This is a genomic window from Chitiniphilus shinanonensis DSM 23277 (assembly GCF_000374805.1).
Taxonomy (GTDB): Bacteria; Pseudomonadota; Gammaproteobacteria; order Burkholderiales; family Chitinibacteraceae; genus Chitiniphilus; species Chitiniphilus shinanonensis.
The window spans coordinates 1-55721 of the sequence record NZ_KB895343.1 but is presented as its reverse complement, the minus strand read 5'-3'; the positions used below and the strand labels follow the sequence as shown (position 1 = coordinate 55721).

The window sequence follows — 55721 nt, the reverse complement described above, 5'->3', positions numbered from 1 at the left end:
TGGCCAGCTCGCCGCCCAGGTCGAACAGGTCGTTCTGCACCCGCGCCAAGCTGTCGCGCAGCGCCGGCGGCACGTCTTCGGCCAGCACCGCGCCCAGTTGCGAGTTGAGTTCGTCCACTTCGCCCAGCGCGTCGATGCGCGGGTGCTCCTTGCCGACGCGGCTGCCGTCGCCCAGGCCGGTGCTGCCGTCGTCGCCGGTGCGGGTGGTGATCTTGCTGAGTCGATGTCCCATGGTGCTCCTCGTGGTGGCGCTCAGGCGGGGCAACCGCCGGGCTTGACGTAGAGCGGCCAACAAAACCCTCCTGGCTGCGTCGCGCCTATTTGCCGTACGCCTTGTACTGTGTGCGACCGAAGGAAGTCCGGTTTACCGCCTCTCAGGACGTTTCGCGCTTCCTGCCAGGACCGCTACGTCGGGTTTTGCTGGCCGCGCTTATTCGGGTTGGGTCTGGCTGCGGTAGGTGGCGCCGGTGGGGTTCCAGAAGCCGAAGCGGCCATTGCGCGCCGGCTCGAAGTTTCCGCCCAGCTGCGCCACCAGCCGGGCGATGCCGGCCGCATCGTCCACGCCGGTCAGGTCGAAGACGTGCATCTCGCCCAGCACGTCGGCGTAGTGTTTCTCGGTGTTCTGCCGGGCCACGTCCTCGGCCAGCGCCTGCGGCACCTGGTGCACGTGGATGTCCTGGTCCACGGCGTAGGTACGCACGCGCCAGGCTTCGTCGTCGGCCAGCCACCACTGCACGGTGTCGAAGTCGTCGCCCTCGGCTTCGTACTCGACGTTCTCGGCGTAGCTGCTGCTGACGGTCAGGCGGAAAACCAGCAAACGGATGCTCATGCGGCGTGCTCTTTCATACGGGGTGTTCAGAACTGGATGCGGGCCTTGAGGAAGTCGAGGTACTTGTCGTCCTCGTCTTCGAACACGTCGAGGCCGCCGTACTCGAAGGCGCGCGCCAGATGATCGAGCGCGCGGGCCTCCTCGCCGGTTTCCAGCAGGCTTTGTCCCAGCCGCAGGTGGACGAACGGGTTGTCGTCGCCATCCGGGTAGCCCAGCGCCTGTTGCAGGGTCTCGACCACCTGCGCGTGCTGGCCCAGTTGGAACAGGGTGTCGCCGATGGCGGCGGCGACCAGCGTGCTGGCTTCGAAACGCTCGCGCTCGGTCGGCAGCAGGATCTCGGCCTCGCGATACTTGGCGAGCGCGCCGGCGTCGTCGCCTTTCTCGAACAGGCGGTCGCCCGCGTCGAGCAAGGCGGTGATCTGGTCGTGGAGGATGCTGGGCAGGATGGTCATGGTGAATCCGGGATCGGGTTGTCGGTCAGGCGCCGTGGGGAATCGCGATATCGACCAGGGTCGGCTTGAGCACGGCGATGGCGTCGGCCGGGCTGAGCCCGACCAGGAAGCCGCGCTTGCCGCCGTTGAGATAGATGCGCGGCAGGTCGGCGATGCTGCGCTCCATGTATACCGGCATCGCCTTGCGGGTGCCGAACGGCGACGTGCCGCCGACCAGGTAGCCGGAATGGCGGTTGGCGACTTCGGGCGCGCACGGCTGGATGGTCTTGCGCCCGAGCAGGCGCGCCAGGTTCTTGGTGGAGGTCTCGCAGTCGCCGTGCATCAGCACCAGCAGCGGCTGTTTGGCGTCGTCCTCCATCACCAGGGTTTTGATCACGTCGTGCTCGGGCACGCCCAGCTCGCGGGCGGACACGGCGGTGCCGCCCTTTTCCTCGTATTCGTAGAGGTGCTCGGTGTAGACCACCTTGTGTTGGCGCAGCATGCGCACGGCGGCGGTGACGGGGGCTTTCTCGCTCATCGGGAACTCGGGAGGCTTTTTCGGGTAATATACCCGATCATTTCACTCAACTATTAGGGCGTACACCCGCAAGGCATGAAGCATACCTTTCCCGACCTGCCGCTGGCACCCCGTTTCGCCGCGTTGCCCGAGCGCTTTTACTCGCAAGTGCCCTCCACCCCGCTGCCCGGGCCGTCGCTGATCGCCTGGAACACGGCGCTGGCCGATGCGCTGGGCCTGGACAGCCAGGACGGTGGCGAATGGACCGACTTCCTCGCCGGCAACGCCGCGCTCACCGAGTACCCGCAACTGGCCAGCGTCTACAGCGGCCACCAGTTCGGGGTGTGGGCCGGGCAACTGGGCGACGGCCGCGCGCTGCTGGTGGCGGAGATCGACACCCCGCTGGGCATCCACGAACTGCAACTGAAAGGCGCGGGCCAGACCCCCTATTCGCGCCGCGCCGACGGCCGCGCGGTGCTGCGCTCGTCGATCCGGGAATACCTGTGCTCCGAGGCGATGCACGCGTTGGGCATCCCCACCACCCGCGCGCTGGCACTCGTGGCCAGCCCGCAGCCGGTATGGCGCGAAACCAAGGAGACCGCCGCGGTGGTCACCCGCGTCGCGCCGTCGTTCCTGCGCTTCGGCCATTTCGAGCATTTCCATCATCGCGACCAGCAGGACGCGGTCCGCCAGCTCGCCGACTGGGCCATCGCCGGGTTCTATCCGGAATGCGCGGCCGCCGGGCAGCCCTACGTGGCGCTGCTGGACGCCGTGGTGGAACGCACCGCGCGCCTGATCGCGGCCTGGCAGGCAGTGGGCTTCTGCCACGGCGTGATGAACACCGACAACATGTCGCTGCTGGGGCTGACGCTGGACTACGGCCCGTTCGGCTTCATGGACGGCTTCGACGCCGGCCACGTGTGCAACCACTCGGACGAGCGCGGGCGCTACGCCTACGACCAGCAGCCGCAGATCGGGCTGTGGAACCTGCACTGCTTGGCGCAGACGCTGTTGCCCGACATCGGCCGCGATGCCGCCATCGCCGCGCTCAGCCGCTACCAGGATGTATTCGAGCAGCACTACGCCGAACTGCTGCGCCAGAAGCTGGGGCTGCGGCAATGGCGCGAGGACGACTGGGAACTGCTGGGCACGCTGCTGACGCTGCTCCAGGCGGCGCATACCGACTGGACGCTGTTCTGGCGCCGGCTTGCCACCCTGCCCGCCACCGGCGCCGTGCCCGCGGCGTTGCGCGACCTGGTGCTCGACCGCGACGGCTTCGACGCCTGGGTCGCCGCCTACCGTGCGAGGTTGGCCGACGACGGCAGCACCGACGACGCCGAGCGCGCCGCGCGCATGAACGCGGTCAATCCCAAATACGTGCTGCGCAACCATCTGGCCGAGGAAGCGATCCGCGCCGCCCAGCGCGGCGACCACCAGCCGCTGCGACGCCTGGCCGACGCGCTGGCGCGGCCGTTCGACGAAGCACCGGAATTCGAGGATTTCGCCGCCCTGCCGCCGGACTGGGCGCGGCAGTTGTCCGTTTCGTGCTCGTCCTGAACGCTCGTTGCACCCCGGCCCCCCGACGCCCCGCCCGATTGCCGCCGGGGCGTCGCGGCTTTGTCCGACTCTTGTAAAAAATGCGCCGGGCATGCGTGCCGTCCGCGTCAACCGGGCACAATGTCGTTGCGTTATCGTCAGCCGGGCCGCGAGCACGGAACCGTGATGAAGGGCGCAAAGGACCAACCGCCGCATCCCGCCATCCGTTCCACGACCGCCGTCCAGCCGCCTTGCAGCGGCGGTTCGCGCGCCCCAGGCACACCAGAACAACAGGAATTCACATGCCCTCCACTGCCCCCAGCCGTCTGCGCTGGCTGAAACGTCACCGTTGGTGGCTGCTTGCACTACTCGTCATCCTCGCCGGCCTCGGCTGGTGGTATCGCGCCGCCAGCAAGCCGGCCGCCGTCGAAGTCCTGACCGCCCCGGTGAGCCGTGGCGACATCGAAGTGTCGGTGCTGGCCACCGGCGTGATCGAGGCGTCGCAACAGGTGGATGTCGGCGCGCAGGCGTCCGGCCAGGTCACCAAGCTGGCGGTGGAGCTGGGCGACCGGGTGAAGAAGGGCCAGTTGCTGGCCGAGATCGATCCCACGCTGTCGCAGAACTCGTTGCAGGAGGCGCAGGCGTCGTTGGACAACCTGCTGGCGCAGCAGACCTCGGCGCAGTTGGAACTGAAGCTGGCCGAACAGGAGAACGCCCGCCAGCAGGAAATGCTGGCGGCCGACGCCACCGCGCGCAAGGACGCCGACGACGCGGCCATCCAGTTGAACATCCGCCGCGCGCAGATCGCGCAGATCGCGGCGCAGATCAAGCAATCGCAGATCAAGCTGGACACTGCGCGCGCCAACGTCGGCTACACCCGCATCCTGGCGCCCATGGACGGCGAGGTGGTGTCGATCACCACCAAGGAAGGCCAGACCGTGATCGCCACCCAGCAGGCGCCGACCATCCTGACGCTGGCCAATATGGACGTGGTCCAGGTGCGGGCCCAGGTGGCCGAGGCCGACGTGCCGCGGCTGAAGTCGGGCATGCCGGTGTACTTCACCGTGCTGGGCGCGCCCGAGCGCAAGATCGTCGCCAAGCTCAAGACCATCCAGCCCAAGCCGGAAACCGTGAACAACGCCATCTTCTACAACGCGCTGTTCGACGTGCCCAATCCCGACGGCCTGCTCAAGTTGCAGATGACGGCGCAGGTGTCGTTCGTGATCGACGCCAAGCGCGACGTGCTGACCATTCCGGTGACCGCGCTGATGAGTCGCGGTGACGGCAGCGGCGCTGGCAAGGCGCGCGATGCCTCGGCCCCCCGCCAGAACGCCGAGCGCCCGCGCAGCGACGCCGCATCGGGCGTGCAGGGCAAGCGCCAGGGCCGCAAGCAGCGCGACGACGGTCAGGCGGGCACGCAGCAGGTGCGCATGGTGCGGGTACAGAAGCCCGACGGTACCGTCGAACCGCGCCGCGTCACCGTGGGCCTGAACAACAACGTGCAGGTCGAGGTGGTGTCCGGGCTGGCCGAAGGCGAGCAGGTGGTCACGGGTGGCGGGCTCAACAACGTCCAGCCGCGCCAGCGCCAAGGCGGCCCGATGGGCGGCCCGCGGATCCGCTGACATGCGCCAAGACACGCCCCTGATCGAGCTGTCCGGGCTGTATCGCCGCTTTCCGGCCGGCGATACCGACGTGACCATCCTCGACGACATCCACCTGACCATCGCGCGCGGCGAGATGGTCGCCATCATGGGCCAGTCCGGTTCGGGCAAATCCACGCTGATGAACATCCTGGGCGGGCTGGACCAGCCCAGCTCCGGCTCTTACCGCTTCGACGGGGTCGAGGTCGGCAGCCTTGACGACGACGGGCTGGCCGCGCTGCGCCGCGAGCATTTCGGCTTCATCTTCCAGCGCTACCACCTGATCCCGGCGCTGACCGCGTCCGAGAACGTCGCCATGCCGGCGATCTACGCCGGCATGGACAACACCGCGCGCGCCGAGCGGGCCGGGCAGCTGCTGGGGCGGCTGGGGCTGACCGAGCGGCTGCACCACAAGCCCAGCCAGTTGTCCGGCGGGCAGCAGCAGCGCGTGTCCATCGCCCGCGCGTTGATGAACGGCGGCGAGGTGATCCTGGCCGACGAGCCGACCGGCGCGCTGGATTCGCGCAGCGGCGAAGAAGTGCTGGCCACGCTCAAGGAGCTGCACGCGCGCGGCCACACCGTCATCCTGGTCACCCACGACGCCAACGTCGCGGCGCTGGCCGAGCGCGTGATCGAGATCAAGGACGGCCGCATCGTCGACGACCGGCGCAACCCCGGCGCCCACGACGCCGAAAAACCCGGCGACCGCCCGGCGCCACCGGCGCATCCGGCCGGGCTGGCCGCCAACTGGGGCCGCTTCCTGGAGGCGTTCAGCATGGCCTGGCGCTCGCTGGTGGCCAACCGGCTGCGCACGCTGCTGACCATGCTGGGCATCATCATCGGCATCGCCTCGGTGGTGTCGATCGTGGCGCTGGGCGAAGGCATGCAGCAATCGGTGCTGCAGAACCTGTCGTCGCTGGGCGCGACCAACATCGACATCATGCCGGGCTCGGGCCTGTCGGACGACCGCTCGGGCGGGGTGCGCACCCTGCGCGAGTCGGACCTGCTGGCGCTGGCCGCCGAACCGTACGTGGAGGCGGTGACGCCGATGTCGCAGAAGCAACAGCGCATGCGCTTCGGCAACGTCGACTCCAACGCCACCGTCTACGGGGTGTCGCCCAGCTACTTCGACGTGCGCGGGCAGAAGATCGAGCAGGGCAGCAACTTCAGCCGCCAGGACGTGCAGCGCCAGGCCCAGGTGGCGGTGATCGGCGAGACCACGCGCCAGACCTTCTTCGGCGACGGCTCGGGCCTGGGAGAGATCATCCTGATCGGCAACGTGCCATTACAGGTGATCGGCGTCGCCGAGGCCAAGTCGAGCGGCTGGGGCGGCGATTCGCTGGAGGTGTGGGTGCCCTATTCCACCGCCGCCAGCCGCATCTTCGGCCAGCAGTACTTCAACCGCATCACGGTGAAGGTGCGCGGGGGCCTGCCGACCAAGGCCGCCGAGGAGGCGCTGACCCAGCGCCTGCTGCTGGCGCACGGCACCCAGGATTTCTACACCCGCAACATGGAGGACATCCTGTCCTCGGTCGAGGCGAGCACCCGCAACATCAAGCTGTTCCTCACCATGATCGGCGTGATCTCGCTGGTGGTGGGCGGCATCGGCGTGATGAACATCATGCTGGTGTCGGTGACCGAACGCACCCACGAGATCGGCATCCGCATGGCCGTGGGCGCGCGCCAGAGCGACATCATGCGGCAGTTCCTGATCGAGGCGGTGATGGTCTGCATGGTGGGCGGCGGCATCGGCATCGCGCTGTCGCTGGGCCTGGGCGCGATGGTCGACCGCCTGATGACCGACTTCAAGATGATCTTCTCGCTCGAATCCGTGCTGACGGCGGTGCTCTGCGCCACCCTGGTCGGCGTGGTGTTCGGCTTTCTTCCCGCGCGGCGCGCGGCGCGACTGGCGCCGATCGAAGCGCTGGCCCGCGAATAGGCTGTTCCGCATGATCGATACCCGAAACCTGAAAACCCTGGCGCTGTACCTCGCGGCATTGCCGCTGTTCACCGCCTGCGCCAGCACCGGCTGGCAGGCCCCGCCGATCCAGACCCCGGCGGCGTGGCAGGCTGCCGCCACCGATGGCCAGCTGGCCGATGCCGATGCATTCTGGCAAGGCTTCGGCGACCCCGGCCTGAATGCGCTGATCGTCCGCGCGCGTGCCAGCAACGCCGACCTGGCCAGCGCCGTGCTCAAGCTGAAGCAGGCCGGCTATACGCTGGAACAGGCGCAACTGGACCGCCGTCCCGATGTGAGCGTGTCCGGCAAGGTGTCGGCCAACCGCGACCTGCGGCGGAACGAGAGCCTGGGCGAGAGCTACAACTTCTCCGCCGGGCTGTCGTACGAGCTGGACCTGTGGGGCCGGCTGGCCGACCTGGAAGACGCCGCGCGCTGGCGCCAGGGCGCCACCGCCGCCGACCTGGAAGGCGTGCGCGTCTCGCTGGAAGCCAACACCGCCAGCCTCTACTGGCAACTGGCGCTGAACGACGCGCAGGTCTCGCTGGCCGAACGCGACCTGGACAGCGCGCGCAAGACCTTCGATCTGGTGCAATCGCGCTACAAGGCCGGCACTGTGTCGGGGCTGGACATCGCGCAGGCGCGCCGCGCAGTCAGCCAGCAGGAAAGCACGCTCGCCAGCGCGCAGCAGACCCGCAACGCCACCCGTCGCGCGTTGGCGCTGCTGTTCGACGTGCCGCCCGAGACCGACCTGGGCACCACGCCGGCACTGCCGCGCAGCACGCTGCCGCAGGTGCCGGCCGGGCTGCCGTCGCAACTGCTGGCGCGCCGTCCCGACCTCGCGGCGAGCGAAGCGCGGCTGAAGGCGTCGTTCGCCGACACCGAGGCGCAGCGCAAGAGCTGGCTGCCGACGTTCTCGCTGACCGGCAGCGTGGGCAGCGCCAGCAGCACGCTGGTCGACGTGCTGTCCAATCCGGTGGCGGCACTCGGGCTCGGCGTGGCCCTCCCCTTTGTCCAGTGGAACGAGCGCGAGGTGGCGTTGAAGGTCAGCCGCAGCGACTACGAGCTGGCGGTGATCGCGCATCGCCAGACCATCTACCGCGCGTTGGGCGAGGTGGAGGACGCACTGGATGCCCGCACCCGGCTGGAAGGCGACACCGAACGCCTGCTGGCGCAGCGCGACGACGCCGCCACAGCCGAACGGCTGACCGGCGTGCGTTACCGCGCCGGGGCGGTGGCGTTCGATACCTGGCTCTCCGCGCAGGACACGCTGCGCGCGGCGGAGCGCGCGTTGCTGCTGCACGACTACGAGCGTGCGGCCAACCTGGCCACGCTGTACAAGGCGTTGGGCGGCGCGCCGGCGGGGAACCTGGCGGGCGATTGACCTCGCACAACCACCGGGCTCGCCGGACAACGGCGCCCGGCGGTTTTCTGCCATAATCCGCCGCGTTCCCTCCCCGACACAAAAACTTCATGTTCGAACTATTCAGCGGCCTCGACCCCTGGGTCGTCGTCAGCCTGTTGCTGGCACTCGGCTTCGTCCTCGCCTTCGAGTTCATCAACGGCTTCCACGACACCGCCAACGCCGTGGCCACGGTGATCTACACCAAGGCCATGCCGCCTCACATCGCGGTGATCTCGTCGGGCATCTTCAACTTTCTCGGGGTGTTGCTGGGCGGCGTCGGGGTGGCCTACGCCATCGTCCACCTGCTGCCGGTGGAACTGCTGATCAACGTGAACACCGGCCATGGGCTGGCGATGGTGTTCTCGCTGCTGGCGGCGGCCATCGTCTGGAACCTGGGCACCTGGTACTTCGGTATCCCGGCCTCCAGCTCGCACACCCTGATCGGCTCGATCCTCGGCGTGGGGCTGACCAACGCGCTGATCACCAATATTCCGCTGGCCGACGGCATCAACTGGAAGAAGGCGATCGACATCGCGCTGTCGCTGCTGATCTCGCCCACCGCGGGCTTCCTGCTCGCCGGGCTGTTGCTGCTGTTGCTCAAGCGGCTGATGCCGCTGTCCAAGATGCACAAGACACCGGAAAACCGCCGCTCGAACGACGGCAAGAAACACCCCCCGTTCTGGAACCGCCTGGTGCTGGTGATCTCGGCAATGGCGGTCAGCTTCGTGCACGGCTCGAACGACGGCCAGAAAGGCATCGGCCTGATCATGCTGGTGCTGATCGGTATCGTGCCGGCCAAGTTCGTGCTGGACCTGAACAGCACCACCTACCAGATCGAGCGCACCCGCGACGCCACCATCCACCTGCGCCAGTTCTACCAGCGCAACGCCAATACCCTGTCCGACTACCTGGCGCTGGGCCGCAATAACGGCACCGAGCTGCCCAAGCACTTCCGCTGCGACCCCAAGACCACCGAGCCTACCATCGGCGCCCTGTTGCTGGCGCTCGACGGCGTGAAGGACTACCGCGACATGACGCCGGACACGCGGGTGCAGGTGCGGCGCTACCTGCTCTGTCTGGACGACACCGCCAAGAAGGTGGGCAAGCTGCCGCAGGTGCCCAACCGCGAGAAGGCCGACCTGGACAACCTGCGCAAGGACTTGACCGCCACCACCGAATACGCACCGTTCTGGGTGATCCTGGCCGTGGCCAGCGCGCTGGGCGTCGGCACCATGGTCGGCTGGAAGCGCGTGGTGCTGACCGTGGGCGAGAAGATCGGCAAGCAGGGCATGACCTACGCCCAGGGCATGTGCGCGCAGATCATCGCCGCCGCCTCCATCGGCTTCGCCAACATCTTCAGCCTGCCGGTCTCGACCACCCACGTGCTGTCGTCCGGCGTGGCCGGCACCATGGTGGCCAACCGGAGCGGCCTGCAAGGCGGCACCGTGCGCAACATCCTGATGGCATGGGTGCTGACGCTGCCCGCCACCATCGGCCTGTCGGCGCTGCTGTTCTGGCTGGCGACGCTGGTGCTGTAGCGCGCAGCGTCGCGTCCATGAAAAAGGCCATCCCGCGGGATGGCCTTTTTATTTTGTTGGCGCAACAGCGGCTAGAACTCGCCCAGCTCCTTGATGTGCACCGCGACGCTGCGCCCCAGCGCCGACGGGTCGTACCCGCCCTCCAGCATCGACACGATGCGGCCTTGCGCGTGGCGTTCCGCCACCTTCTTCATCTCGCGCGTGACCCACGCATAGTCGGCCTCGACCAGGCCCATCGACGACATGTCGTCCTCCAGGTGGGCATCGAAGCCGGCCGAGATCAGCACCAGTTCGGGCGCGAACGCGTCCAGCGCCGGCAACCAGCGTTCGAGCACCGTCTCGCGGAACACGTTGCCGGTGGTGCCGCGCGCCAGCGGCACGTTCAGCATGTTGGCGCCGCGCGGCTCGTCGCCGGAATACGGATAGAACGGATGCTGGAAGATGCCGACCATCAGCACCCGCGGCTCGTCGTGGAAGGCATCTTCGGTGCCGTTGCCGTGGTGCACGTCGAAATCGACGATAGCCACCCGTTGCAGGCCATGGGCCGCCATCGCATGGCGCGCCGCCACGGCGATGTTGTTGAACAGGCAGAACCCCATTGCCCGGGCGTGCTCGGCGTGGTGCCCCGGCGGGCGCACCGCGCAGAACGCATTCTGCGCGCGGCCGCTCATCACGAGATCGACCGCGGCCACGCCGGCGCCAGCTGCATGGTAGGCAGCGCGCAGACTATAAGGGTTGACGGCGGTATCGGGGTCGAGATGGGCGTAGCCGCGGCTGGGAATGACCAGCGCCAGCCGGTCGATGTAGTCCATGTCGTGGACGCGCAGCAGTTGTTCCAGCGTGGCGGGCGGGGCGTCCACATGCAGCAGGAAGTCCCACAGCCCGGCGGCGATCAGCCTATCTTGAATGGCGGACAGCCGCTCCGGGCATTCGGGGTGCCCTTTCCCCATGTCGTGCATGCTGCAGGCGGAGTGCGTGAGGTAGGCCGTGGGGCCGGCGACGACGGACTGCAATCGAGATTCTCCAGCGACGGAACCGAATGGCATCGGCGAGGACAGAAGGCCAGTTCCCATCCCCGGCGCTGCATCCGCAAGCAGGATGCCGATGCGCGCAGGGACCGACCCAGTGTACGCCCAACCGCGACGCCGGAGCAAAGCCGCGCGGACGGCCCCGCTGACAAGAACAAACGGCGCAAGAGCGCTAGGAGCACCCACCATGAACCGCTCGGCACCCTTGGCCATTCTGCTCGTCGCCCTGGCGACGGCCGCACCGTCGCAGGCCGCATCCGGCGTACGCCTGGACGCCACGCCGATCTGGCTGGGCGACATGGCGCTCGATGGCGGCGGCAAGGCCAGCAGTGGCACGCTGCTGCTGCGCGGCGCCACCGAGCTGCCCATCGACGACAACCTGTCGCTGGGCTTCGATGCCTCCTACCAGTACATCGACTGGTCGTTCAACGAGCCGCTTTCGTGGCAGGGCCAGGCACCCTGGGACAACGTCCAGCGCGGTGGCGTGGGCGTCAGGCTGAGCTGGGAATCGAACAGCGGCTGGCAGTACACCCTGGCGCCGTCGCTCAACTACGCCGGCGAACGTGGTGCCAGCGATGCCTGGGGCTGGGGCGCAACCGCCATCGCCAGCCGCGCCTTCGCGCCCGACCTGGTGCTGGGGCTGGGCGTGGGCGTGTTCGACGCCATCGACGAGACGCGGGTCTATCCCTACCTGATGATCGACTGGCAGATCTCCGAGACCTGGAGCCTGACCAACCCCTTCAGCGCGGGGCCGGCCGGACCGGCGGGGCTGGAACTGGGCTACCACGGCGTCGGCAACAAGTGGGAGGTCGGCGCCGGCGGTGCGTATCGTTCGTTCCGCTTCCGCCTGGCCGACGACAATCCCATGGCCAGTGGCGGCGTGGGGCAGGAAGAGATGATCCCGCTCTACCTGCGCTTCGGCTACACCCCCACGCGCAATACCAAGCTCGACCTCTACCTGGGGGCCGCGCTCAACGGCAAGCTGCGCACCGAGGACCGCAACGGCAACCTGCTGACCGAGGACGAATTCGACAGCGCGCCGCTGTTCTCGATCAATTTCGGCGGGCAGTTCTGAACGCCGGAGCAACTCGCGCCCGCCCCGGCCGCCGACTGCGGCTGGTCGGGCGAAACACCCGGTCGCGCGAACCGGGGTGCGCCGCGCCGCATCAAAACAACGTTAGAATCCGACCGACCCGACCATACCGCTCATTCGCCAGGGAGTGGCAATGCCCCATTCGTTTTCCCCCGCCCTCGCCCAGCTGAACCGCGTCATCCTCGGCAAGGAGGATCAGGTGCGCATGGCCCTGTGCTGCCTGCTGGCGCGCGGCCACCTGCTGCTGGAAGACCTGCCCGGGGTGGGCAAGACCACGCTGGCGCACGCGCTGGCCGCCACCGTCGGCCTGCGCTTCCAGCGCGTGCAGTTCACCAGTGACCTGCTGCCGGCGGACCTGATCGGGGTGTCGATCTACCAGCGCGACACTGGGCAGTTCCGCTTCCACCACGGGCCGGTGTTCACCCAGGTGCTGCTCGCCGACGAAATCAACCGCGCACCGCCCAAGACCCAGTCGGCTCTGCTCGAAGCCATGGAAGAACAGCAGGTGACGGTGGATGGCACCAGCTATCCGCTGCCCGAGCCCTTCTTCGTCATTGCCACCCAGAACCCGCAACACCAGATCGGTACCTTCCCCCTGCCCGAATCGCAGCTCGATCGCTTCCTGATGCGGCTGGAGCTGGGCTACCCCGACGGCGCCGCCGAGCGCGCCATGCTGGCCGGCGAGAATCGCCGCGATCTGGTGGCGCAATTGCGCCCGGCGGTGGAGCCCAACGACCTGCTGACCGCGCAGCGCGAGGTGGACAAAGTGCACGTCGCCGGTCCCCTGCTCGACTACGTGCAGGCGCTGGCGCGCGCCACCCGCAGCCACGACGCGCTCAGCTACGGCCTGTCGCCGCGCGCCCTGCTCGGCCTGATCGCCGCCGCGCGCGCCTGGGCGTGGCTCGACAACCGCGACCACGTGATTCCCGAGGATGTCCAGGCGGTGTTCCCCGGCGTGGCCGGCCACCGACTGGTGCAGCGCGCCAGCGGCCGGGTCGCGCCGGACGCGGCGCTGGAACTGCTGCGCGCGGTCGCCATCCCCTGATGACACCCGCCTTCCTGCGCCGACGCTGGCAGCGCTGGCTGGCGCGCCGGCACCCGGCGGGGCCAGAGATCCGGCTGCGCCACAACCGCATCTACGTGCTGCCCAGCGCTTTCGGCTTCGCCTTCGCGCTGTGTGCGCTGCTGCTGCTGGTGGGCGCCATCAACTACCAGCTCAGCCTGGGCTATCTGTTCACCTTCGGCCTGATCGGCCTGGGCCACGCGGCGCTGACCGAAGCCTTCCGCAACCTGCTCGGCCTGCGTTTCGGCACGCGCCAGCCCGAGCCGGTGTTTCAGGGCGAGACCGCGTTCTTCCCGGTGGCGATCAGCAACGACAAGCGCCGCGTCCGCCGCGGCATCCTGCTGCGCGCCGCCAACGGCGGCACCGCCACGCTGGATCGCCTGGCCGGCCAGCAGGAGCGACTGGTCCACCTGCCGGTGCCCACCTCAGAACGCGGCTGGCTGGCGCTGCCGCGCCTGACCATCGAAACGCGCTATCCCACCGGCTTCTGCCGGGCCTGGAGCCATGCGTCGCTGACCGCGCGGGTATTGGTCTATCCGCGCCCGGAGCGCGATCCGCCACCGTATCCCGGCGCGCAGGAGAGCGGCGCCGGCATGGCGCGCCGCACCGGCGAGGACGAATTCGCCGGCCTGCGCGAATACCGGCCCGGCGATTCGCCGCGTCGCATCGCCTGGAAGCACGCGGCGCGCAGCGACATTCTGGCGGTCAAGTCATTCGACAGCGCGCAAGGCGCACAATCGGTGGTGGACTGGGACGCCGCCGCGCCGCTGGATGTCGAAGGCCGCCTGTCGCGCCTGACCGCGTGGCTGCTGCGCGCCGAAGGCTCGGGCGAGCGCTACGGCCTCAACCTGCCCGGCCAGCGGATCGAGATCGACCACGGCCCGCAGCATCTGGCGCGCTGCCTGGAAGCCCTTGCCACCTTCGACCTTGCGGCGGCGCCCCATGGCTGAGCAGCTGGTCTCGCTGCCGCGCAACAAGCTGCTGGCGCTGCTGGGCACGCTGGCGCTGCTGCTGGCACCGCATCTGGCGCAGATGCCGTTCTGGCTGATCCTGGTCACACTGCTGCCGCTGGCCTGGCGCGCCTACACCGCATGGTCGGGTCGTCGCCTGCCCGGCCGCGCGGTGCGCCTGTTCCTGGCCGGGGCGATGATCGTGCTGGTGTTCCTGCAATTCCGCACACTGGTGGGACGCGACGGCGGCGTGGTGCTGCTGGCGTGCCTGGTGGCGCTCAAGCTGTTGGAGACCACCTCCCGCCGCGACGTGCGCATCCTGACGCTGCTCGGCTACTTCGTCGCCGGCACGCTGTTCCTGGTGTCGCAATCGTTCTGGATGCTGGCCTACGTGGTGTTCGTCTGCGTGCTGCTCACCGGGCAGCTTTTCGCCTGGCAACGCGACGACAACCGCTTCGAGCCCGAGGAATATCGCCGCGCGTTGCGCCTGATGCTGGAAGGGTTGCCGGTCGCGCTGCTGCTGTTCGTGCTCTACCCGCGGCTCGCCACACCGTTGTGGAGCATGCCCGCAGACCGGCCGCAGGCCAGCACCGGCATTGCCGACACCATGACCCCCGGCAGCTTCAGCGATCTCACGCTGGACGACAGCGTCGCCTTCCGCGTGGATTTTCGCGGCCGCCAGCCGGAGCGCGATCAGTTGTACTGGCGCGGGCCGGTGTTCGAGCGCTTCGATGGCTACACCTGGCTGCAACGCGAATTCGCGCCCGCGCTGGCGCCCAAGATCGTGCCGCTGGGCCGCACGTTGGATTACACCATCACGCTGGAACCCCAGCAGCGCGCCTGGCTGTTCGCGCTGGACCTGCCCACCCGGCTGCCGCAGGGCGCGCGCCTGACCAGCCGGATGCAGGCGGTCTACCGCCAGCCGTTGACCACCCGCGCCCGTTTCGACCTGCAAAGCGCCACCGACTGGCGTATCGAGGAGGACGGCGACCGCTTCGCCGTCACCCAGGCGCTGGTGCTGCCCCACACCGGCAACCCGCGCGCGCGCCAGTTGGCGCAGGGCTGGCGCACGCTGCCGCCTCAGGTGCGCGTGGCGCGTGCGCTGATGTGGTTGCAGAACAACCGCTTCTTCTATTCGCTGGCGCCACCGTTGCTGGAAGGCGCGGATCAGGTCGACCAGTTCCTATTCACCACCAAGGAAGGCTTCTGCGAGCATTACGCGGGATCGTTCTCCTTCCTGATGCGCGCCGCCGGCGTACCGGCGCGCGTGGTCGGCGGCTACCTGGGCGGCGAATACAACGCGGCAGGCGACTATTGGATCGTGCGCCAGGCCGATGCCCACGCCTGGGTCGAGGTCTGGCTGGAAGGCCGCGGCTGGCAGCGGGTCGACCCCACCGCGGTGGTCTCACCGCTGCGCGTATCCAGCGGCCTGGCGCGCAGCGTGCGCGACAGCGACCGCCTGCCGATGCTGTTACGGGAAAATGCGGCCTGGCTGGCCAACCTGCGCCTGAAATGGGACAACGTCGTCTATGTCTGGGATCGTTGGGTGATCGGTTACGATACCCAGCGCCAGATGCAACTGCTCAAGCAACTGGGAGTGGACAGCCTGGATTCGGCCACCTACCTGGCCTGGCTGGTCGGGGGCTTCGCCGCGGTGCTCGCGCTCTATACCTTGGCCGCGCGCCGCGGCCCGCGCGCGGACCGGCCCCGCGATCCGGCGGCCCGTCAATGGCGCGGCTTCCTGCGCCGGCTGGCGCAACGCGGCCTGTCCCCGCACCCCGGCGAAGGCCCACGCGACTTCGCGTTACGTGCCGCCGCCGCGCTACCGGCGCAGGCCGAGCTGATCCGACGCATCTGCAACCATTACCTGGCTGCGCGCTACGGCGACGACCCCGACGCCGCCCGGCAACTGGCCAAAACCATCAAGACCTTCCGCCTGTGAGCGGCAACACGGATCCACACATGGCCCGCTTCATCGACTCCCCCAAGAACCGCGCCGCCGGCACCCGCATCGGCGTGCTGCTGGTCAACCTCGGCACACCCGACGCGCCAACCGCCGCCGCGGTCAAACCGTATCTGCGCCAGTTCCTATCCGACCGGCGCGTGGTGGAACTGCCCGCGCTGCTGTGGCAACCGATTCTGCGCGGCATCATCCTGCTGACCCGCCCCGCCAAATCGGCCAGAAAGTACGCCGCGGTCTGGAGCAAGGACGGCTCGCCGTTGCGGGTCTGGACCGAAAAGCAGGCCAAGCTGGTGAAGGGCTACCTGGGCGAGCGTCACGCCGGCCAGGTGGTGGTCGCCTACGCCATGCGCTACGGCCAGCCTTCCATCGCCCAGGCGGTTGCCGCGCTACGCGAACACGGCAGCGACCGCCTGCTGCTGCTGCCGCTGTATCCGCAATACTCGGCAAGCACCACCGCCACCGCGTGCGATGCCGTGTTCGCCGAGCTGGCGCGCTACCGCGACCAGCCGGCGCTGCGCACGGTGCGAGACTTCCACGACCATCCGGGCTATATCGAAGCGCTTGCACAACGCATCCGCCAGCACTGGATGGTCGAAGGCCGCGGCGATCACCTCGTGATGAGTTTTCACGGCATACCCCGCTTCGCGGTAGACAAGGGCGACCCCTACCAGCGCCAGTGCCAGCGCACCGCACAACTGCTCGCCCAGGCGCTTGGGCTGGCCGACGATCGCTACACCGTTGCATTCCAATCCCGTTTCGGACGAGCGGAGTGGCTCAAGCCGTATACCGCCGAAACGTTGGCCGGGCTGGGCCGCAAGGGCGTGCGCAACGTGGACGTGGTCTGCCCCGGCTTTGTTTCCGACTGCCTGGAGACGCTGGAAGAGATCGCCCTCGAAGGCAAACAGACCTTTCTCCAGGCGGGCGGCAGCACCTTGCGCTACATTCCAGCCTTGAACGACGACAACCGTTGGATCCATGCCCTCACCGCACTGATCGAACGCGAATTGCAAGGGTGGCTGACAGCGGACGAACGCCCCGCCGCACCGTCGGAAATGCCGGCCCGCCCGGCCAGCTAGCCCTTGCCTTTCAGAGGTAAAAATCGCAAGCGAAAATACTTGGGTATCAGCGAAATTACAGTTAAACTCAGCGGTAAGCTAAGACTTACAACTGGAGGTTTGATCTCATGAGCACCCGGCTTTTCCTCGCCGAAGACGATCTCATCCTTGCCGACGCGCTGAAAACCAGCCTGTCGCAAGCCGACTTCCAGGTCGACTGCGTAAACGACGGCGCACTCGCCCTGCAGATCCTGCTGCACAACGACTATGACGTCGTGGTGCTGGACATCGGGCTTCCCAATATGGACGGTCTGACCGTGCTCAAGCACGTGCGTCAGCACAAGCCTTCCATGCCCATCCTGATCCTCACCGCGCTCGACGGGCTTGAAGAACGCGTGGCCGGCCTCGACGCCGGCGCCGACGATTATCTCGCCAAACCTTTCGAGTTCGCCGAGCTGGAAGCCCGCCTGCGCGCCCTGCTGCGTCGCAGCCAGATCCTGCCGCAATCGGTGCAGCAGCTGGGCAACCTGCGGTTGGACCGTGCCGGCCAGCGCGCCTGGTGTAACGATATCCCGCTCGATCTGTCGGCCCGCGAGCTGACCGTGCTGGAAATCCTGATGTCCAACATCGACCGCGTGGTGACCAAGGAGCAGATCGTTTCCGAGCTGGGCTCGGAAAACGCCGAGGTCGGCCTGAACGCGATCGAGGTCTACGTCCACCGCCTGCGCAAGAAGCTGGAACCCTGCGGCGTCGTGATCCGTACCATCCGCGGCCTGGGCTATCTCCTCGAGAAGCAGCAACCCGGCGCCCAGGATGTTGCGGGGTAAATTCTCCCTAAGACGGCAACTGCTGGTCTGGTTGCTGATTCCCCAGGTCATCCTCTGGGTGACCGGGGCGATACTCTGCTATAACGTCGCCACCCACTACGCCACGCGCGTACTGGACGACAGCCTCCAGGAAACCGGGCGGGCACTGGCCCGCCAGGTTCGCGAGGAAGGCGGCCAGCTTGAGCTGGGCCTGCGCCACTCCAGCGCCCTGATGCTGGACCGCAGCGAACAGAAGCTCTACTACAGCGTTTCCGCCATCCCCGGCGGCCTGATCGCCGGCAATCACCCGCTTTCCCCTCCACCACCGCCACCCACACTGGCCGAGGCACGCACCTATTTCGGTGATGTCACCGGGCAACAGGGTGCGCTGCGCGTGGCATCGATGTATTTCCCGCTACCCGACAGCGAGGGCGCCTCGCTCCGCTGGCTGCTGGTCCAGGTGGCCAAGGGCCTGCAGGCGCACAACCGGCTGTCGCACGAAATCCTGGTCGCCACCGCGCTGCCGCTGGGCCTGCTGATCCTGGTGATGAGCATCTGTGTCCATTGGGGCATCGTGCGCGGGCTCAAGCCGCTGACCGGCCTGAAGAGCCTGATGGAGCACCGCGATCCACAGGATCTGGCACCACTGGAACTGGGCAACGCGCCAGAGGAAGTGCACGCGCTGACCCATGCGCTGAACCACCTGCTGTCCACCACCAACGAGAACATCGCCCGCCAGCGCCGCTTCATCGCCGATGCCGCGCACCAGTTGCGCACGCCGCTGGCCGGGCTCAAGTCGCAGACCGAGCTGGCGATGCGCGAGACCACGCCGGAGGGGCTGCGCGACCGGCTCAACATGGTGCATGCCAGCGCCACCCGCTCGATCCACCTGGTCAACCAGTTGCTGACCTTGGCGCGCTCGGAACCGGCCAACCAGACCGGCATGCCGCAGGTGCGCGTGGACCTGGCCAAGCTGGTACGCGAGTTGACGGCCGAGGCAGTGCCGCGCGCGCTGGCCGCCGGCATGGACCTGGGCTGCGACAGCCCGTTGCTCGAAGCCCCGATCCACGGTAATTCGGCGCTGCTGCGCGAGTTGTTCGTCAACCTGGTCGAGAACGCCATCAAATACATCCCGCGCGGCGGCAACATCACCGTACGGCTCAACCGCGAGGGTGCGCTCTACGTGGTGGAAGTCGAGGACGACGGCCCCGGTATTCCCGACGAGCAGAAGCCCCGCATCTTCGAACGTTTCTATCGCGTCAACCAGAACGACGGCAACGGCTGTGGCCTGGGCATGGCCATCGTCAAGGAAATCGCCGAGCGCCACCACGGCAGCGTCGCCTTGAACGACGCCAAGCCGCATGGCCTGATCGTCCGCGTCACGCTGCCGGCCAGCGAGGACGATCCGGCCCTCAAGGCCGAGGACGCCTGAGCCGGTTCGCACCGCCTCAGTTGCGGCGCATCCACACCACGCGCGGCATGTCCTCGCCGTTGCGTTCCAGCAATGCCGCGAAGCGCGAGGTCACCCGCCCGAAGCGCACGTCGATCTCGTTGACGAAATAGCGGCTCTCAACGCCGATGGCGTCGGCGCGTAATTCGCCGCGCTTGTTCTCGGGCAGTGCTTCCTTGAACTCGTCCAGTGTCTCGAAGTACTTGCCGGCGCGCGCCGAAACCACCGAGCGCGCATCGCTCAGCGTCAGGCTGGGCAACACCGCCGCCAGCACTTCGGGCTCGGCGAAATTGACATTCACCTGGGTCTTCTGCGGCAGCACCGTGACATAGGCATCGAGCTTGGCGATGACTTCCGGGGTGAAGCCGCGCACCGCGCCCAGGCTGGTCAGGTCGGCCAACGGACGATTGGCCGCCCGGTACGGCGGCCGCAGGTTCAGGTAGTCGGTATCCTCGGCGCCGCCCGGATAACGGGTCTGCGAATCGCTGTCCTCCCAGTCGACCAGGGCGTTGACCAGTTCGCGCGGCACATTCAGGGTCTCGAACAGCCGCTCGCAGGCAGCAATCTCATCGGCCTGGGCCTGGCCGTTCTGCACCAGATTGTTCAGGTTGAAGCGCCCCTGTTGCTCCAGCAGGCGTCCGCCCGCCTGACCGCGCTCCACCGGGATGGACGGAATCGGCACGTTCCACGGCTCGAGCAGGTGGTCGACATGGTTGCGCCGTGCATCGTCGCGCAGGGTCAGGCGCGCCAGGTCCACCGCCGCCAGCGCCACACCGCGCGACTCGGCCATGTCGTACTGGTTCTCCACCTGGCGGAACCACAATTGCTGGCGCCACGCGATCCACACCGCCAACGCCGCGACCAGAGCGGCGGTGGCGACGGCGGTCAGGATGGCGATGCCGCGCTGGCGGCTGGGCAAATGGCTCATGGCAGCAGATAGACCCGCGTCACCGGCGCCTGGCCGCGCCGTTCCAGTGTGATTTGCACCGCGTCCGGGCGGACGACGCTGTTGCCGGTCACCGGCCATTGCGGCAGCCACTTGCCGGAGTCGTCGAGAAAGCGCGCCTCGAAGCGCGTCACGTCGCCAAGCAGCGTATGGACCACCGGCTCGCTCAGCGGCGCGAGGTCCAGGCTGTCCCACATCAGCAGTTGCAGTTCGTTGTCCCGCAGGCGGTAGGCCACATGGTAATCCTCGCGCGCGCGGTCCATGCGCACCAGTTCCAGCGTCGGATCGATCTTGCGCGGCGGCTGGAGATAGCCGCGCAGCGAAGGCTGCGCCACGCCGCTCTGGTTACGCCACGGACGCTCGACATGATGCATCAGATCCTCGTCGATCCGGTCGAGCACCAGCGCCGTCTCGCGCCAGTAGGCGGCCTCTTCGTCCAGCCGGCCCTTCACCCGCGCCACCTGCTCCAGGCCACGATAGGCGATCAGCGCCACCACGGCGAACACCGCCAGCGCGATCAGGATTTCCAGCAGCGTGAAGCCGCGCGCGCGGCCGTTCATGTGCCCACCCGTGCCAGGTAGCCGACCAGCGTGGCCGCCGCGTAATCCTGCTTGTCGTCGAGATAAACCTTGATCTCGATACGGCGGAAGCTGCGGTTCGGCGAGGCGCCGACTTCCGCCTTCCAGGTGAACGACTGGCCACCCTGCTCCACCTTGCCCTCGCTGGTACCCACTTCGGGGAACAGCCGTCGCGCGCGCATCTCGTTCAGGTGGTTCTGCGCCACCCAGCCGGCCAACATGCGGGTGCGCAGGGTGATGGCGGCATCGCTGCTGGCCGAGGTGGCGCGCAGCGCGGCGGTCAGCGCGATGGCGAGGATCGCCAGCGCCACCAGCACTTCGACCAGCGTGAAGCCCAGACGCCGCGTCACGATGCACTCTCGTCGGGCTGCGCGGTGACACGGCCCATGATGTCGCCCTCCAGCCGCCAGCGCTGGGCGCCCTTGAGCAGCACCACGGTAAATGGCTGGTTGACCCCGGACGGCTCGAACACGATGCGCTCGCCGACCCGGCTTTCCTTCAGGTTGACGCTCATCGCCACCACCCGCAGCCCTTCGGGCAGCTCTCGCGGCTTGAGCACTTCGTGGCTGGGCAGCGCCTGCCAGGTGTTGCGGTCATCCAGGGTCCAGAACTGGTAGCCGTCGCCGTCCGACGACCAGGCGATGGCGCGGCCGCCGGTGATCGCTTCGTCGCGCGCGCTTTCGAACAGTAGCGCCAGGCGCTTGCCCTCACGCTCTACGGTCTGGCCGTCGGACAGATCGAAGCGCAGCAGCGCCATGCCCAGGATGATGCCGATCACCCCAAGCGCGACCAGGATCTCGATCAGGGTGAAACCCGCCTGCCGCCGCGCGCCTGCGCTGCGCGCCGGGCGGGCGCCCACGGCGCAGAAGGCAGGACGATGGTGCACGGCGCGCGGCGGTCAGGCGATCAAAGCTGCCACGAGCCGATGTCGGCGTCGAAACCCTCGCCGCCCTGCTGACCATCGGCGCCATAGCTCATCACGTCGATCTCACCCTTCAAGCCGGGATTGAGGTAGAGATAATCGCCGCCCCACGGGTCCTTCGGCAGCTTTTCCAGGTAGCCGCCGTTCTTCCAGTTGTTGGGCACCGGCGCGGCGCTGGGCTTTTCGATCAGTGCGCGCAGGCCCTGCTCGGTGGACGGATAGCGGCCGTTGTCGAGCTTGTAGAGCTTGAGCGCCTGGATGAGGGTGCGGATATCCTGCTGCGCCGCCACCACCCGCGCCTCGTTGGGGCGGTCCATGATCTTGGGCACCACCAGCGCGCCGAGGATGGCCAGGATGGTAATGACGACCAGGATTTCGATCAGCGTGAAGCCGCGAGCCAGCGCGGGACGACGGGATGCTTGGGACATCGGTTTATCTCACCAGTTGGTTCATTTCGAAGACGGGCAGCAGGATGGCCAGCACGATCAGCAGCACCACCACGCCCATCGCCAGCACCATGAACGGGCCCAGCAGGCCGGTAAAGGTGGCGACGCGGTTTTCCAGTTCCTGCGCCTGCTGCGCGGCGGCCTTTTCCAGCATGTATTCCAGGCGGCCGGTGGCCTCGCCGCTGGCGATCAGATGGATCAGCACCGGCGGAAACAATTTACTCTGCGCCAGCGCCCGCGAGAGTGTGACGCCTTCACGTACCTGCGAGGCGGCGGTGCTGACAGCATCGCGCAACGGCAGGCTGCCCATCACGCCGCCGGCGGCCTGCAGCGCCTTGAGCAACGGTACGCCACTGCCGACCAGGATCGCCAGCGTGGAGGCCAGGCGGGCGGTGTTGCCGGCCCGCTCGAAGCGCCCGAACAACGGCAGCCGCAAACGCCATGCATGAAAGGCCCACTTCACCGATTCGATCTTCAGCGCGCGCCACGCGCCAATGCCACCGGCGATGCCCAGGATCAGCAACACCAGGCCCCACTCGCGCAGCACGGCGCTGGCCCACAGCAGCGCCTTGGTCAGGAACGGCAGTTCCTGCTTGGCGCTCTGGAACACGGTGACCATCTGCGGCACCACCCAGGTCAGCAGACCGATCACCACCAGCAACGACACCACCATCACCACCATCGGGTAGATGAAGGCAAGACCGACCTTGGCGGCCAGCGCGGCGCGCGCTTCCAGGTAGTCGGCCAAGCGCTGCATCACCCCGGCGGCGCGGCCCGATTCCTCGCCCGCTGCGACGATGGTGCGGTACAGCTCGGGAAAAGCCTGCTGGTGCCGCGTCAGCGCCTGCGACAACGAGGCGCCACCGAGGATCTCGCTGCGCAGGCTGGCGGCCAGGCGCTTTTCGCGCTCGCCGTCGCTTTGCTCCACCAACACGGCCAGCGCCTGTTCCAGCGGCAGGCCCGCGTCGAGCAGGGTGGCGAGCTGGCGCGTCATCAGCGACAGCCGCTGCGTGCCCAGCCGCCGCTCGCCGCGACGCCTGGCGCCGCCGCCGACCGATTCGATCTCGCTGACCCACAGCCCCTGCTCGCGCAACTGCTGGCGCGCGGCGCGCGGGGTGTCGGCCTCGATCAGGCCCTGCGCGGCGGCGCCGTCGGCCCGCACCGCGCGATAGCGGAACGCGGTCATGCGCGCGGGCTCCGGCGGTGGAACGACGGCCGCTGGCGATGCATCAGGCGAAGATCACGGTCTTGTTGGCGTACACCAGCACCCGGTGTTCCAGATGCCATTTCACGGCGCGGGCCAGCACCATCTTTTCCAGATCGCGGCCCTTGCGGATCAGCTCTTCGACATCGTCGCGGTGCGAAATGCGGATCACGTCCTGTTCGATGATGGGGCCGTCGTCCAGCACTTCGGTGACGTAATGGCTGGTGGCGCCGATCAGCTTGACCCCGCGCGCGAAGGCGCGGTGGTAAGGCTTGGCGCCATCGAACGCCGGCAGGAAGCTGTGGTGGATGTTGATGACGCGCTGCGGGTAGGCGGCGGTGAATTCGTGCGACAGCACCTGCATGTAGCGCGCCAGCACGATCAGGTCGACGCCGTGTTCCTGCAACAGCCGGCGTTGCGCGGCCTCGGCTTCGGCCTTGCCATCGCGCGGCACCGGGATCACGTGGAACGGGATGCCGTAGAAATCGGCCAGCGGACGGCAATCGTCATGGTTGGAGATGATCAGCGGAATCTCGCAATGCAGCTCGCCGCTCTGGTGGCGATGCAGCAGGTCGACCAGGCAATGGTCGTACTTCGAGACGAAGATCGCCATCCTGGGACGGCGGGCCGACAGCGCCACCTTCCATTGCATCTGGAAACGGTCGGCGATCGGCTGGAACGCCGCGGAGAACGCGCCCATGTCCAGCGTGAAGTCGGTGAGGTCCCATTCCACGCGCATCAGGAACAGGTTCTCGCTGAGATCCTGATGCTGATCGGAATGGACGATGTTGGCGTTGTAGGTGAAGAGGAAGTTGGCGATTGCCGCGGACAACCCTTTGCGGTCCGGGCAACTGATCAGGAGCGTGGCGGTGTTCATGCAATGATCCGGTAAGCGTTTCTGTACGGATTCTATCAGCAAGCCCGGACCCGGGCATCCGCGGACGGCAACGGCGCGCGCAGCCTGTACAATCGCGCCCTGCCCCACCCATCGTGCGTCGCGCCATGTTCCATATCGTCCTGTTCCAGCCCGAGATTCCCCCCAATACCGGCAACGTGATCCGCCTGGCCGCCAACACCGGCTGCGCGCTGCACCTGGTCAAGCCGCTGGGCTTCGAACTGGACGACGCCCGGCTGCGCCGCGCCGGGCTGGATTACCACGAATACGCCACGCTACAGGTGCACGAGGATTGGGACGCCGCGCGCGCCGTGCTGGGCGAGCGCCGCTGCTTCGCCATGACCACCCGCAGCAGTGCGCGGGTGGACAGCGTGGCGTTCGCCGACGAGGACGTATTCGTGTTCGGCCCCGAAACGCGCGGCCTGCCGCAGGACATGCTGGACCGCTTCGCGCCCGAAGCACGCATCCGCCTGCCGATGCGACCCGGCCAGCGCAGCCTCAATCTTTCGAACGCGGTCGCGGTGACGGTGTTCGAGGCGTGGCGCCAGCTCGGTTATCCCGGCAGCGTGTGAACGACTCGCCGGAAACGAAAAAGGCGGCCCAGGGGCCGCCTTTTCATTGCATGGTACGCAGGCTCATTCTTCCAGCAGGCTGCGCAGCATCCACGCGGTCTTTTCGTGCACTTGCAGGCGCTGGGTCAACAGGTCGGCGGTGGCTTCGTCATTGACTTCGTCGGCGATGGGGAACAGGCCGCGCGCGGTGCGGACCACGGTTTCCTGGCCGGTGACCAGGATCTTGATCATCTCCTGGGCATTGGGCACGCCTTCCACTTCCTTGAAGCTGGACAGCTTGACGAACTGGCCATAGGTGCCCGGTGCCGGGAAGCCCAACGCGCGGATGCGTTCCGCGATCGAATCCACCGCCAGCGCCAGCTCGTTGTATTGCTGCTCGAACATCAGGTGCAGCGTATTGAACATCGGGCCGGTGACGTTCCAGTGAAAATTATGGGTTTGCAGGTAAAGCGTGTAGGTGTCCGCCAGCAGTCGGGACAGGCCCTGGGCGATATCGCCTCGTTGCTTTTCAGAAATGCCGGTATGAATTTCCATCGAAAAACCCTCCGTAAGCGTGGGAACCAAGTAAATGGTGGTCCAGTTTAGGACGAATCGGAAATAGATTGTTCCAACAGGCTCAATAGTCACGCACCTTGCAGCCTGCCCGCGTGCTGTTCGCGGCCAAGCCGATCCACCCGGGCCCGCACGCCGGTGTCAGGTGTTGCGCATGAAATCGGCGGTACGGGTGAACGCTTCCTCCAGGTGCTCGCGCAACGCGGCTTCCATCGGGATCTCGGCCATTGCCTGGAACATGCACAGCAGCCATTGATCGCGCTCGGCCTCGCCGATGGCGAACGACATGTGGCGCGCGCGCAGTCGGGGGTGCCCGTATTTCTCGATGAACAATTGCGGCCCGCCCAGCCAGCCGGACAGGAATTCGAAGAAGCGCTGGCGGATAGAGGTGGTATCCGGGCCATGCATGGCGTGGATGCCGGCGGCGCGCGCATCGGTGGCCATGATGTCGTAGAAGCGATCGACCAGACGGCGCAGCACGGCTTCTCCGCCCAGCAATTGGTAAGGGGTCTGTTGTTGCAGGTGGTCCATGATGCGAATACGTGACACGCGCCGGGCGCCGGCGTGGAAGCCGCATCGTAGCACGCGACTTTGTCGGAAAATCGGTTAGATTGAGCAATAACCGAAATGCATCACAAGGACACGAAATGCTGCTGCGATACAGCGTGGGGACGCGCATCACCCTGGGCTTCACTTTGCTGCTGATCCTGCTGGTGACCACGGGGGCCCAGGGACTGTTCGGCATCTCGCACCTGCATCGCGAAATCAACCGGCTGCTCAAGGGCGACCTGGCCTTCAACACCCAGATCGTGCAGACGCGCAACGCGGTCGGCGACCTGCGGCGTTTCGAGAAGGACACCATCCTCAACTTCCAGTCGGCCGAACACCTCGCCGACTACCGCGGCAAATGGGAGGCCGCGTTCAGCAGCGCCAGCGAATCGTTGAGCGCGGCGCAGCAGGTCGCCCGGCCCGAAGATCTGGCCGACATCGAACAGTTGCGCAAGGCACAGAACGAGTACGGCGCCAGCTTCCGCGCATTGCAGCAGGAAGTCGCCGCGCAGCAGTACACCAGCGCGGGCGAGATCAATGCCGCATTCGAAAAGGCCAAGGGCCCGATCCGCGAGATGAGCGCCGCGCTGGAGGCCCTGTCGGCCAAGGCGCTGTCGCGGGTCAACGCCATCGAGGGCACCGTCAGCGCCACGGTCGGCTGGGTCACCTATCTGGCGCTGATCCTGATCGCCGTTGCCATCGCGGTGGGCACCGGCTTCGCCTTCGCCATCGTGCGCAGCATCCGCCGCCCGCTGACCGAACTGCAACAGACCATCAGCGAGATCAAGCGCACTGGCCGACTGCACCTGGAACTGCCGGTCTACGCCGACGACGAGATCGGCCAGACCTCGCGCACCATGAATCACCTGTTGGTGGAGATGAACCGGGTGATCGGCGAGGCCAACACCAATTCGCAGTCGCTGCTGGGTGCGGCCGATACCCTGGCCGACGCGTCGCGGCAGATCACCGACGCGTCACGCTCACAATCAGAGGCTTCGGGCGCCACCGCCGCGGCCGTCGAGCAACTGACCGTCAGCGTGAACATGATCTCGGACGACGCGCGCAGCATGGCCGACGAAGCGCAGCAGACCGCCGGCAGCGCCAGCGAAGGCGCGCAGATGGCCTCGCGCACGGCCCGCTCGATCCACGACGTGGCCCAGGGCATTTCGGATTCGGCGCGGGTGATCGACCAGCTCAACCAGCGCTCGCACGAGATCGGCAGCATCGCCATGGTGATCAAGGAGATCGCCGACCAGACCAACCTGCTGGCGCTGAACGCGGCCATCGAAGCGGCGCGGGCCGGCGAGATGGGCCGAGGCTTCGCCGTGGTGGCCGACGAGGTGCGCAAGCTGGCCGAGCGCACCACGCAGGCCACGGTGGAGATCACCGCCAAGATCGCGGCGGTGCAGCAGGACACCACCAACGCCGCCAACGGCATGGAACAGGCCAGCCGGATGATGGGCGACGGCGTGCGCCAGGCCGAGCAGATGGCCGACACGCTGGGCGGCATCGAGCAGCGCGCCCGCGACAGCGTGGGCCGGATCAACCACATGGCCCAGGCGGTGAACGAGCAGAGCGTCGCCAGCCAGGAGATCGCGCGCAACGTCGAGCGCATCGCCCAGGCCAGCGAGGAAAACCACGCGTCCGCCTCCAGCGCGGCGGATCTGTCGAGCCAGCTCAAGCGACTGGCCCAGCAACTGGACGCCACCATCAGCCGCTATCGCCACTAGAAAACGCCGCCATCCACCTCGGGACAACGCCCCATGCGCCGTGATGCCGCCGGATGACGCGTCATTCCGGGACAACGGGCAAAACAAAAGCCGGACCAATGGTCCGGCTTTTTTCGACTACCGCGCGAGGCGATCAGTCGGGCTGGTACGGGTACGGCTTCTGCTGGATACGCGATTGCAGGTTGCGCTCGCGTTCCTCCAGGTTGATGGGCGCCTTGTCCCACAGCAGGGAACGGCCTTCGACCTGGCCGCGCGCCACATCGGGGTGCTCGTCCAGATAGCCGCGCATGAACTGGGTGAATTCCGAAACGTAGGTGGTGTTCTTGAACATGGTGTGGTCTAGGGCTGCGTGATTGCCGCCGATTATACCGGCAGCGACTGGAAAGCGGGGAGCGCCAGCGCATGCAGCGCCGGATTGGCGGCGGCCAGCACCCGGCCGGCACTGGTCTGGGTCAGCGCCTGCCCCTGCCAGTCGGTCATGCGGCCGCCCGCCGCGTTGACCACAGGCGCCAGCGCGGCGAAGTCGTGCAGCTTCAGCCCTTCCTCGATCACCAGTTCCAGCCAGCCACTCGCCACCTGCGCGTAGAGGAAACCGTCGCCGCCGTAGATCGGGTAGCGGCAGCGCGCCGCCAGCGCGTCGAAGGCCGTGCGGCCGCTGCTCAGGTATTCCGGGCCGGTGGTGCCGAGGCGCGCCTGGGCCAGGTCGGCGATGGCATTGGCGTGCACCGGAGCACCGTTCAGCGTGGTGGGCAGTTCGTCGCCGCCCAGCCAGAAATCGCCGGTGATCGGCTGGTGGATGGCGCCCAGCACCGGCACGCCGCGGTGCAGCAGGCCGATCAAGGTGACGAACAGCGGCCGGCCGACGGTGAACGACTTGGTGCCGTCGACCGGGTCGAGCACCCACACCCATTCGGCGTGTTCGTTCTCGCTGCCGTATTCCTCGCCGATGATGCCGTCCTGCGGCCGCACCGCCTGGATCAGCGCGCGCATCGCCTGTTCGGCCTCGCGGTCGGCCCGGGTGACCGGGCTGGCGTCGGCCTTGTCGTCGATCGCCAGTTCGCTGCGGTAATAGCGGCGGATGACTTCGCCGCTGGCCTGGGCCAATCGGCGCATCAATTCGATCTGGTCGGATTGCGGTACGGACATCTGGATATCCCTGCTGGCAAAAGACAAATGGAGAAAGTCACGGCACCACGGTCGCACCGTCGCGCCAAGCCAATATGCTCGCGGGCTGGCGCGGCCGCGAGCGTATCATGCGCAGGCCGCTACGTCGCCTTGTCATCATTTTAAATGAAAATAGTTATCAGAATTAAAAACGATAACAATTCGGCGAAAGTCAATTGAATGGTCTTTGACCAAATCAGGGCATAAACTATTGGTTATTGGCTGAAGCCAACCTCCTTTCAATAGGGGGCAAAGCAAGGAGAAACCACGATGCAAGGCGACAAGAATGTGCTCCAGACGCTCAACAGCGTGCTGGGCAACGAACTGACCGCGATCAACCAGCTGTTCCTCCACGCGCGGATGAACAAGAACTGGGGCTACAAGCGCCTGAACGAGCGCGTGTACCACGAGTCGATCGACGCGATGAAACGCGCGGACAAGCTGATCAACCGCATCCTGTTCCTGGAGGGGCTGCCCAACCTGCAACAGCTGGGCAAGCTGCTGATCGGCGAGGACGTGCCGGAGATGATCGACTGCGACCTCAAGCTGGTGGAAGGCCACGTGCAGACGCTGCGCAGCGCCGTCGTCACCTGTGAAAAGGCGCACGACTTCGTCAGCCGCGACCTGCTCGAAGAGCTGCTGGAAGACGAAGAGGAATACATCGACTGGCTGGAAACCCAGCGCGAGCAACTGGTGGCGCTGGGCCTGGCCAATTATCTGCAATCGCAGATCGAAGATTGAGGAGCATCGCATGCAAGGCAACCCGCAAGTCATCGCCAAGCTGAACGAACTGCTGGCGGCGGAACTCACCTCGATCGACCAGTATTTCGTGCACAGCCAGATGTACCACAACTGGGGCTACCAACGGCTGTATGCGCGGATCGACCACGAGCGCGGCGACGAGATCGGCCACGCCACCCGCCTGATCGCGCGCATCCTGTTCCTGGGCGGCACGCCCAACGTGGCGGCGCGCACCGCGCTGCGCATCGGCGCCGATGTGCCGGCGATGCTGAAGAACGACCTGGACACCGAGTACGAGGTGGCGCAGGCGCTCAAGGAAGCCATCGCCCTGGCCGAAAGCGTGCAGGATTACGTGACGCGCCGCATGCTGCTGGATCTGCTGGACGACACCGAGCAGGATCACGCGCATTGGCTGGAGCAGCAGTTGGGCCTGTTGAACGCCGTGGGCCTGGAGAACTACCTGCAATCGCAGGTCGAAGGCGCCGACTGAGCGGCGCAGGCAGTAATAGGAGCGGCTGACAAAACCCAGCGCAGCGGTTCTGGCAAGAAGCGCAAAACGCAGACAGTACAAGGCGTACGGCAAGTGAGCGCGACGCAGCCAGAAGGGGTTTTGTCAGTCGCTCCAAGGGGCGCCGCTGCGCCCCTTTTTTCTTATCCGGTGGGATCAGGCCGCGACCAGCCCATCCATTTCGTCCCAGCCGCGACGCGCTTCTTCCTCGATGGCGTCGAGCATCACCTCGCGGGCGCAGCCGACGCACTTGCCGCAACAGGTGCCCACGCCGGTAGCCTGCTGCAACTCGATGAAATTGCGCGCGCCGTTGGCGACGGCCTTGCGCACCGCCTTGTCGGAAACACTGTTGCACACGCAAACGTACATCGAATTGCTCCATCACTGATAAGCGTTCTCATTATGATGAAACACGCCGCGCTTGCCAATGTCCCAGCGCGCCGCTCATCGACCGCCAGGGCGCATCCGGGGCGGCAATATTTCATGAGAAATATCCAGATACCGGGCGGCAAAGCGCCCTAACCTGCCAGGCACGCGGCCCCGGTCCCCATCGGCCGCCTCTTCCACCGCATTCGGAGTACCGCATGATCCACATCGAAAGACACATCGACGACGCCCGCCAGCGCGAACTGGGCGTAGCGCAATGGCCCGTCTGGAGCAAGGAAGTCTCGCGCTTTCCCTGGCACTATGACGAAACCGAAACCTGCTGGTTGATCGCCGGACGAGTGCGCGTGACCGCGGCCGACGGCAAATCGGTGACGCTGGAGGCCGGCGATCTGGCGCGCTTTCCCGCCGGGCTCGATTGCACCTGGGAAGTGCTCGAGCCCCTGAGCAAGCACTACCGCTTCGGCTGATCCCAGACGAAAAACGGGTGGACCGAAGTCCACCCGTTGCGGGAACCGGCCCGCCGTGAAGGCCAGGCCGATCCGTCCGATACTTCGCCAGCCGTTTACAGCTTGGGCAGCACCGGGATCACGTCGCTGCAATTGCCCGTCAGCGGCAGGTTCTGGCAGACGAACTGGCCAGCGCTGTTCTCGGTGGCGGCGCCCGCCGGAGCCGGCTGGTGCACGCGCTGCTTCCAGATCTGCCAGATCATGAAGCCGTCGAAGCTGCGGCCCTTGTTCTTGATGTACTTCACCAGGGTCTGCACGTTGTAGTACGGCGTGGCGATGTTGTTCAAGCCGGTGAGCATGTCGGCGTCGTACTGCACGCCGCCGTCGTTCAGCTTGAGCACCGCGCCGCCCGAACCTTCCGGAGCGATCTCCATGCCCATGTTGATCGGCTTGCTGTAGATCGCCTTGTAGGCTTCGTAGCCTTCGCGCGGATCGTAGTACTCGCCGCCGTCGTACGACATCAGGTTGATGAAGTCGATCTTGTTGCCGTGGTTCTTCACCACGCTGTACATGGTGCCGCCGAACGGCGAGCCCCATTGCACCTTGCCTTCCTCGAACGGCGTGCCCTTGACGTAGTACGCGCCCGTGGACCAGCCGGCGATCGAGATCTTCAACCCGGCGTTGCGGGTCTGGATTTCGTTGTACAGGCTGCTGATGATGTTGGCGATTTCGCTGTCCTTGGAGCAGCTGAAGGTTGCCGCGTCGCCCTTGTTGCAACTGCTGCCCGACGATTCCCAGTCGATGTCCACACCGGCCGCGCCCAGGTCCAGCGCCAGATCGACGATGTGCGGCGCATTGAACTGGCTCCACTGGCTGCCCTGGCTGTAAGACCAGCCGCCCACCGAGATGAAGACCTTGGTGCCGCGCGCCTTCAGGGCCGCGATGTTGTTGCGCAGATCCTGCGATTGCTGCGCGGTGAACTTCTTCTGGCCGTTCGGGGTGGCGGCGCCTTCCACGAACTCGAAGCCGGCGATTTCCTGGTCGAAGGCGTACGAGCCACGGGTGTACTTGGTGTCCGGGCGGACGAAGGCCAGGTTCACGTGGGTGAAGTAGCTCGGGATGTTACTGGTGGTCAGGTCGTACAGGCTGGTGTTCCAGGTGCTGGAATAACCCACGTACATCCGGCTGCCCGGGGTAACCGGCGTCGGCGTCGGCGTGACCGGGGTTGGCGTCACGGTCGGAGTCGGCGTGACCGGCGTCGGTGTCGGCGTGACGGGGGTCGGGGTCGGCGTGTTGCCGCACGCGCCGACGTTCTTCCACGGGCCCCATTCGCCGGATTGCGCCGGGTTATCGCCCTGGGTCCACCAGCGTGCTTCGTAGTTGACGCCGTTGTAGGTCACCTTCTGTCCGCCGGTGTAGGCGGTGCCGCTGTTCCAGGCGGCAAAGCAGGTGGTGCCGGGCGGCGTCGGGGTCGGAACCACCGGGGTCGGCGTCGGCACCACGGGTGTCGGGGTGGGTACGACCGGCGTCGGCGTGGGCGTGGTCGGCGTGGGCGTCGGGGTGGTGCCGCAATTGCCGCCAGCCTGCCACAGCGTCGGCGTCGCGGCCGGGTTCCAGTTGGTGCCGACGTAGGCGGTATGGGTGACCAGCGCGGTATAGCTGCTGCCCGCATAGCTCACCACCGTGCCGGCGGTATAGGTGGTGCCCTCGGCCCACGCGGCGCAGGCGGCCTGCACGCTCATCGGGATGGCGTAGGCGCCCACCGAGAGCAGCATGGCGGAAATCAGCCGGGCGCAGCTGCGCGCGCCGGCCTGTTTCTTGTCCAGCATCTTCATTCGAACTCTCCTCGTCCTTGTCTTCGGATCGTTATCGGCCATGCCCGTGCATGGCCGTGTCCGAGACTGGCCCCGAGGGGGTCGAAATACAAGCGTCAGGAGAAAGTTGGCGGCGTTTGCCCGACAGGCGAACACTTTTGGTTATCGGGCGGCAAGCAAAGCCAAATCAGTCACTTGCATTCATTACCGAACAAGAAAGAAAAGGCTTTCATGGGCCCGGATTCAGAAACGGCGATGACCTACATACAAGCCGTCGTCCTGCCGGGAAACACCGGGCGCGTTCAGCGAGGCCTTCATCGTCCAATGGCTGTTGCCGGCGGCCAGGTCCAGGCGTTGAGTCCACTCCTGCTCGCATTCGCTGCAATGGAAGTGGCGGAATTCCAGGCCCGCCTCGTGGTGCTTGGGGCGCGCCACGCTCAGGCCGAGGTGCGGTTCGTTGGCATGCGGGTTGCGCAACAGCTTGGCGCACTGGATGCACAGATGGGCGCGGGCCAGATGGTGGGCGGCGGCCAGTGCACGCATCGCGGAAAAGTTACGGCTGCCATATTGCATGGTGATTCCCCTATTTAGCTGACGCCCCTGTCGTCGCCGGCCATCCGGCTTGGGCATGACGGCAGAATATCCAGCGGATGCAAGGTCAGTTATCAGGCAGCATCGCGACCTGTCGTGAGAATCGTCTGACACGGGACAGCCGGCGGGAGCAAGCACAGCAAACACCGCTGCGCGGCCCCGGGTAGCCGCGCCGGCTTCCGGGCACGGCGCTTGCTCTACGGTGGAACTGTCCCACCACGGAGCCCTTGCCATGGATACCACCCCGCACACCCTCACCACCCTGTTCCAGCAACTGGGCCTGCCCAGTAACGGCGCGGAGATCGACGCCTTCCTCGCCGCGCACGCACTGGCGGACGGCCAGCGCCTGCCCGAGGCGCCGTTCTGGACGCCGGCGCAGGCCGCCTTCCTGCGCGAAGCCCTCTCGGCCGACGCCGACTGGGCGGAGAAAGTGGACGAGCTGGCCACCCGCCTGACCCACTGAGCCCCGCGACCCCCGCCCCCGCGCGCGTCGACGCCGCCGTGGCGCCCTCAGCCGGCCTTGCGCCGGCTGATCCACATATCAATGGTGGCGCGCATCACCACGGCGCCCGCCCGGTCGACGATCGCCACCTCCACCGGCCAGGCGCCGCCGTCGCCCCAGTCGCGCGGCACCGTGCCGGTGGCGATGGCGCGCAGGTCGGTTTCCGCCTTCTTCAGGTACTCCACCCGCATCCCCTTGGGAATCCAGCGATGGGTGGCCGGCAGCGACACGTCGGTCATGGTGCCCGCCGCCAGCTCGGCGATATTGCACATGGCGATGGCGTGCACCGTGCCCAGGTGGTTGAGCACCGCGCGCCGCTTGCGCAGCGTGACCTCGGCCCGCCCCGGCTCAAGCACCGCAAAACATGGCTTTACCGAGGCGAAGTACGGCGCCTTGAAGCACACCAGCCGCGAAAACAGCCAGCGCCCGGCCGGCAGGGGCGCCAGCCGACGCCACGCCCGGGCGATCGCATTGCCGCTCATGTCGATGTTCCTCCTGTGGATGCGCCAGCATGGCATGCCGCCGCCGCGGTTCCCCATTGCGGCAAACCCTGTCCTGGCTGTTTGAAGCGGCATGTATTGCTTTCTTCGGCATCGCCTTTATCTGACAATAGGCCCATCACTGTTCAGCTTCGCCTGGAGATCATCGAATGAAACGTCTGCTGCTGGTATTGACCACCGTGTTGCTGCTGTCCGGTTGTGGCTACAACGCGCTGCAAGCGCAGGACGAGGCCGTCAACGCCGCCTGGTCCGAAGTCCTGAACCAGTACCAGCGCCGCGCCGACCTGGTGCCCAACCTGGTCAACGTGGTCAAGGGTTATGCCGAGCACGAGAAGGAAGTGCTGACCGAGGTGACCAATGCCCGCGCCAAGGTGGGTTCGCTCCAGATCACGCCCGAGCTGGTCAACGACGAAGCCGCGTTCGCCAAGTTCCAGGCCGCGCAGGCCGAGATGACCTCGGCGCTGTCGCGCCTGCTGGCGGTGGCGGAGAACTACCCCAACCTCAAGGCCAACGAGAACTTCCGCGACCTGTCGGTGCAGTTGGAAGGCACCGAGAACCGCATCACCGTGGCGCGCAACCGTTACATCGCGGCGGTGCAGACCTACAACACCACGGTGCGCTCGTTCCCCACCAACCTCACCGCCAAGATGTTCGACCTGAATACCAAGCCCAACTTCAGCGTCGAGAACGAGAAGGCCATCTCCAACGCGCCCAAGGTCGATTTCGGTAAGCAGCAATGACGCGCCGCCTGCTCGCGCTGGCGCTGTGCTGGCTGCTGCTCGGGCCGCTGGCCTGGGCCGAGGTCGCCGTGCCGGCGCTGACCCAGCGCATCACCGACCTCACCGGCACGCTGGACAGCACGACGCAAACCCGGCTGACCGAACAGCTGGCGCAACTGGAACGCGAGACCGGCGCCCAGGTGGCCGTACTGCTGGTGCCGACCACCCAGCCCGAAGCCATCGAGCAATACAGCATCCGCGTGGTCGACGCCTGGAAGCTCGGTCGCAAGGGCGTGGACGACGGCGTGCTGCTGCTGGTGGCCAAGGACGACCGCAAGGTGCGCATCGAAGTGGGCTACGGCCTGGAAGGCGCACTGCCCGATGCCACCTCGGGCCGCATCATCCGCGAGGACATCCTGCCCGCCTTCCGCAGTGGCGACTTCGCCGGCGGCGTCGAGGCCGGCGTGACACGCATCGCGTCGGTGATCCACGGTGAGCCGCTGCCGCCAGTGAAGGAGTCGTTCATCGACAATCCGGACGACGCGTTCAACACCATCCTGCTGGTGCTGGGCGGCATCCTGTTCGGCGGGGTGATCCTCAGCAAGGCGGCCGGCAACTGGATCGGCAGCGGCGGCGTCGCCGGTGTCAGCGCGCTGGCTGCCTTCAGCACCGGCTTCGGCCTGCCGATCGCGCTCGGCCTGGCAGCGGTGATGGTGATCGCGCTGATGATCGTCCGCTCGGCACTGTTCTGGGAAATCGTGATGATGCTGCTCAGCCGTTCCGGCTCCGGCGGTCACCGCATCGGGGGCGGCGGGGGCGGTGGGGGTGGAGGCGGCGGGTTTTCCGGCGGTGGCGGCGGATTTGGGGGCGGTGGCGCCTCGGGAGGCTGGTGATGCAATGGCGTAGATTGTGGCTGCACCTCAAGCCCAGCCGCGCGCTGGCACGGTTCGACGAACCGGCGATGGCGCGCCTGGAAAGCGTCATCGCCGACGCCGAGGCCGGGCATCGCGGCGAATTGCGCGTGGTGGTGGAAAGCCGCCTGCCGCTGCGCGACGCCTGGCGCGGTCTGCCGGTGCGCGAACGCGCGGTGCAATGGTTCTCCGACCTGCGCATGTGGGATACCGAATACAACACCGGCGTGCTGGTCTATCTGCTGCTGGCCGAGCGGCGCATCGAACTGGTGGCCGACCGCGGCATCGCCCAGGCGGTACCCGACGGCGAATGGCAGGCCATCTGCGCCGGCCTGATCGACGATCTGGCCGGCGGTCGCCCGGTCGACGGTCTCGCCACCGCGCTCCAGGCGCTGGGCCGGCAACTGGCCGAGCACTTTCCGCTGGGCGCGGGCCAGGTCGATCACAACGAATTGCCCAACCGCCCGGTGCTGCGTTGAAACACCTTTGCTGCCTTGCCCTGCTGTGGCTGTGCGCCCTGCTGCCCGCCGCCCATGCCGAAGTGGCGGTGCCGCCGCCCGGCCAGCGCGTGCTCGACCTGACCCACACCCTGACTCCAGCGCAGCGTGACGCGCTGGTCGAGCGCCTGCGGCGGCTGGAACACAACACCGGCAGCCAGCTCGCAGTGCTGCTGGTGCCGACCACTCAGCCGGAAACCATCGAGCAATACGGCATCCGCGTGGCCGAAGCCTGGAAGCTCGGTCGCAAGGGCGTGGACGACGGCGTGCTGCTGCTGGTGGCCAAGGACGATCGCAAGGTGCGCATTGAGGTCGGCTACGGCCTGGAAGGCGCGCTGACCGACGCCGCCACCGGGCGCATCGTGCGCGACCAGATCGTGCCGGCGTTCCGCAGCAACGATTACGCGGGGGGTATCGCGGCCGGCGTGGCGCAGCTGGCGCATTTGATCGACGGTGAGCCACTGCCAGCACCCGCCGAGCCGGAGGTACCTCCCGTCGGCCTCCTGATTCTGAGCGGCCTCGGCATCATGGTGGTGCTCTTCATTGTCGTTTTCGTCTGGCTGTCCCGTCGGCCGGGCGGCCTGGGACGCGAACCCGTGGGCGAGGCGCAGGCGGCGCGCGACGACGATACATCGTCGCGCCGCGACGAGCGCGATGAGGACAAGGACGATTTCTCGGGAAGCGGGGGTCGTTTCGGCGGCGGGGGGGCTTCCGGCAGCTGGTGACGCCGGCCGCCGCGCACTCACATCAGCTGTCGAGCCTGCGGCGTTCGTCGCCGCTGCGGCGCTCGTTGCCATTCAGCAGCATGTTGGTCCAGCGCCATAACGCTTCTTCATCGTCTTCCGCTATGGCGCGGCGGTCGGCGATGCGGCGGTTGGACGGCTCGACCGGCGTCGCCGGGACGGCCTGCTGCAATTCGAGGTGTTCCATCGGTGTGTGCTCCAGGGGTGGACCAGATGTCGATGTAGAAGCCACATCCGGCTTGCCGCATGACTTACGCCGCTTTTCTCGACCAATGGCACCCTGTCACGTCGCTGAAACAAAACATCCGCCCTGCCGTATCTCCGGACTGTCGCGTTTCCTGAGCCCCTGGCCTCGCCTTTCCCAGGGAAAAAACGCCTGTCGCGCATGCAGGATTTACAGCGGCGGGCACGCCGCCGGCCCGGCAATGCGGCGCCCGCCGTGGCATGGAAACTGCTGAGCCTGACTATCGCGCCCCGGTGCCGCCATATCGGCGCCCATGGGCCCGCCGCCAGGAGAACCGCCATGCATGCCATCCCCCCGAACCGCTTCATTCTTGTCCTTGCCCTGCCATGGCTGCTGGTCGCCTGCCAGCGCCAGCCCGAAGCCGCGGAGCGCCAGGTCCAGCCGGCAATGCCGGCCTCGGCCCCCATCCAGGCGGGTGCGCCATCGCAGGCCCCGCAACTGGCGGAGATCGCCGCCGCCTTGCGCGCCGCCTGCCCGGCGCTGGGCGGCGACAGCGTCAAGCCCGGCACCCTGGTGCTCCATCCCGCCGCGTCCGACGCTTCCGTGCCGGCCAGCCGGGCGCCGCAGGCCGAGTTGCGCGCGCAATATGGCTGGACCCGCTGGGCCGAATACACCTTTACCTACGGCGACGAGGCCTGTACCGCGTATGCCGGCGGCGGCGCGCGTCCCGGCGTGCTGATCGAGCCGGCCCGCTGCGAGAAGATCTGCGAAGGTCGCTGGCGCGACGCACCCGCACTGCAATTCATCGAAGCAGCCGGCAGCCCGGCGTCGACACCCCGACAATGAAAACCCTTTCATCGGATGACACCTACAGTCTGTCGGCAGGCTGAAACACTGCTTGAAGCCGGTATTCCGCAATTCAGGCCAAGTCCAGCAAGGCATTGCAAGCGGAAGGACAGACTTACCAACAATCATGCATGCCAATGTCCTGGTTGACGCGGAATTGGCAGACATCAATGCTCCATCTGCGCGTGCGTGCTTCCAACGGCGCGCAACGCCACCGCCGCTAAAAAGGCGGGTTCGATACCAAAGATGGAGAGTCAATCGTGGATGCAATCACCCAATACCGTGCGTGGGTGCCGGCGACGCTGCTCGCCGCCCTGCTCGGCGGCGCGCTGCTGCCCGCGGTCGCCGTCGCCGCCCAGCAATGGGCCGAAGGCAATACCTATACCGCCGGCACCGTCGTGACCTACAACGGCCGCGACTATCGTGCACTGGTCACCCATTCCGCCTACGTCGGCACCAACTGGAACCCGGCCGCCACGCCTACGCTGTGGCAGGACATCGGTCCGGCCAGCGGCGGCGGCACGCCGACCCCGACACCCGGCCCGTCGCCCACCCCCACGCCGGCCACGCCGTCGCCCGGCGGCGGCGGCACCTGCGGGTATGCCGCGTGGAACGCCGGCGCCGCTTACACCGGCGGCCAGCGCGTCAGCTACAATGGCACCGCCTACGAGGCCAAGTGGTGGACGCAGGGTGAAAACCCGGCGCAGTCCGGCCAATGGGGCGTGTGGAAGGCTGTCACCTGCAGTGGCACCCCGGGCCCGACGCCCACGCCCACTCCGGGCCCGACTCCGACCCCGTCGCCCGGTGGTTTCGTCGTCTCGGAATCGGATTTCAACCGCATGTTCCCCGGCCGCAACAGCTTCTACAGCTACAGCGGGCTGGTGCAGGCGCTGTCGGCGTATCCGCAGTTCGCCAACACCGGCAGCGACACCACCAAGCGCCAGGAGGCCGCGGCCTTCCTCGCCAACATCAACCACGAGACCGGCGGCCTGGTGTACATCGTCGAGCAGAACCAGGCCAACTGGCCGCTGTACTGCGATCCGGGCAGCGTCTATGCCTGCGCCCCGGGCAAGCAGTACTACGGCCGCGGCCCGATGCAGTTGAGCTGGAACTTCAACTACGGTGCCGCCGGTGCCGCGCTGGGTCTGCCGCTGCTGGCCGACCCGGACCTGGTCGCCCGCGATTCGGCGGTGGCCTGGAAGACCGCGATCTGGTACTGGATGACGCAATCCGGCCCCGGCACCATGACGCCGCACAACGCCATCGTGAACGGTGCGGGCTTCGGCGAGACGATCCGCAGCATCAACGGTTCGCTGGAATGCGGCGGGCGCAATCCGGCCCAGGTGCAAAGCCGGGTGAATGCGTACCTGAGCTTTACCCAGATCCTGGGAGTGACCAGCGGCAACAATCTCAGTTGCTGATTTGCGCCGTGTTCACGAAACAAAGCCGCCTTGGGCGGCTTTGTTTTTTCCAGGTAATGCACTCGATCGGTGCATGAGGATTGCATCGAATGGGCGGGCGCCGGGCAATGGCCCATTCCATCCTGTAGGAATAGGACTGCCATTGCACACAATATGTAGTAATTGTCCAGCGGGATGTGCCACCAATCGGCGATGCATTATTCCCTGCAATGAATAGGGGAATCGCGTTATCCCGACGCAGCTATTGTCGGGCGGATTGACGATGGCGTGGGTGGCCCGCTCATGCCGTGCGACGCATCGGTCGCGGCAAACGGGCGGAGGGGAATCAGTCTTGGGGTTCCAGGGCTTCGAGCAGTTGGTCGACGGTGAAGCCGCGGGCTTCGGCCATCTGCTTCAGTTGCTCGTGCAGCTCGCGCTTGGCGCGGTTACGCTGGATCAGCTTGTTGGTCTGGCGTTCCTCCGCGGCACGGAGCGACAGCCAGGTGGTTTCCTCTTCGGAAACGAATAGTTGGGACGGATGGGTCAAGCCTTCGATCATCGATGAATCCTGTAAATCCTGATATGCCTGGAGGGCACGCGCAGCGGTGTCCACGCCCTTGTAAGGTACGGATGAAAGCTTCATCTTTCAAGTCTCCGGTGCAAATAAACCGAAAAAAGCCGCCCTGTCACGACTTTGTCACTTTCTTATATACGGTCAGCCCCAGCACCAGGCATAACACGAACAATGCCAGCGCAATGAAGAACAGGATCTTGGCGATGGCGGCAGCGCCTGCGGCAATCCCGCCGAAACCGAACAGGCCGGCAATCACCGACACCACAAAAAAGATCAGCGCCCATTTCAACATGGTGGTCTTCCAGACATTTGACACTGGAATCTTATTTTTTCCCGACGAATGCACGCTGTAGGAAAGAAGCGGATTCAACTGTAGGCCACGCCGGTCAATTGCCCCGCCAGATCGGCCGGGTCGGCGAACACCGCATCCGCCTGCCCCGCCAGCGACGACAACCGGGTATAGCCCGACGCCACTGCGCCGAACGCCATCCCGACGTCGCGCGCCGCCTCGCCGTCGCGCAGTTCGTCGCCGATGCAGATGGCCTGGTGCGGCGCCACGCCGCTCTGCCGCAATACCCGGCGCAGGCGCGCGCGCTTGCCGAACAGCGAGGTCTCGCACTGGCAGTAATCCAGCAGGGCCATGTTGCGCGGCCCCAGCGTGCGACAGACGTTGGTATAGGAGTTGGAAGTGACCAGCGCCAGCTGCACGCCGTGCGCGTGCAACTCGCGCAACGCCTGCGCCACGCCGTCGAACAGCACGATGTCGTGCCGCTCGGCCATCAGCCGGCGGAACGCGCGCGCCACCAGCGGCAGCTTCCAGCCGGGCAGGCCCAGATGGCGCATCATCGCCCGTGCATGCAGGCCCCGCAGCGATTCCACCTCGCCTTCGGCGATCGGCCTGAATCGGTAGCGCGCGGCCAGCGCGTTGGTGGCCTCGATGAAAAAATCGAAGGAATCGGCCAGCGTGCCGTCGAAATCGAAGACGATCAGCTTGTAGGGAACGGTCATGGTGGTGCTGTGGGCGGGCGCCGCCGAAGTGACGCTGGTCGGCGACTTATGGAATCGTGAATATCAGTGTTGCAAAGCAGCCGATTGGTTCCCCGTCGGCCGGTGCGCGCGACGGCTTTCGCATCATATAGAACGAACGTACAATTTCCCATTTCCCGACTTGCCCATTCCGCATGAACGCGCCGCGCAAGATCATCCACATCGATTGCGACTGCTTCTATGCCTCGGTCGAGATGCGCGACGACCCTTCCCTGCGCGACGTGCCGCTGGCCATCGGCGGCGCGGCGGACCGGCGCGGCGTGATCGCCACCTGCAACTACCCTGCCCGCACCTTCGGCGTGCGCTCGGCCATGCCCACCTCGCGCGCGTTGCGGCTCTGTCCCACGCTGGTGCTGCTTCCTCCCGACTTCGAGCGTTACCGCGCCGCGTCGCGCGCGGTGCACCGCATCTTTCGCGACTACACCGACCGCATCGAGCCGCTGTCGCTGGACGAGGCGTATCTCGATGTCACCGGCTGCGACGCCTGCCACGGCAGCGCCACGCTGATCGCGCGCGAGATCCGCGCGCGCATCGAAGCCGAGGTGGGCATCACCGCCAGCGCCGGCGTGGCGGGCAACAAGCTGATCGCCAAGATCGCCAGCGACTGGAACAAGCCCAACGGGCAACTGGTGGTGACGCCCGCGGAAGTGGACGCCTTCATCAGCCCGTTGCCGGTGGACAAACTGTGGGGCGTGGGCAAGGTGACGGCGCAGCGGCTGCACCAGCTGGGCCTGCACACCTGCGCCGACCTGCGCGGCTGGTCGCAGCAGGCGCTGGTGACGCGCTTCGGCAAGCTGGGGCGCTCGCTCTACCACCAATGCCGCGGCGACGACAACCGGCCGGTCGAGGGCGGCGGCCGTCGCAAGTCGCTGTCGGTGGAACACACCTATCCGCGCGATCTGCCCGCGCTCGACGACTGCCTGGCGCAACTGCCCCGCCTGCTCGCCGATTTCACCCAGCGGCTGGCCCGTGCCGATCCCGACGAGCCGCCGCACAAGGCCTTCGTCAAGATCAAGTACCACGACTTCACCCAGACCACGATGGAATGCGTCTGCGCCGCGCCCGACGCCGCCGTGTTCGAGCGCCTGTTGCGCGACGCCTGGCCGCGCGGTCAGCGCCCGGTGCGCCTGCTCGGCATCGGCGTGCGCTTTGCCGACGCGGCGCCGGTGACCGATCCGACCCTGCCGTTATGGCTGGGCGACGAGCCGGTGGTTTAGCACGGCGGACAAAACCCTTCTGGCCGCGTCGCGCGAACTTGCCGTACGTCTTGTACTGTCTGCGTTTCGCGCTTCTTGCCAGAACCGCTGCGCTGGGTTTTGTCAGCCGCTCTTTGCGCGGTCGACAATCCCCCGGCCGCAGCGCGCGGGCCAGACAACGAGGCCCGGTACGTCGCCGTGCCGGGCCTCTTTCGCGGAGAAGGCGACTTCAGTCGTCCAGCAAGCCAAGGAAATGGTCGAGGATCATAAAGTGGTCCTCGCACAGCTCGCCCTCCATGCGCCGCAGTTCGGCGAGCGGCACCCACTGCGCCGCGACGGCATCGTCGGCGGCGGCGATGGCGGGCAGTTCGGCCAGCGGCAGCGGGAAGAAGAAGGCGTGGGTCAGCGTGCGGCCGCGGATCGAGCGATCCGGATGGTCGAACAGCACGCCCGGCCGACGCGCGGCCAGCAGGGTTTCGCGCGGCACCGCCAGTCGCGTTTCCTCGATCAACTCGCGGATCGCCGCCTCGGCCACCCGCTCGCGCTGGTCGAGGAAGCCGCCGGGCAAGGCCCAGGTGCCCCGCGCCGGCTGGCCGCCACGCTGGATCAGCAGCACATGTCCGTGGCAGGCCACCACGGCATCCACCGTGACGAACACCGGTGGATACGGTGCACGCGCCCATTGCCGCCGGTGTTCGGCCAGGTATTCGGCCTCGTCCTGCAGGGCGGCGAACGCCGGGCCGGTGCGAAAGGCATCGAGGAAGGCGGCCGTACTGGGCGGCACCTGGGCGCGCCAGTCGTCGCCACCGGCCAGCCACGATTCGCGCAACGGGGTGGCGCTCAGGCCGTTGAAGTTGTCCTGATGCACCAGCGGCCAATCGGGGAAGTCGCGCAGATAGCCGGTGGTGTCGTCCTTGAGGTGGCCGAATAGTCCGACTCTGGCCTGCGGATGGACCACCACCGCCACCGCGCGGCGTACCGCGGCGGCCCAGCGCGCGCCGTCGTAATAGTCGCGCACCGGGACGAAATGCAGGTCGGCCACCCGCTCCGGCGCCACCGCGGCCACCGCCGCCTCGATCATGGCGCGGCGCTCCGCGGCGTCGAACGGATTGCGGACGCTGCGCGGCGCCGGGCTGGAACCGATCACCAGCACCAGTTGTTCGGCCTGCGCCAGGGCGGCCAGCACCATGCGCAGATGGCTGTCGTGGAATGGCTGGAAGCGGCCGATGAAGACCAGGGCATCGTAGCGGGGGGCGGTCATGCGGTTCCTTGAAACGGTCGGCAGCGCCTGGGCGCCGCCGTGGACATCACGCGGGCGACTGGGGGTGGAGCGGCTGAAAAGATCCAGCGTAGCGGTTCCGGCGCGAAGCGCGGAACGTCCCGGCAGGCGATGGGCAGGACTTCCTGCTGTCGCCCACAGGCGTACGGCAAGTGAAGCCCGACGCCCGCGCGCGTCGCCGGAAAGGCTGCGTCAGCCGCGCTTATCGCCAATCCTCCGCCGTGGCCAGCCGCATGCCGCGCGCCGACAGCTCGGCGACGAACAGCTCGCCCAGCGTTTCGAAGCCGGGAACCGGGCTGGAGCAGTCGGTCAGCAGCACGATGCGCTCGGGCGGGATATAGGTGACGAGGTCGCGCACGGTGGCGGCCACGCAATGCGACAACGCCTGGCCCGCCACCAGCAGGGTATCGGCCTCGGCCAGCCGGGCGATCCAGCGCAGGTCGGGCCGGGTGCGCGGATCGTCGGCGTCGGGCACTTCGGCCTGGATCGCCGAATAGTGCTCGGTGGCCTCGTTCATGCCCTTCTGGACGTAGTTGACCAGCCGGAGCCGCTGCCGTGCCCAGTCGCCCAGCACGTCGAACAGCCCGGCCTCGACGTTGTGGCCCCAGCCGCCGATCAGGCAGTGCTCGGGCCAGACCACCAGTTGGTAGCGCCCGCGCGCCGCCAGCGTCCGCACATAGGCTTCGCTCTGCGCCTGCCGCGCCGGGTCGCGGGTGCGCCAGGCGCCGCTCGCCACGTCGTCCACGCCGATCACGGTGAACGGCGCCGGCGCATCGCCCTGCCTGTCCTGCCACCAGCCCGGATGCGCGATGTCGATCGGATTGTGGGTGTCGAGCGTGACGTGGATGCTGTCCAGACGCGGGCCCAGGCGCTCGATCAGCGCCGCCACGCGACCGAGATCGTCGCAGGCGCCCGCCACCGGCAGCGCCGCGCCGTGGATGTCGCAGAAGTCGTTCTGGGGATCGATGATCAGGAGTTGCAGCTTGCCGGACATAAGCGACCTCGCTCGGGTTCAGTCTTCGCTGACGTCGTAGAACACGCCGTCATCGCCCTTGTCGAAGGCGGCGCCGACGGGCGATTCCAGCAGCGGGATGATGGACTGGTCGTAATTGGCGAGCACGTTCACGTCCAGCAGGCTGAAGTGCTTGGGGTTGTCGATGTAGCGGTCGTCCTCGCTGCCGGCGAAGAAGCGCCAGCCGCTGTCCTCGTCGTCCTCGGGCTCCTCGCGCACCATGTAGCCGACGGGATGACCCTCCAGGGTGATCAGGTCGGTAGCCACGCACAGGCCATGGCCGGTGGCGAGGGGGCGGATATCCTGCGGGGCGATGGTGTATTGCTTGGCCATGACGGATACCTCGTTGGGGATGGGAGCCATAGCATACCGCTACCCTCGCCCGGCCGGGCAGCCCCGTTGGCGGGGCGCGGCCCGGCCGCCGCTCGTCCACCCGCGGGCCCGCTCCATCGGCTGCGCGCGGCGCGGCGCGCCGTCATCCATGCATCGCCGGGCCCGGATCAGCGGCGCGGGCCGGCGGCGCCACCGGCCACTGCGGCGGGCGCGTCGATGTTGGGTTTGCAGCAGCGCCACGGGCGGATGGGAAGCGGATGGGGGCGCGGGTGGGCCGGAACCGCCGCGATGGACGGTCGCGCCGGCGCGCGGATTGCCCGCTTCCAGCGGCGGAAAGCAAGCATCTGCTTATTTTACAAGCTGTTTTTCCATTGCTGTAATGCATCGCCCGGCGCCGGACGCCGGCAACGGGTAGGCGGCCGCCACGGCGGCCAGAGCCCGGGCGGACCTCGCGGCAACCCCTTCGCCCGGCATCCGGAAAAGACTACAAGGATGGAGTAGAGCATGAGCAACAAGACCAAGATGCCGTTCGGCCTGAAGGCCATGACGGCGGCCGTGGTATTGGCCAGCGGCCTGGCGGCCGCCGCCGAGATCGCCCCGTATTTCGAGATGTGGTACGGCGGCGACACCTCCTACCCGGCCCCCACCCTGGCCAGCGCCCAGCAGCAACTGGGCATGAAGAGCGTGACCCTGGCCTTCACCATCGCCCGCAACGGCAGTTGCGACATCTCCAACGACGGCAGCGGCAACAACCTGCTCGACGGCACGATGAAGGACGATATCGCCAACTTCAGCCGCGGCGGCGGCCGGGTCATCATGTCGTTCGGCGGCGCCGCCGGCACCTACGTGGAAGCCGTGTGTTCGGTGGACCAGATGGTGGCGATGATCGAAGGCATGATCCAGCGCCACAACATCCGCGCGGTGGACTTCGACGTGGAAGGCGGCCAGTTGTCCAACACGGCGCTGAACAACACCCGCAACAGCGCGCTGAAGCAGTTGCAGGCCAAGTATCCCGACCTGTTCGTGTCGTTCACCCTGCCGGTGCTGCCCACCGGCCTGACCAGCCCGGGCGTGGCCGTGGTGCGCTCGGCCGCCGACGCCGGCGTGCGCGTCGACCTGGTCAACATCATGGCGATGGATTACGGCGGCAGCTTCTCCAACGGCAAGAAGATGGGTGATCTGGCAGTGCAGGCGGCCACCGCGCTGTTCTCGCAGATCAAGCCGATCTTCCCGAACAAGACCGACGCCGAAGTGTGGGCCATGATCGGCGTCACGCCGATGATCGGCCAGAACGACGTTTCCACCGAGGTGTTCACCCTGGCCGATGCGCAGACGCTGACCAGCTTCGCGCAGCAGAAGGGCCTGGGCCGCATCGCGTGGTGGTCGTTCCAGCGCGACCGCGTCGGCAACGGCGGCCTTGGCGAATACAGCAAGGTCAACACCGCCAACTTCGATTTCTACAACATCTTCAAGGCCGCCAGCAGCAACACCGGCCCGACGCCGACGCCGACGCCGGTCACGCCCACCCCGACGCCGGTGACCCCGACGCCGACCCCGGTCACGCCGACGCCGACCCCCGTCACCCCGACACCGACCCCCGGCAGTTGCTATGCCGCCTGGGCCGAGGGCAGCACCTACAACGCCGGTGTGCTGGTGACCTACAACGGCCGCAACTACCAGTCGCTGGTCAGCCACACCGCGTACACCGGCACCAACTGGAATCCGGCCGCCAGCCCGACGCTGTGGAAGGATGTGGGTGTCTGCAGCGGCACGGGCCCCACGCCGACGCCGGTCACGCCCACCCCGACGCCGGTGACCCCGACGCCGACCCCGGTCACGCCGACGCCCACGCCGGTCACCCCGACTCCGACGCCGGCCGGCACCTGCGCGGCCGCCTGGAACAGCGCGACGGTCTACGCCGCCGCCAACACCAAGGTGAGCTACAACGGCCACAACTATCAGAACAAGTGGTGGACCCAGGGCGACAACCCCGCGCAATCGGGCGAATGGGGCGTGTGGAAGGACGTGGGCAGCTGCTCCTGATCCGGCCCCGCTGCATGGCCGTGGCAGGGTTGCCACGGAAAAAGCCCCGCGCAAGCGGGGCTTTTTCTTTCCAGGCGGCGCCGGACGATGCCGGCGACAGGCAGATGGACCGGTCAGGCAGGCGCGCGCGGATGAAGAAGTGCGTGCCGGCGGGTGGCCGGCACGCGGTGGGTCAAGCCTTGAGAACGCGTTCGCGGACGATCTTCCACTGGTTGTTCTCGGGCATCAGCACCATGGTCTTGGTGACGCGGTCGCGATAACTACCGGTTTCATAGGCCTGGACGAACTTCACCTCGGCGGCATTGGCGGATTTCTTGGTCACGGTGAACCCGTGGATCTCCACCCGGACATTGCTGGGCACCGTCAGGCGCGCCACGCGTTCCGCCTCCCAGGCATCGCGGCTGACCGCGTTTTCCGGCTTGAAGCTGCTGCCGTAGAAGGCGAGGTAGCGGTTCACGTCCTTGGCCGCCCAGGCCGAGGCCCAGTTGAACACCTGCATCTGCAAGGCTTCGTCGGTCACCGTCGGGCGGGTGCTGGCCGCCGCTTCGGGGATCATGGCCGGCGGCGCATCGAGCAATGCCGCATCCAGCTGGGCGACCGTCACCGGCGCAGCCTTGACGGCCACCGGCGTCCTGCCCAGATCGCTGCTGCTGGGCGGCAGGGCGGTATTGCACCGGACCTGTTCGTCCTCCAGCTCGCTGCCCTTCAGCTCGTTCTGGTCGGTTTCCGCGGCCAGCGGCGCCAACTTCAGCGCGGCGAGCAACTGGTGGGTCTGCGCCAGCACCCGGGCCTCGGCGATCTTGCGATCGATCCGGCCCGACACCAGCGAACGCGCGGCGTCGAACAGTTCGTTCTCGGTATCCAACACGTCCAGCAGGGTGCGCTGGCCGATGTCGAACTGTTGCCGGTAGGCATCGCGCGCCTTGCGGGTGGACAGCTCGTGCTGCTCCAGGTAGGTGATCTGCTCACCCAGACGCTGCACGTTGTTCCAGGCGATCTGCGTGGTCTGCCGGATATCGCGGCACGCCTTGTCGCGCAGCTCGAACGCGCCGTTCAGGTCTTCCAGCGCGCGGCGCTCACGCGCCTTGTCGCTGCCGCCCTTGAACAGGTTGTAGTTGAGCATCAGCATCAGCCGGCCGGTGTGGTAGGAACCGTCCACGCCATCCTGGTTGCGCTCGTACCCCTGGCTGGCGCGCACGTCCACCGTCGGCCAGTACGCGGCGCGGGCCACGCCCTGCCCGGCGCGCGCCGAGCGGATGTTGGCCACGGACGCGAGGAACGACGGGTTGTTCTTGATCGCCTGCGGCAGCACCGCATCCGCCTGCGGCAATAGCGCCGCCAGATCGGGCGGCGGCTCCAGGTCGGCCGGCTCCTCGCCCACCAGCCGGGCATAGCGCGCGGAGACGTCGTAGAGGTTGGAACGCTCGGTCAGCAGGTTCGATTCGGCCAAAGCCAGACGGCCGGCGGCCTGCTCCAGGTCCACACGTCGTCCGACGCCGGCCTGGGTGCGCTCCTCGATCAGCTTGTAGATATCCTTGTGGGTATTGTGATTGAGCTCGGCCAGCCTCACCAATTCGCGATAACGCAGCACGTCGTAATACGCCTGTACCGTATCCATCGCGTAGTTATCGCTGGTGGCGAGCAATTCGTAATAACGAGTCAGCTTGGCGTAGTTGAGACGGCGAACTTCATCGCGCGTGGCGAAACCGTCGAACAAGATCTGGCGTAATTCGATGCCAGCACTGGGGTTGGAATAACTGCGGCTGTCGATATTGGGGTCGTCGCGCCAGGCTTTGCCGACCGCGCCCTGGACATCAATGCGCGGATAGTAGGCACCGCGAGCGATGTCCACATCCTCGCCAGCGGCACGAAAATCGTACCAGCGGGCTTTGACGTCAGGATTTCGCAACACGGCCTTTTCCACCGCATCGGCGAGGCTTTCCCCGTAGGCGTGCGATGTCAACGCAAGAACGACGCCGGCAAGCAGCGAGGTTTTCTTGAGGTCCATTTTGCCATTCTCCAAATCAGAGACCTCGCTTCAGCCCAATTGGCGAGGCCGCACATTGGAACGTCTTCTTGACGATTCTTTTGAATTTTCACGTAAAGCCAGTCTACCACATGAATTTTGGTAATCACCCTCCACTCAGCCTATATAGCCCAACAGGGCCTATACTTTTGACGATGATTAAGTTTATTTGGCGGGCAGCCCAGCGGTGCGCTTCCTAAAAAGAATTCCCCCACTACGCCTTACCCCATTTCCGGCTTTTTTTCTGACGGCCATCCTTTTGAGCTGGCCGGTTTTTTCGGAAATCAATGTCGAGCGCATGGAGCAGGTGTTGCAGACCCGGTTCGGTCAGAAGCCGTTGCGGGTGTTCCAGGCATGGCGCCAGGCCGTCGCCACCGCCCGCAGCCTGCCCGAGCCGGAGCGGATGCAGACCATCAACGATTTCTTCAACCGCAACCTGGCTTTCGTCGACGATCAGGTGCTGTGGGGCGAGGTGGACTACTGGGCCACGCCGCTGGAATCGCTCGGCAAGGGCGGCGGCGATTGCGAGGACTTCGCCATCGCCAAGTACTTCAGCCTGATCGAGGCCGGCATGGACAGCGCCAAGCTGCGGCTCACCTACGTCAAGGCGCGCATCGGCGGCCCGGACAGCAAGGTGACGCAGGCGCACATGGTCCTCACCTACTACGCGACGCCGCAGGCCGAGCCGCTGGTGCTGGACAACCTGATCGGCGAGATCCGCCCGGCGTCGCGCCGCCCCGACCTGCTCCCGGTGTTCAGTTTCAATCGCGACGGGGTGTATGTCCCCGGCGCCTCCACCGCCTCGGTGGACCGGCTGTCGCGCTGGAAGAACCTGATGCAGCGCATGCAGCAGCAGGGCTATTACCCATGAACGCGCAACCGGCGCCTCCACCCGGACCATAAGGCACAAGGACATCGTCATGTCACTGCTAAGGCAACTCTGGATCATGGTCATCACCATCACCTTGCTCGCCTTCGTCGGCAGCTTCGTGGTGAGCATGCTGACCGCCCGCAACTACCTGGAGCAGCAGCTCTACATACAAAGCGCCGACAACGCGTCGTCGCTGGCGTTGTCGATGTCGCAGCAGAGCAAGGACGACGCCACCACGCAGTTGCTGGTGACCGCGCTCTTCGACAGCGGGCATTTCGAGATGGTGCGCTATCGCGACGTGACCGGCCGGGTGGTGGTCGAGCGCGAGAACCACGCCATGCCCGAGGGCGTGCCGGGATGGTTCATGCGGCTGTTCCCGATCCAGGTACAGGCGGGCCAGGCCGACGTAAGCGATGGCTGGCACCAGGCCGGAAGCGTGACGGTGCTGGCGCACTCGCGTTATGCCTACCTGTCGCTGTGGGACGGCGCGCTGCACCTGCTGCTGTGGATTTCCGCCGCCGGGCTGGTGGCCGGCGTGGCGATCCAACTGCTGGTGCGCTGGGTCAGCCGCCCCATCGTACAGATGGTGGGCCAGGCCGAGGCCATCACCGAACGCCGCTTCATCACCATCACCGAACCGCGCGTGATCGAGCTGCGCTACGTGGTGCGGGCCATGAACACCATGGTCGCGCGGGTAAAGACCATGTTCGCCGAGCAGGCGACGCGGATCGAATCGCTGCGCAGCGAGGCCAACCGCGATTCGCTGACCCGCCTGCCCAACCGGGGCTTCTTCATCGGTCGGCTGGCGCAGGCGCTGGAGGACGAATCCGCCGCGCCGACGGGCAGCCTGCTGCTGCTGCGGCTGCACGACCTCGGCGGCATCAACCGCCGGCTGGGCCGCGAGCGCGCCGACCAGTTCCTGCAGTTCGTCGCCGGCAAGCTGGCCGCCGCGGGGGCCGAGCAGCCCGATTGGCTGCAAGCCCGCCTGAACGGCGCCGATTTCGCCGTGCTCGCGCCGGGGCTCGGCGGCGAGGAGGCCCACGCCTTCGCCGTCGGACTGCTGGAAAACCTGGGCGAACTGCGCCGGGTGGAACTGACCGACGACGACCGGCTGGCCACCATCGGCATCGCCACCTATCGCCATGGCGACGATCCGGGCCAGTTGCTGAACCGTGCCGACCAGGCGCTGGCGCGCGCCGAGGAGACGTCCGGCAGCGTGGAGCTGCTGCGCGATGGCGACGTGGACGCCGCGCTGCCGGCGCACGACTGGCACACCCTGCTGACCGGCGCGCTGACCCGCGAGGATTTCCAGTTGGCGTCGTTCCCGGTGCTGGACCGCGACGATCGGCTGCTGCATCGCGAGCTGATGCTGCGGCTGCGCCACGACGGCGGCCTGCTGACCGCCGGCACCTTCATGCCGCACGCCAGCCGCCTGGGGCTGACACCGGTGCTGGATCTGGAGACGGTACGCCTCGGTCTGGCCGAACTGGAGCGGGTGGGCTATCCGCTGGCGATCAATCTGTCCGCCACCTCGATCGCCGACACCGGCTTCGTCGATCGGCTGGTGTCGCTGCTGCGCCAGCACCGCGACCAGTCGGGCCGCCTGTGGTTCGAGGTCAACGAGTTCGGCTTCCGCGACGAGATGATCGCCCTCGCTGCCTTCGCGCGCCGGGTGCGGCCGTATGGCTGCAAGCTGGGCATCGAGCACTTCGGCCGCCATTTCAACAGCGTTCCCCAGCTTTACGAACTCCAGCTGGATTACCTGAAGATCGACGGCAGCTTCGTCCAGGCCATCGACGAGCATCCCGGCAATCAGCAGTTGGTGAAGGCGATCGTCGGCATCGCCGCGGGCAACGACATGCTGACCATCGCCGAAGGCGTGCACGACGAGGGCGAATGGCGGGTGCTGCTGTCGCTGGGCGTGGGCGGCTGGACCGGCCCGGCCGCGACCGGCCGCCTGCGCGAAGGTTAGGGCCAATCGACCGGGGCCGCTTCGCCCCATGGCAAAAAAAAAACGGCGCTCCGTGGAGCGCCGTTTTCAATGGAACCGGCCGTCAATCGGTGACCAGCTTGCCCTTGTTGAGCAGGTCCTGGATCACCGCGGCATTGGTGGTGTCGTTGGCGCCGAGGTCCACGTTCTGCAACACGATGGTCTGGTCTTCCGCGGCGAGGTTGTAGCCGCCGGAGAAGCCGCCGTCGTGGCTGATGTGGATCACGGTGCTGCTGCCGCCGCCGCCGGTGTTGGGCACGGTTTCCAGCCGCAGGTAGTTGGTCAGGTTGCCGATGTTGCCGTCGCTGTGCAGTTCGCCTTGCAGCAGGTCGCGCAGATCCAGCTTGTCGTTGTCGCCGTCCGCGGTGCTCATGTTGAAATCCATCACCACGTCGGTGGCACCCTTGGCCACATTGACCGAACTCGGCAGGTGCAGGTAGTTGCCGCCGCCCAGCGCCGTGGCGCCCGGGGTGGCCTGCTGGTCGCCCAGCGTCCACTTGAACACGTCGTTGCCGAGGTCGCCGCGCAACGCGTCGCTGCCCGGCCCGCCGATCAGCGTGTCGTTGCCCGCGCCGCCGCGCAGCCCGTCGGACTGGGCGCCGCCATACAGCACGTCGTCCCCGGCGCCACCGTAGATCAGGTCGGTGCCGCCGCCGCCGAAGATGATGTCGTCGCCGCTACCGCCGTTCGCCAGGTCGGCCACCGGTTGCGAGGTCTTGGCCGCCGCGCTCAGCATGCCGTCCGACGCCTGGGTCACCAGGTGGTCCGCCGTGGTCATCAGGCCGTCGTTCAGCACGAACTTCAGACCGAGGTCCTCGTTGACCGTCCCAGCGGTGCCGCCGCTGTCGCCCAGGTAGATCACGTCGTTGCCGGCGCCACCTTCGACGTAGTCGTTACCGCCGCCGGCATCGAACACCTGGGCGGTGCCGGTGGTGTTGATGACCACCGGGCCTTCCGCGCCGTGCGGCACGCCGCTGCCATCGACGTAGGCGCCGTACTGGGCATAGACGGTGGTGCCGTCGCCCGCCTCGCCGTAGGCCACGGTGATCTGGTCGTTGCCGTCGCGGCCGTGGATGATCGCCGGGTTGTCCACCACCTGGATGGTCAGGCTGTCATGCACGGTGTTGTAGCCGTCGCTGACCGCATAACCGAAGCTGCCCGCAGCCTGCGTGCCGACGATGTCGGTCGGGCTGATGTATTGCAGCGAGGTCAGTTGGTGGATGCTCAGCGTATCGCCCACCTGCACCGCCGTGCCGCCATCGGTGAGGATCTGCCCGGTGGTGGGCAGCGTGGTCACCGTGACCGTCAGCGCATCACCGTTGGGATCGGTCGGGATGTCGATGATCAGATGCGACGGCACCCCTTCGAGGGCGGTCAGCGACTGGCTGCCCACCGTCGGCGGCTGATTGTTCAGCAGCACGGTCACGTCGATGACGTTGCTCGCGGTGGCCTGGTCACCGTTGGCCGTCTCGGTCGCCGTCGCGGACACCTGCAGTTGCAGGTCGCCCACGAAGCCGGCCGGCGGCTTCAGTTGCAGGCTGTCGAGACTCCAGTTGGTCACATCGACCGAGGTGGCCCCCGCCGTGGCGGTGAAGGTATGCGTGCCATCGGTCAGTTGGGCACCCACCGGGATGTCCTTGATCGACACCGCCAGCGTTTCCGACCCGTCCGTGTCCGTCAGTTGCGCGGAGATCTTGGACAGGTGGATCCACTGATCCTGGAGGCCGATGTTGTCGTCCACCTTGCCCAGCGAGATCCCGTCGAGCACGCCGCCGTAGCTGTCGCTGTTACCGGCGCGGAATTCCAGCCGCGACGTGCCGTCCTGCGTGGCCACCAGGTTCAGCGTGAAGTGCTGGAATCCCGGGGTGTCGCTGTTGAGCACCTTGATCAACTGGCCTTCCCAGTACACGTTGATCAGCGAGCTGGACTGCATCCGCGACGAGTAGTCGAACGCCAGTTGGAAGATGTCGCCGGTCTGCGCCTGCAGGTCGGTGTACAGGTTGGCCGGGTCACCGGCGTTGCGTTCCAGCTCGATCACCTTGTTGGTGCTCTGCGCGCCACCCAGGTAGATGTGCTGGTAACCCACCTCCAGCAGGCCGCCCGGGTTGTCGGTCTGCCAGGTCGAGGTGCCGAACGAGATCATGTCGCTGGCCTTGACGTTCGGCGTCCAGCCCGGGTTGTCCGGCAGCGTGATGTTCTGGAAGTCGGTGACGTGGGTGGTCGAGGTGGTGGCTTCCAGCGACAGTTGCGGGGTATCGGCCACCGGCGTGATGTCGATGCGCATGGTACCCACGTTGCTGCTGAGCTCGCCGTCGTACACGGTGTAGTTGAAGCGGGCGTAGTCGGCCTCCTTGTTGCCCACGCCGTTGCCGCCGAAGTCATCCGAGCCGGACTCGTTCAGCGTCGGCAGGAAGCGCAGGTTGCCGCTGTCGATGAAGGACTTGCTGAACACCTGTCCCACCGCCGCCGAGACCCAGTTGCCGCCACCGTCCTTGTATTGCAGCAGGCCATCGGCCGGCAGGCTGCCGACGACGATCGACAGCCCGCTGGCCGGGGTATCGATATCGCTGGCGTTGAAGTCGCCCCAATGCAGGATCAGCGGGGTGTCCTCGATGCCGGTGACCATGCCGCCGCAGGTGGTCGGCGCGTCGTTGACCGGGATCACGTGGATGTTGACCGTGGCCGTGCTGGTGCCGCCCTGGCCGTCACTGATGGTGTAGGTGAACGAGGCGGGCCCGTTGTAGTCCGGATCAGGGGTGAAGATGATGTTGCCGCCCACCAGTGTCACGGTGCCGTGCGTGGGGTCCTGCACCGAGATCACGGTCAGCGGGTCGCCGTCCGGATCGGTGTCGTTGACCAACAGCGTGCCGGTGGAGAGGGTCAGCGGCGTGTCTTCCAGTGTTTGCGCGTTGTCGTTGCGCGCGGTCGGCACATCGTTGGTCCCCAGGATGGTCACGGTGACGATATGAGTGGTGCCGTCGGCACTGGTCACGGTGATCGGGCGGATGACGGTCTCGCCTTCCTTCAGCCCTTGCACCGCCGGGTCGGCGTTGTTCAGCGTATAGGTCCAGTTACCGGCCGCGTCGATGGTCAGCGAACCGTAGACCCCGTCGTTGATGGTGCCGGCGTTGAACACCGCCTGCCCCGCATCCGGGTCGGTCACGTCCAGCTTACCGCTCACCGTCAGTATCACGTCTTCCTTCACCGTCCCCGCGTCCGCGCCCGGGGTGTGCGGCACGATGATCGCGCCATCGTCCAGGCCCAGCACGTTGATGGTGACGGTGGTGGTGGCGCCGTCGTCCAGCGTCACGGTGAAGGTCTCGACCTTCGTCTCGCCCGTTACCAGCGCCTGCACCACCGGATCGGCGTTGTTCAGCGTGTAGACCCAGTGCCCGGCCGCATCGACCGTCAGCGAGCCGTAGGTGCCGGCCTGCGTGCTCGGCACGAAGGTCGCCACGCCAGTCGCGACCAAGGTGCCATCGGCAGTGAGGGTGGTGTCTTCCTGCACCGTGCCGCTACCGAGGGTGGCGGTTTCGTTGGTGCCCTGGATGGTCACGGTGATGACGTGGGTGGTGCCGTCGGCGCTGGTGACGGTGATCGGGCGAACGATGCTCTCGCCCTCCTTCAGCACCTGCACCGCCGGGTCGGCGTTGTTCAAGGTGTAGGTCCAGTTACCGGCCGCATCGATGGTCAGCGAGCCATAGACCCCGTCGTTGATGGTGCCGGCGTTGAACACCGCCTG

The 55721-nt window shown here is 66.9% G+C and carries 57 protein-coding genes (1 of these 57 running past the window's edge); 28 read left to right on the top strand and 29 right to left on the bottom strand.

All coding sequences use genetic code 11. From position 1 onward, the window contains the following. The 4 genes from C556_RS0110675 to ybaK all read right to left on the bottom strand — a co-directional run. Nucleotides 1-232 carry the start of a cob(I)yrinic acid a,c-diamide adenosyltransferase gene (locus C556_RS0110675; protein ID WP_018748245.1) on the bottom strand. It extends 320 nt beyond the left edge of the window, so only the first 232 of its 552 coding nucleotides appear in the window; it begins with the start codon at nucleotides 230-232; its stop codon lies beyond the left edge, outside the window. A gap of 198 nt (nucleotides 233-430) precedes the next feature. Continuing rightward, nucleotides 431-829, bottom strand: a complete 399-nt coding sequence (locus C556_RS0110670; protein WP_018748244.1) for a hypothetical protein — start codon at nucleotides 827-829, stop codon at nucleotides 431-433. Between the two features lie 26 nt (nucleotides 830-855). Further along, nucleotides 856-1281 (bottom strand): hypothetical protein, encoded by a 426-nt coding sequence (locus tag C556_RS0110665; RefSeq protein ID WP_018748243.1) that lies wholly within the window; start codon nucleotides 1279-1281, stop codon nucleotides 856-858. A gap of 25 nt (nucleotides 1282-1306) precedes the next feature. After that, nucleotides 1307-1798, bottom strand: coding sequence for a Cys-tRNA(Pro) deacylase (gene ybaK / locus C556_RS0110660; protein ID WP_018748242.1), 492 nt, complete (start codon nucleotides 1796-1798; stop codon nucleotides 1307-1309). A gap of 75 nt (nucleotides 1799-1873) precedes the next feature. Here ybaK and C556_RS0110655 point away from each other — a divergent pair, with 75 nt between their 5' ends. From C556_RS0110655 to C556_RS0110635, 5 genes are all read left to right on the top strand, one after another. Next, nucleotides 1874-3334: a protein adenylyltransferase SelO gene (locus C556_RS0110655; RefSeq protein WP_018748241.1), complete on the top strand. Its 1461-nt coding sequence runs from the start codon at nucleotides 1874-1876 to the stop codon at nucleotides 3332-3334. A 281-nt stretch (nucleotides 3335-3615) separates the two neighbouring features. After that, nucleotides 3616-4935, top strand: coding sequence for a macrolide transporter subunit MacA (gene macA, locus C556_RS0110650; RefSeq protein WP_018748240.1), 1320 nt, complete (start codon nucleotides 3616-3618; stop codon nucleotides 4933-4935). Between the two features lies 1 nt (nucleotide 4936). Continuing rightward, nucleotides 4937-6892, top strand: a complete 1956-nt coding sequence (locus tag C556_RS0110645) for a MacB family efflux pump subunit (RefSeq protein WP_018748239.1) — start codon at nucleotides 4937-4939, stop codon at nucleotides 6890-6892. Nucleotides 6893-6902: 10 nt separating this feature from the next. Continuing rightward, the gene (locus C556_RS0110640; protein ID WP_018748238.1) at nucleotides 6903-8294 is read left to right on the top strand and encodes an efflux transporter outer membrane subunit; all 1392 of its coding nucleotides are present in this window, start codon (nucleotides 6903-6905) and stop codon (nucleotides 8292-8294) included. Between the two features lie 89 nt (nucleotides 8295-8383). Further along, nucleotides 8384-9853 carry an inorganic phosphate transporter gene (locus tag C556_RS0110635; RefSeq protein ID WP_018748237.1) on the top strand — a complete coding sequence of 490 codons (1470 nt, stop codon included), beginning with the start codon at nucleotides 8384-8386 and terminating at the stop codon, nucleotides 9851-9853. Between the two features lie 71 nt (nucleotides 9854-9924). Here the strand turns inward: C556_RS0110635 and C556_RS0110630 are convergent, their stop codons facing one another. Continuing rightward, nucleotides 9925-10866 (bottom strand): histone deacetylase family protein, encoded by a 942-nt coding sequence (locus C556_RS0110630; protein WP_018748236.1) that lies wholly within the window; start codon nucleotides 10864-10866, stop codon nucleotides 9925-9927. 202 nt (nucleotides 10867-11068) lie between these two features. Between C556_RS0110630 and C556_RS0110625 the strand changes: the two genes are divergently transcribed. The 7 genes from C556_RS0110625 to C556_RS20090 all read left to right on the top strand — a co-directional run bounded on the left by C556_RS0110625 (nucleotide 11069) and on the right by C556_RS20090 (nucleotide 19243). After that, entirely contained in the window at nucleotides 11069-11956 is an 888-nt protein-coding gene (locus tag C556_RS0110625; protein ID WP_018748235.1) for a hypothetical protein, read from the top strand. Nucleotides 11957-12107: 151 nt separating this feature from the next. Further along, nucleotides 12108-13019: an AAA family ATPase gene (locus C556_RS0110620; RefSeq protein ID WP_018748234.1), complete on the top strand. Its 912-nt coding sequence runs from the start codon at nucleotides 12108-12110 to the stop codon at nucleotides 13017-13019. After that, nucleotides 13019-13987, top strand: a complete 969-nt coding sequence (locus C556_RS0110615) for a DUF58 domain-containing protein (RefSeq protein ID WP_018748233.1) — start codon at nucleotides 13019-13021, stop codon at nucleotides 13985-13987. The genes C556_RS0110620 and C556_RS0110615 overlap by 1 nt, the downstream gene beginning before the upstream one ends. Beyond that, complete coding sequence (locus tag C556_RS0110610; RefSeq protein ID WP_018748232.1) at nucleotides 13980-15929, top strand: transglutaminase TgpA family protein; 1950 nt, start codon at nucleotides 13980-13982, stop codon at nucleotides 15927-15929. The genes C556_RS0110615 and C556_RS0110610 overlap by 8 nt, the downstream gene beginning before the upstream one ends. 20 nt (nucleotides 15930-15949) lie before the next feature. Further along, nucleotides 15950-17026, top strand: a complete 1077-nt coding sequence (hemH, locus tag C556_RS0110605) for a ferrochelatase (RefSeq protein ID WP_018748231.1) — start codon at nucleotides 15950-15952, stop codon at nucleotides 17024-17026. 107 nt (nucleotides 17027-17133) lie between these two features. Then, entirely contained in the window at nucleotides 17134-17832 is a 699-nt protein-coding gene (locus C556_RS0110600) for a response regulator transcription factor (protein WP_018748230.1), read from the top strand. Beyond that, entirely contained in the window at nucleotides 17819-19243 is a 1425-nt protein-coding gene (locus C556_RS20090; protein ID WP_040431050.1) for a sensor histidine kinase, read from the top strand. Before C556_RS0110600 ends, C556_RS20090 begins: the two co-directional genes overlap by 14 nt. Nucleotides 19244-19259: 16 nt before the next feature. Here C556_RS20090 and gspK read toward each other — a convergent pair whose 3' ends face one another. The 7 genes from gspK to purU are packed head-to-tail and all read right to left on the bottom strand — an operon-like array spanning nucleotide 19260 to nucleotide 24234. Next, nucleotides 19260-20189 (bottom strand): type II secretion system minor pseudopilin GspK, encoded by a 930-nt coding sequence (gene gspK / locus C556_RS0110590; RefSeq protein ID WP_018748228.1) that lies wholly within the window; start codon nucleotides 20187-20189, stop codon nucleotides 19260-19262. Beyond that, nucleotides 20186-20767: a type II secretion system minor pseudopilin GspJ gene (gene gspJ / locus C556_RS0110585; protein ID WP_018748227.1), complete on the bottom strand. Its 582-nt coding sequence runs from the start codon at nucleotides 20765-20767 to the stop codon at nucleotides 20186-20188. Before gspJ ends, gspK begins: the two co-directional genes overlap by 4 nt. Continuing rightward, a complete protein-coding gene (gene gspI / locus C556_RS0110580) occupies nucleotides 20764-21135 on the bottom strand; it encodes a type II secretion system minor pseudopilin GspI (protein WP_018748226.1) in 372 nt (123 codons plus the stop codon). Before gspI ends, gspJ begins: the two co-directional genes overlap by 4 nt. Continuing rightward, complete coding sequence (locus C556_RS21675; protein ID WP_018748225.1) at nucleotides 21132-21671, bottom strand: GspH/FimT family pseudopilin; 540 nt, start codon at nucleotides 21669-21671, stop codon at nucleotides 21132-21134. Before C556_RS21675 ends, gspI begins: the two co-directional genes overlap by 4 nt. A gap of 20 nt (nucleotides 21672-21691) precedes the next feature. Continuing rightward, nucleotides 21692-22135 carry a type II secretion system major pseudopilin GspG gene (gspG, locus tag C556_RS0110570; protein WP_018748224.1) on the bottom strand — a complete coding sequence of 148 codons (444 nt, stop codon included), beginning with the start codon at nucleotides 22133-22135 and terminating at the stop codon, nucleotides 21692-21694. Between the two features lie 4 nt (nucleotides 22136-22139). Further along, nucleotides 22140-23339: a type II secretion system inner membrane protein GspF gene (gene gspF / locus C556_RS0110565; RefSeq protein WP_018748223.1), complete on the bottom strand. Its 1200-nt coding sequence runs from the start codon at nucleotides 23337-23339 to the stop codon at nucleotides 22140-22142. A 43-nt stretch (nucleotides 23340-23382) separates the two neighbouring features. Continuing rightward, the gene (gene purU, locus C556_RS0110560) at nucleotides 23383-24234 is read right to left on the bottom strand and encodes a formyltetrahydrofolate deformylase (RefSeq protein ID WP_018748222.1); all 852 of its coding nucleotides are present in this window, start codon (nucleotides 24232-24234) and stop codon (nucleotides 23383-23385) included. A gap of 125 nt (nucleotides 24235-24359) precedes the next feature. On the opposite strand from purU, the gene C556_RS0110555 reads away from it, so the two are divergent. Then, nucleotides 24360-24824: a tRNA (cytidine(34)-2'-O)-methyltransferase gene (locus C556_RS0110555; protein ID WP_018748221.1), complete on the top strand. Its 465-nt coding sequence runs from the start codon at nucleotides 24360-24362 to the stop codon at nucleotides 24822-24824. Between the two features lie 63 nt (nucleotides 24825-24887). Here C556_RS0110555 and C556_RS0110550 read toward each other — a convergent pair whose 3' ends face one another. After that, nucleotides 24888-25358 carry a Dps family protein gene (locus tag C556_RS0110550; protein WP_018748220.1) on the bottom strand — a complete coding sequence of 157 codons (471 nt, stop codon included), beginning with the start codon at nucleotides 25356-25358 and terminating at the stop codon, nucleotides 24888-24890. A 159-nt stretch (nucleotides 25359-25517) separates the two neighbouring features. Beyond that, on the bottom strand, nucleotides 25518-25925 hold the full coding sequence (locus C556_RS0110545; protein ID WP_245559235.1) for a group II truncated hemoglobin: 408 nt from the start codon (nucleotides 25923-25925) through the stop codon (nucleotides 25518-25520). Nucleotides 25926-26023: 98 nt separating this feature from the next. Here C556_RS0110545 and C556_RS21670 point away from each other — a divergent pair, with 98 nt between their 5' ends. Continuing rightward, a complete protein-coding gene (locus C556_RS21670; RefSeq protein ID WP_018748218.1) occupies nucleotides 26024-27655 on the top strand; it encodes a methyl-accepting chemotaxis protein in 1632 nt (543 codons plus the stop codon). A gap of 133 nt (nucleotides 27656-27788) precedes the next feature. On the opposite strand, the gene C556_RS0110535 is transcribed toward C556_RS21670, so the two are convergent. Then, nucleotides 27789-27986 carry a DUF3460 family protein gene (locus tag C556_RS0110535; protein WP_018748217.1) on the bottom strand — a complete coding sequence of 66 codons (198 nt, stop codon included), beginning with the start codon at nucleotides 27984-27986 and terminating at the stop codon, nucleotides 27789-27791. A gap of 32 nt (nucleotides 27987-28018) precedes the next feature. After that, a complete protein-coding gene (locus C556_RS0110530; protein ID WP_018748216.1) occupies nucleotides 28019-28801 on the bottom strand; it encodes an inositol monophosphatase family protein in 783 nt (260 codons plus the stop codon). A gap of 288 nt (nucleotides 28802-29089) precedes the next feature. On the opposite strand from C556_RS0110530, the gene bfr (C556_RS0110525) reads away from it, so the two are divergent. Next, nucleotides 29090-29560, top strand: coding sequence for a bacterioferritin (gene bfr / locus C556_RS0110525; protein ID WP_018748215.1), 471 nt, complete (start codon nucleotides 29090-29092; stop codon nucleotides 29558-29560). A 10-nt stretch (nucleotides 29561-29570) separates the two neighbouring features. Further along, nucleotides 29571-30050, top strand: a complete 480-nt coding sequence (gene bfr, locus C556_RS0110520; protein ID WP_018748214.1) for a bacterioferritin — start codon at nucleotides 29571-29573, stop codon at nucleotides 30048-30050. 174 nt (nucleotides 30051-30224) lie between these two features. Here bfr (C556_RS0110520) and C556_RS0110515 read toward each other — a convergent pair whose 3' ends face one another. Then, the gene (locus C556_RS0110515) at nucleotides 30225-30437 is read right to left on the bottom strand and encodes a (2Fe-2S)-binding protein (RefSeq protein ID WP_018748213.1); all 213 of its coding nucleotides are present in this window, start codon (nucleotides 30435-30437) and stop codon (nucleotides 30225-30227) included. Nucleotides 30438-30652: 215 nt separating this feature from the next. On the opposite strand from C556_RS0110515, the gene C556_RS0110510 reads away from it, so the two are divergent. Next, nucleotides 30653-30922 carry a cupin domain-containing protein gene (locus tag C556_RS0110510; protein ID WP_018748212.1) on the top strand — a complete coding sequence of 90 codons (270 nt, stop codon included), beginning with the start codon at nucleotides 30653-30655 and terminating at the stop codon, nucleotides 30920-30922. A gap of 95 nt (nucleotides 30923-31017) precedes the next feature. Here C556_RS0110510 and C556_RS0110505 read toward each other — a convergent pair whose 3' ends face one another. Then, the gene (locus tag C556_RS0110505; protein WP_018748211.1) at nucleotides 31018-32736 is read right to left on the bottom strand and encodes a carbohydrate-binding protein; all 1719 of its coding nucleotides are present in this window, start codon (nucleotides 32734-32736) and stop codon (nucleotides 31018-31020) included. A 222-nt stretch (nucleotides 32737-32958) separates the two neighbouring features. Next, nucleotides 32959-33288 (bottom strand): hypothetical protein, encoded by a 330-nt coding sequence (locus C556_RS0110500; protein WP_169338614.1) that lies wholly within the window; start codon nucleotides 33286-33288, stop codon nucleotides 32959-32961. A gap of 250 nt (nucleotides 33289-33538) precedes the next feature. Here C556_RS0110500 and C556_RS0110495 point away from each other — a divergent pair, with 250 nt between their 5' ends. Beyond that, complete coding sequence (locus C556_RS0110495) at nucleotides 33539-33769, top strand: DUF2789 domain-containing protein (protein ID WP_018748209.1); 231 nt, start codon at nucleotides 33539-33541, stop codon at nucleotides 33767-33769. Nucleotides 33770-33816: 47 nt separating this feature from the next. Here the strand turns inward: C556_RS0110495 and C556_RS0110490 are convergent, their stop codons facing one another. Beyond that, the gene (locus C556_RS0110490; protein ID WP_018748208.1) at nucleotides 33817-34290 is read right to left on the bottom strand and encodes a hotdog fold domain-containing protein; all 474 of its coding nucleotides are present in this window, start codon (nucleotides 34288-34290) and stop codon (nucleotides 33817-33819) included. 167 nt (nucleotides 34291-34457) lie between these two features. On the opposite strand from C556_RS0110490, the gene C556_RS0110485 reads away from it, so the two are divergent. The 4 genes from C556_RS0110485 to C556_RS0110470 are packed head-to-tail and all read left to right on the top strand — an operon-like array spanning nucleotide 34458 to nucleotide 37160. Next, a complete protein-coding gene (locus tag C556_RS0110485) occupies nucleotides 34458-35048 on the top strand; it encodes a LemA family protein (RefSeq protein ID WP_018748207.1) in 591 nt (196 codons plus the stop codon). Continuing rightward, entirely contained in the window at nucleotides 35045-35920 is an 876-nt protein-coding gene (locus C556_RS0110480) for a TPM domain-containing protein (protein WP_018748206.1), read from the top strand. The genes C556_RS0110485 and C556_RS0110480 overlap by 4 nt, the downstream gene beginning before the upstream one ends. Then, a complete protein-coding gene (locus tag C556_RS0110475; RefSeq protein WP_245559234.1) occupies nucleotides 35920-36417 on the top strand; it encodes a TPM domain-containing protein in 498 nt (165 codons plus the stop codon). The genes C556_RS0110480 and C556_RS0110475 overlap by 1 nt, the downstream gene beginning before the upstream one ends. After that, nucleotides 36414-37160: a TPM domain-containing protein gene (locus C556_RS0110470; RefSeq protein ID WP_018748204.1), complete on the top strand. Its 747-nt coding sequence runs from the start codon at nucleotides 36414-36416 to the stop codon at nucleotides 37158-37160. The genes C556_RS0110475 and C556_RS0110470 overlap by 4 nt, the downstream gene beginning before the upstream one ends. Nucleotides 37161-37182: 22 nt before the next feature. On the opposite strand, the gene C556_RS0110465 is transcribed toward C556_RS0110470, so the two are convergent. Continuing rightward, complete coding sequence (locus C556_RS0110465) at nucleotides 37183-37365, bottom strand: hypothetical protein (protein ID WP_018748203.1); 183 nt, start codon at nucleotides 37363-37365, stop codon at nucleotides 37183-37185. Between the two features lie 336 nt (nucleotides 37366-37701). Here C556_RS0110465 and C556_RS0110460 point away from each other — a divergent pair, with 336 nt between their 5' ends. Both C556_RS0110460 and C556_RS24205 read left to right on the top strand, forming a co-directional pair. Next, the gene (locus tag C556_RS0110460) at nucleotides 37702-38208 is read left to right on the top strand and encodes a hypothetical protein (protein WP_018748202.1); all 507 of its coding nucleotides are present in this window, start codon (nucleotides 37702-37704) and stop codon (nucleotides 38206-38208) included. A 260-nt stretch (nucleotides 38209-38468) separates the two neighbouring features. Next, nucleotides 38469-39629 carry a glycoside hydrolase family 19 protein gene (locus C556_RS24205; protein WP_018748201.1) on the top strand — a complete coding sequence of 387 codons (1161 nt, stop codon included), beginning with the start codon at nucleotides 38469-38471 and terminating at the stop codon, nucleotides 39627-39629. A gap of 325 nt (nucleotides 39630-39954) precedes the next feature. Here C556_RS24205 and C556_RS0110450 read toward each other — a convergent pair whose 3' ends face one another. From C556_RS0110450 to C556_RS0110440, 3 genes are all read right to left on the bottom strand, one after another. Continuing rightward, nucleotides 39955-40167 carry a hypothetical protein gene (locus tag C556_RS0110450; RefSeq protein ID WP_018748200.1) on the bottom strand — a complete coding sequence of 71 codons (213 nt, stop codon included), beginning with the start codon at nucleotides 40165-40167 and terminating at the stop codon, nucleotides 39955-39957. Nucleotides 40168-40294: 127 nt separating this feature from the next. After that, entirely contained in the window at nucleotides 40295-40474 is a 180-nt protein-coding gene (locus C556_RS0110445) for a DUF1328 domain-containing protein (RefSeq protein WP_018748199.1), read from the bottom strand. Between the two features lie 74 nt (nucleotides 40475-40548). Then, on the bottom strand, nucleotides 40549-41190 hold the full coding sequence (locus C556_RS0110440) for an HAD hydrolase-like protein (RefSeq protein WP_018748198.1): 642 nt from the start codon (nucleotides 41188-41190) through the stop codon (nucleotides 40549-40551). Between the two features lie 173 nt (nucleotides 41191-41363). Between C556_RS0110440 and dinB the strand changes: the two genes are divergently transcribed. Continuing rightward, the gene (dinB, locus tag C556_RS0110435; protein WP_018748197.1) at nucleotides 41364-42446 is read left to right on the top strand and encodes a DNA polymerase IV; all 1083 of its coding nucleotides are present in this window, start codon (nucleotides 41364-41366) and stop codon (nucleotides 42444-42446) included. A gap of 208 nt (nucleotides 42447-42654) precedes the next feature. Here dinB and C556_RS0110430 read toward each other — a convergent pair whose 3' ends face one another. The 3 genes from C556_RS0110430 to C556_RS0110420 form a co-directional block, all read right to left on the bottom strand. Next, nucleotides 42655-43686, bottom strand: a complete 1032-nt coding sequence (locus C556_RS0110430; RefSeq protein WP_018748196.1) for a bifunctional nicotinamide-nucleotide adenylyltransferase/Nudix hydroxylase — start codon at nucleotides 43684-43686, stop codon at nucleotides 42655-42657. Between the two features lie 220 nt (nucleotides 43687-43906). Continuing rightward, a complete protein-coding gene (locus C556_RS0110425) occupies nucleotides 43907-44698 on the bottom strand; it encodes a cysteine hydrolase family protein (RefSeq protein WP_018748195.1) in 792 nt (263 codons plus the stop codon). Nucleotides 44699-44716: 18 nt separating this feature from the next. Further along, nucleotides 44717-45049 (bottom strand): DUF2185 domain-containing protein, encoded by a 333-nt coding sequence (locus C556_RS0110420; RefSeq protein WP_018748194.1) that lies wholly within the window; start codon nucleotides 45047-45049, stop codon nucleotides 44717-44719. Between the two features lie 504 nt (nucleotides 45050-45553). Between C556_RS0110420 and C556_RS24200 the strand changes: the two genes are divergently transcribed. Then, the gene (locus C556_RS24200; RefSeq protein WP_018748193.1) at nucleotides 45554-47092 is read left to right on the top strand and encodes a carbohydrate-binding protein; all 1539 of its coding nucleotides are present in this window, start codon (nucleotides 45554-45556) and stop codon (nucleotides 47090-47092) included. Nucleotides 47093-47264: 172 nt separating this feature from the next. Here C556_RS24200 and C556_RS20070 read toward each other — a convergent pair whose 3' ends face one another. Then, nucleotides 47265-49100 carry a TolC family outer membrane protein gene (locus C556_RS20070; protein WP_018748192.1) on the bottom strand — a complete coding sequence of 612 codons (1836 nt, stop codon included), beginning with the start codon at nucleotides 49098-49100 and terminating at the stop codon, nucleotides 47265-47267. A gap of 277 nt (nucleotides 49101-49377) precedes the next feature. On the opposite strand from C556_RS20070, the gene C556_RS0110405 reads away from it, so the two are divergent. Together C556_RS0110405 and C556_RS0110400 are read left to right on the top strand one after the other, a co-directional pair. Beyond that, nucleotides 49378-49989 carry a transglutaminase-like cysteine peptidase gene (locus tag C556_RS0110405; protein WP_040431046.1) on the top strand — a complete coding sequence of 204 codons (612 nt, stop codon included), beginning with the start codon at nucleotides 49378-49380 and terminating at the stop codon, nucleotides 49987-49989. A 49-nt stretch (nucleotides 49990-50038) separates the two neighbouring features. After that, a complete protein-coding gene (locus C556_RS0110400) occupies nucleotides 50039-51961 on the top strand; it encodes a bifunctional diguanylate cyclase/phosphodiesterase (RefSeq protein WP_026262991.1) in 1923 nt (640 codons plus the stop codon). 82 nt (nucleotides 51962-52043) lie between these two features. On the opposite strand, the gene C556_RS0110395 is transcribed toward C556_RS0110400, so the two are convergent. After that, the coding region (locus C556_RS0110395; protein WP_018748189.1) for a VCBS domain-containing protein at nucleotides 52044-55721 on the bottom strand (3678 nt) is incomplete at its 5' end.

Coding starts and splice junctions, on each gene's coding strand:
- C556_RS0110670 (WP_018748244.1), bottom strand. CDS start 829: ATGAGCATCCGTTTGCTGGTTTTCCGCCTGACCGTCAGCAGCAGCTAC.
- C556_RS0110665 (WP_018748243.1), bottom strand. CDS start 1,281: ATGACCATCCTGCCCAGCATCCTCCACGACCAGATCACCGCCTTGCTC.
- ybaK (WP_018748242.1), bottom strand. CDS start 1,798: ATGAGCGAGAAAGCCCCCGTCACCGCCGCCGTGCGCATGCTGCGCCAA.
- C556_RS0110655 (WP_018748241.1), top strand. CDS start 1,874: ATGAAGCATACCTTTCCCGACCTGCCGCTGGCACCCCGTTTCGCCGCG.
- macA (WP_018748240.1), top strand. CDS start 3,616: ATGCCCTCCACTGCCCCCAGCCGTCTGCGCTGGCTGAAACGTCACCGT.
- C556_RS0110645 (WP_018748239.1), top strand. CDS start 4,937: ATGCGCCAAGACACGCCCCTGATCGAGCTGTCCGGGCTGTATCGCCGC.
- C556_RS0110640 (WP_018748238.1), top strand. CDS start 6,903: ATGATCGATACCCGAAACCTGAAAACCCTGGCGCTGTACCTCGCGGCA.
- C556_RS0110635 (WP_018748237.1), top strand. CDS start 8,384: ATGTTCGAACTATTCAGCGGCCTCGACCCCTGGGTCGTCGTCAGCCTG.
- C556_RS0110625 (WP_018748235.1), top strand. CDS start 11,069: ATGAACCGCTCGGCACCCTTGGCCATTCTGCTCGTCGCCCTGGCGACG.
- C556_RS0110620 (WP_018748234.1), top strand. CDS start 12,108: ATGCCCCATTCGTTTTCCCCCGCCCTCGCCCAGCTGAACCGCGTCATC.
- C556_RS0110615 (WP_018748233.1), top strand. CDS start 13,019: ATGACACCCGCCTTCCTGCGCCGACGCTGGCAGCGCTGGCTGGCGCGC.
- C556_RS0110610 (WP_018748232.1), top strand. CDS start 13,980: ATGGCTGAGCAGCTGGTCTCGCTGCCGCGCAACAAGCTGCTGGCGCTG.
- hemH (WP_018748231.1), top strand. CDS start 15,950: ATGGCCCGCTTCATCGACTCCCCCAAGAACCGCGCCGCCGGCACCCGC.
- C556_RS0110600 (WP_018748230.1), top strand. CDS start 17,134: ATGAGCACCCGGCTTTTCCTCGCCGAAGACGATCTCATCCTTGCCGAC.
- C556_RS20090 (WP_040431050.1), top strand. CDS start 17,819: ATGTTGCGGGGTAAATTCTCCCTAAGACGGCAACTGCTGGTCTGGTTG.
- gspK (WP_018748228.1), bottom strand. CDS start 20,189: ATGAGCCATTTGCCCAGCCGCCAGCGCGGCATCGCCATCCTGACCGCC.
- gspJ (WP_018748227.1), bottom strand. CDS start 20,767: ATGAACGGCCGCGCGCGCGGCTTCACGCTGCTGGAAATCCTGATCGCG.
- gspG (WP_018748224.1), bottom strand. CDS start 22,135: ATGTCCCAAGCATCCCGTCGTCCCGCGCTGGCTCGCGGCTTCACGCTG.
- gspF (WP_018748223.1), bottom strand. CDS start 23,339: ATGACCGCGTTCCGCTATCGCGCGGTGCGGGCCGACGGCGCCGCCGCG.
- purU (WP_018748222.1), bottom strand. CDS start 24,234: ATGAACACCGCCACGCTCCTGATCAGTTGCCCGGACCGCAAAGGGTTG.
- C556_RS0110555 (WP_018748221.1), top strand. CDS start 24,360: ATGTTCCATATCGTCCTGTTCCAGCCCGAGATTCCCCCCAATACCGGC.
- C556_RS0110550 (WP_018748220.1), bottom strand. CDS start 25,358: ATGGAAATTCATACCGGCATTTCTGAAAAGCAACGAGGCGATATCGCC.
- C556_RS21670 (WP_018748218.1), top strand. CDS start 26,024: ATGCTGCTGCGATACAGCGTGGGGACGCGCATCACCCTGGGCTTCACT.
- C556_RS0110535 (WP_018748217.1), bottom strand. CDS start 27,986: ATGTTCAAGAACACCACCTACGTTTCGGAATTCACCCAGTTCATGCGC.
- C556_RS0110530 (WP_018748216.1), bottom strand. CDS start 28,801: ATGTCCGTACCGCAATCCGACCAGATCGAATTGATGCGCCGATTGGCC.
- bfr (WP_018748215.1), top strand. CDS start 29,090: ATGCAAGGCGACAAGAATGTGCTCCAGACGCTCAACAGCGTGCTGGGC.
- bfr (WP_018748214.1), top strand. CDS start 29,571: ATGCAAGGCAACCCGCAAGTCATCGCCAAGCTGAACGAACTGCTGGCG.
- C556_RS0110515 (WP_018748213.1), bottom strand. CDS start 30,437: ATGTACGTTTGCGTGTGCAACAGTGTTTCCGACAAGGCGGTGCGCAAG.
- C556_RS0110510 (WP_018748212.1), top strand. CDS start 30,653: ATGATCCACATCGAAAGACACATCGACGACGCCCGCCAGCGCGAACTG.
- C556_RS0110505 (WP_018748211.1), bottom strand. CDS start 32,736: ATGAAGATGCTGGACAAGAAACAGGCCGGCGCGCGCAGCTGCGCCCGG.
- C556_RS0110500 (WP_169338614.1), bottom strand. CDS start 33,288: ATGCAATATGGCAGCCGTAACTTTTCCGCGATGCGTGCACTGGCCGCC.
- C556_RS0110495 (WP_018748209.1), top strand. CDS start 33,539: ATGGATACCACCCCGCACACCCTCACCACCCTGTTCCAGCAACTGGGC.
- C556_RS0110490 (WP_018748208.1), bottom strand. CDS start 34,290: ATGAGCGGCAATGCGATCGCCCGGGCGTGGCGTCGGCTGGCGCCCCTG.
- C556_RS0110485 (WP_018748207.1), top strand. CDS start 34,458: ATGAAACGTCTGCTGCTGGTATTGACCACCGTGTTGCTGCTGTCCGGT.
- C556_RS0110480 (WP_018748206.1), top strand. CDS start 35,045: ATGACGCGCCGCCTGCTCGCGCTGGCGCTGTGCTGGCTGCTGCTCGGG.
- C556_RS0110475 (WP_245559234.1), top strand. CDS start 35,920: ATGCAATGGCGTAGATTGTGGCTGCACCTCAAGCCCAGCCGCGCGCTG.
- C556_RS0110465 (WP_018748203.1), bottom strand. CDS start 37,365: ATGGAACACCTCGAATTGCAGCAGGCCGTCCCGGCGACGCCGGTCGAG.
- C556_RS0110460 (WP_018748202.1), top strand. CDS start 37,702: ATGCATGCCATCCCCCCGAACCGCTTCATTCTTGTCCTTGCCCTGCCA.
- C556_RS0110450 (WP_018748200.1), bottom strand. CDS start 40,167: ATGATCGAAGGCTTGACCCATCCGTCCCAACTATTCGTTTCCGAAGAG.
- C556_RS0110445 (WP_018748199.1), bottom strand. CDS start 40,474: ATGTTGAAATGGGCGCTGATCTTTTTTGTGGTGTCGGTGATTGCCGGC.
- C556_RS0110440 (WP_018748198.1), bottom strand. CDS start 41,190: ATGACCGTTCCCTACAAGCTGATCGTCTTCGATTTCGACGGCACGCTG.
- dinB (WP_018748197.1), top strand. CDS start 41,364: ATGAACGCGCCGCGCAAGATCATCCACATCGATTGCGACTGCTTCTAT.
- C556_RS0110430 (WP_018748196.1), bottom strand. CDS start 43,686: ATGACCGCCCCCCGCTACGATGCCCTGGTCTTCATCGGCCGCTTCCAG.
- C556_RS0110425 (WP_018748195.1), bottom strand. CDS start 44,698: ATGTCCGGCAAGCTGCAACTCCTGATCATCGATCCCCAGAACGACTTC.
- C556_RS0110420 (WP_018748194.1), bottom strand. CDS start 45,049: ATGGCCAAGCAATACACCATCGCCCCGCAGGATATCCGCCCCCTCGCC.
- C556_RS24200 (WP_018748193.1), top strand. CDS start 45,554: ATGAGCAACAAGACCAAGATGCCGTTCGGCCTGAAGGCCATGACGGCG.
- C556_RS20070 (WP_018748192.1), bottom strand. CDS start 49,100: ATGGACCTCAAGAAAACCTCGCTGCTTGCCGGCGTCGTTCTTGCGTTG.
- C556_RS0110400 (WP_026262991.1), top strand. CDS start 50,039: ATGTCACTGCTAAGGCAACTCTGGATCATGGTCATCACCATCACCTTG.